At 43.1% G+C, this 57671-nt stretch carries 47 protein-coding genes and 1 pseudogene (1 of these 48 running past the window's edge); 28 read left to right on the forward strand and 20 right to left on the reverse strand.

Features of this window, described 5'->3' with window-relative positions:
* Positions 1-153: pseudogene (tuf, locus tag ACI2IW_RS11175) on the forward strand (elongation factor Tu); the annotation flags it as partial.
* Positions 154-306: 153 nt separating this feature from the next.
* Positions 307-801 (forward strand): ribosomal protein S18-alanine N-acetyltransferase, encoded by a 495-nt coding sequence (gene rimI, locus ACI2IW_RS11180; RefSeq protein ID WP_404693684.1) that lies wholly within the window; start codon positions 307-309, stop codon positions 799-801.
* 93 nt (positions 802-894) lie between these two features.
* On the opposite strand, the gene ACI2IW_RS11185 is transcribed toward rimI, so the two are convergent.
* The 3 genes from ACI2IW_RS11185 to trxB are packed head-to-tail and all read right to left on the reverse strand — an operon-like array spanning position 895 to position 3188.
* Positions 895-1329 carry a MerR family transcriptional regulator gene (locus ACI2IW_RS11185; RefSeq protein WP_101204974.1) on the reverse strand — a complete coding sequence of 145 codons (435 nt, stop codon included), beginning with the start codon at positions 1327-1329 and terminating at the stop codon, positions 895-897.
* A gap of 29 nt (positions 1330-1358) precedes the next feature.
* A complete protein-coding gene (gene aat, locus ACI2IW_RS11190; RefSeq protein ID WP_404693685.1) occupies positions 1359-2165 on the reverse strand; it encodes a leucyl/phenylalanyl-tRNA--protein transferase in 807 nt (268 codons plus the stop codon).
* A complete protein-coding gene (gene trxB / locus ACI2IW_RS11195; RefSeq protein WP_296211177.1) occupies positions 2166-3188 on the reverse strand; it encodes a thioredoxin-disulfide reductase in 1023 nt (340 codons plus the stop codon).
* 547 nt (positions 3189-3735) lie between these two features.
* On the opposite strand from trxB, the gene ACI2IW_RS11200 reads away from it, so the two are divergent.
* Both ACI2IW_RS11200 and ACI2IW_RS11205 read left to right on the forward strand, forming a co-directional pair.
* Positions 3736-7104: a DNA translocase FtsK 4TM domain-containing protein gene (locus tag ACI2IW_RS11200; protein WP_404693686.1), complete on the forward strand. Its 3369-nt coding sequence runs from the start codon at positions 3736-3738 to the stop codon at positions 7102-7104.
* A gap of 787 nt (positions 7105-7891) precedes the next feature.
* The gene (locus ACI2IW_RS11205) at positions 7892-9385 is read left to right on the forward strand and encodes an amidase (protein WP_404693687.1); all 1494 of its coding nucleotides are present in this window, start codon (positions 7892-7894) and stop codon (positions 9383-9385) included.
* 31 nt (positions 9386-9416) lie between these two features.
* Here the strand turns inward: ACI2IW_RS11205 and ACI2IW_RS11210 are convergent, their stop codons facing one another.
* The 8 genes from ACI2IW_RS11210 to dapC form a co-directional block, all read right to left on the reverse strand.
* Entirely contained in the window at positions 9417-10307 is an 891-nt protein-coding gene (locus ACI2IW_RS11210; protein ID WP_102094293.1) for a class III extradiol ring-cleavage dioxygenase, read from the reverse strand.
* Positions 10308-10391: 84 nt separating this feature from the next.
* Positions 10392-10880: a 23S rRNA (pseudouridine(1915)-N(3))-methyltransferase RlmH gene (gene rlmH, locus ACI2IW_RS11215; protein WP_057758501.1), complete on the reverse strand. Its 489-nt coding sequence runs from the start codon at positions 10878-10880 to the stop codon at positions 10392-10394.
* An 85-nt stretch (positions 10881-10965) separates the two neighbouring features.
* Positions 10966-11514: a DUF421 domain-containing protein gene (locus ACI2IW_RS11220; RefSeq protein ID WP_404693688.1), complete on the reverse strand. Its 549-nt coding sequence runs from the start codon at positions 11512-11514 to the stop codon at positions 10966-10968.
* A gap of 185 nt (positions 11515-11699) precedes the next feature.
* Positions 11700-12185 (reverse strand): ABZJ_00895 family protein, encoded by a 486-nt coding sequence (locus ACI2IW_RS11225; RefSeq protein ID WP_404693689.1) that lies wholly within the window; start codon positions 12183-12185, stop codon positions 11700-11702.
* 69 nt (positions 12186-12254) lie between these two features.
* Positions 12255-14297, reverse strand: coding sequence for a D-alanyl-D-alanine carboxypeptidase/D-alanyl-D-alanine-endopeptidase (locus ACI2IW_RS11230; RefSeq protein WP_404693690.1), 2043 nt, complete (start codon positions 14295-14297; stop codon positions 12255-12257).
* 323 nt (positions 14298-14620) lie between these two features.
* On the reverse strand, positions 14621-15226 hold the full coding sequence (locus ACI2IW_RS11235; RefSeq protein WP_185156644.1) for a 3'-5' exonuclease: 606 nt from the start codon (positions 15224-15226) through the stop codon (positions 14621-14623).
* A gap of 82 nt (positions 15227-15308) precedes the next feature.
* Positions 15309-17300: a DUF294 nucleotidyltransferase-like domain-containing protein gene (locus ACI2IW_RS11240; RefSeq protein ID WP_404693691.1), complete on the reverse strand. Its 1992-nt coding sequence runs from the start codon at positions 17298-17300 to the stop codon at positions 15309-15311.
* A 153-nt stretch (positions 17301-17453) separates the two neighbouring features.
* Positions 17454-18683 carry a succinyldiaminopimelate transaminase gene (gene dapC, locus ACI2IW_RS11245; RefSeq protein ID WP_404693692.1) on the reverse strand — a complete coding sequence of 410 codons (1230 nt, stop codon included), beginning with the start codon at positions 18681-18683 and terminating at the stop codon, positions 17454-17456.
* 259 nt (positions 18684-18942) lie between these two features.
* On the opposite strand from dapC, the gene ACI2IW_RS11250 reads away from it, so the two are divergent.
* Positions 18943-19614 (forward strand): hypothetical protein, encoded by a 672-nt coding sequence (locus ACI2IW_RS11250; RefSeq protein ID WP_404693693.1) that lies wholly within the window; start codon positions 18943-18945, stop codon positions 19612-19614.
* Positions 19615-19695: 81 nt separating this feature from the next.
* Here the strand turns inward: ACI2IW_RS11250 and glnD are convergent, their stop codons facing one another.
* On the reverse strand, positions 19696-22452 hold the full coding sequence (glnD, locus tag ACI2IW_RS11255; RefSeq protein ID WP_404693694.1) for a [protein-PII] uridylyltransferase: 2757 nt from the start codon (positions 22450-22452) through the stop codon (positions 19696-19698).
* Between the two features lie 238 nt (positions 22453-22690).
* The gene (gene map / locus ACI2IW_RS11260) at positions 22691-23482 is read right to left on the reverse strand and encodes a type I methionyl aminopeptidase (RefSeq protein ID WP_390178040.1); all 792 of its coding nucleotides are present in this window, start codon (positions 23480-23482) and stop codon (positions 22691-22693) included.
* A 298-nt stretch (positions 23483-23780) separates the two neighbouring features.
* On the opposite strand from map, the gene ACI2IW_RS11265 reads away from it, so the two are divergent.
* The 6 genes from ACI2IW_RS11265 (at position 23781) to ACI2IW_RS11290 (ending at position 28662) form a co-directional block, all read left to right on the forward strand.
* Entirely contained in the window at positions 23781-24857 is a 1077-nt protein-coding gene (locus ACI2IW_RS11265; RefSeq protein WP_404693695.1) for an esterase/lipase family protein, read from the forward strand.
* A 46-nt stretch (positions 24858-24903) separates the two neighbouring features.
* A complete protein-coding gene (locus ACI2IW_RS11270) occupies positions 24904-26010 on the forward strand; it encodes a lipase secretion chaperone (protein ID WP_101204959.1) in 1107 nt (368 codons plus the stop codon).
* A 404-nt stretch (positions 26011-26414) separates the two neighbouring features.
* Complete coding sequence (locus ACI2IW_RS11275) at positions 26415-26900, forward strand: META domain-containing protein (protein WP_404693696.1); 486 nt, start codon at positions 26415-26417, stop codon at positions 26898-26900.
* Between the two features lie 377 nt (positions 26901-27277).
* Positions 27278-28240, forward strand: a complete 963-nt coding sequence (locus ACI2IW_RS11280) for a Xaa-Pro aminopeptidase (protein ID WP_404693697.1) — start codon at positions 27278-27280, stop codon at positions 28238-28240.
* Between the two features lie 68 nt (positions 28241-28308).
* Positions 28309-28470, forward strand: coding sequence for a DUF2256 domain-containing protein (locus ACI2IW_RS11285; protein WP_404693698.1), 162 nt, complete (start codon positions 28309-28311; stop codon positions 28468-28470).
* Positions 28471-28515: 45 nt separating this feature from the next.
* Entirely contained in the window at positions 28516-28662 is a 147-nt protein-coding gene (locus ACI2IW_RS11290; protein WP_404693699.1) for a DUF2256 domain-containing protein, read from the forward strand.
* A 240-nt stretch (positions 28663-28902) separates the two neighbouring features.
* Here ACI2IW_RS11290 and ACI2IW_RS11295 read toward each other — a convergent pair whose 3' ends face one another.
* From ACI2IW_RS11295 to metH, 3 genes are all read right to left on the reverse strand, one after another.
* Positions 28903-29730 (reverse strand): lipoprotein, encoded by an 828-nt coding sequence (locus ACI2IW_RS11295; protein ID WP_404693700.1) that lies wholly within the window; start codon positions 29728-29730, stop codon positions 28903-28905.
* Between the two features lie 561 nt (positions 29731-30291).
* Entirely contained in the window at positions 30292-31221 is a 930-nt protein-coding gene (locus ACI2IW_RS11300) for a bile acid:sodium symporter family protein (protein WP_404693701.1), read from the reverse strand.
* A gap of 199 nt (positions 31222-31420) precedes the next feature.
* Positions 31421-35224, reverse strand: a complete 3804-nt coding sequence (gene metH / locus ACI2IW_RS11305) for a methionine synthase (protein ID WP_404693702.1) — start codon at positions 35222-35224, stop codon at positions 31421-31423.
* A 572-nt stretch (positions 35225-35796) separates the two neighbouring features.
* Between metH and ACI2IW_RS11310 the strand changes: the two genes are divergently transcribed.
* Positions 35797-36351, forward strand: a complete 555-nt coding sequence (locus ACI2IW_RS11310) for a fasciclin domain-containing protein (protein WP_057758533.1) — start codon at positions 35797-35799, stop codon at positions 36349-36351.
* A gap of 422 nt (positions 36352-36773) precedes the next feature.
* Positions 36774-37379: a fasciclin domain-containing protein gene (locus ACI2IW_RS11315; RefSeq protein ID WP_057758535.1), complete on the forward strand. Its 606-nt coding sequence runs from the start codon at positions 36774-36776 to the stop codon at positions 37377-37379.
* A gap of 455 nt (positions 37380-37834) precedes the next feature.
* Here the strand turns inward: ACI2IW_RS11315 and ACI2IW_RS11320 are convergent, their stop codons facing one another.
* Complete coding sequence (locus tag ACI2IW_RS11320; protein ID WP_404693703.1) at positions 37835-39382, reverse strand: alanine/glycine:cation symporter family protein; 1548 nt, start codon at positions 39380-39382, stop codon at positions 37835-37837.
* Positions 39383-40338: 956 nt separating this feature from the next.
* Here ACI2IW_RS11320 and ACI2IW_RS11325 point away from each other — a divergent pair.
* The 4 genes from ACI2IW_RS11325 to ACI2IW_RS11340 all read left to right on the forward strand — a co-directional run bounded on the left by ACI2IW_RS11325 (position 40339) and on the right by ACI2IW_RS11340 (position 44074).
* Positions 40339-40971: a LemA family protein gene (locus ACI2IW_RS11325; protein ID WP_404693704.1), complete on the forward strand. Its 633-nt coding sequence runs from the start codon at positions 40339-40341 to the stop codon at positions 40969-40971.
* Between the two features lie 123 nt (positions 40972-41094).
* Positions 41095-42276 (forward strand): YgcG family protein, encoded by a 1182-nt coding sequence (locus tag ACI2IW_RS11330; RefSeq protein ID WP_102078695.1) that lies wholly within the window; start codon positions 41095-41097, stop codon positions 42274-42276.
* 70 nt (positions 42277-42346) lie between these two features.
* On the forward strand, positions 42347-42871 hold the full coding sequence (locus ACI2IW_RS11335; RefSeq protein WP_102078696.1) for a TPM domain-containing protein: 525 nt from the start codon (positions 42347-42349) through the stop codon (positions 42869-42871).
* Positions 42872-43075: 204 nt separating this feature from the next.
* Positions 43076-44074 carry an adenosine deaminase gene (locus tag ACI2IW_RS11340; RefSeq protein ID WP_102078697.1) on the forward strand — a complete coding sequence of 333 codons (999 nt, stop codon included), beginning with the start codon at positions 43076-43078 and terminating at the stop codon, positions 44072-44074.
* Between the two features lie 101 nt (positions 44075-44175).
* On the opposite strand, the gene ACI2IW_RS11345 is transcribed toward ACI2IW_RS11340, so the two are convergent.
* Positions 44176-44976: an SIR2 family NAD-dependent protein deacylase gene (locus ACI2IW_RS11345; RefSeq protein ID WP_404693705.1), complete on the reverse strand. Its 801-nt coding sequence runs from the start codon at positions 44974-44976 to the stop codon at positions 44176-44178.
* A gap of 35 nt (positions 44977-45011) precedes the next feature.
* Between ACI2IW_RS11345 and ACI2IW_RS11350 the strand changes: the two genes are divergently transcribed.
* Entirely contained in the window at positions 45012-45374 is a 363-nt protein-coding gene (locus ACI2IW_RS11350) for a hypothetical protein (RefSeq protein WP_404693706.1), read from the forward strand.
* Between the two features lie 731 nt (positions 45375-46105).
* On the opposite strand, the gene ACI2IW_RS11355 is transcribed toward ACI2IW_RS11350, so the two are convergent.
* Together ACI2IW_RS11355 and ACI2IW_RS11360 are read right to left on the reverse strand one after the other, a co-directional pair.
* Positions 46106-47602, reverse strand: coding sequence for an ATP-binding protein (locus tag ACI2IW_RS11355; RefSeq protein ID WP_404693707.1), 1497 nt, complete (start codon positions 47600-47602; stop codon positions 46106-46108).
* Positions 47577-48296, reverse strand: coding sequence for a heavy metal response regulator transcription factor (locus ACI2IW_RS11360; protein WP_404693708.1), 720 nt, complete (start codon positions 48294-48296; stop codon positions 47577-47579). The genes ACI2IW_RS11355 and ACI2IW_RS11360 overlap by 26 nt, the downstream gene beginning before the upstream one ends.
* 236 nt (positions 48297-48532) lie before the next feature.
* Between ACI2IW_RS11360 and ACI2IW_RS11365 the strand changes: the two genes are divergently transcribed.
* The 10 genes from ACI2IW_RS11365 to ACI2IW_RS11410 form a co-directional block, all read left to right on the forward strand.
* Positions 48533-48859, forward strand: coding sequence for a hypothetical protein (locus tag ACI2IW_RS11365; protein WP_404693709.1), 327 nt, complete (start codon positions 48533-48535; stop codon positions 48857-48859).
* 139 nt (positions 48860-48998) lie between these two features.
* Positions 48999-49259: a hypothetical protein gene (locus ACI2IW_RS11370; RefSeq protein ID WP_102078701.1), complete on the forward strand. Its 261-nt coding sequence runs from the start codon at positions 48999-49001 to the stop codon at positions 49257-49259.
* Between the two features lie 61 nt (positions 49260-49320).
* Positions 49321-49911: a cytochrome c gene (locus ACI2IW_RS11375; RefSeq protein ID WP_101205938.1), complete on the forward strand. Its 591-nt coding sequence runs from the start codon at positions 49321-49323 to the stop codon at positions 49909-49911.
* 169 nt (positions 49912-50080) lie between these two features.
* A complete protein-coding gene (locus ACI2IW_RS11380; protein WP_102078920.1) occupies positions 50081-50719 on the forward strand; it encodes a DUF411 domain-containing protein in 639 nt (212 codons plus the stop codon).
* A 67-nt stretch (positions 50720-50786) separates the two neighbouring features.
* Positions 50787-52484 (forward strand): copper resistance system multicopper oxidase, encoded by a 1698-nt coding sequence (locus ACI2IW_RS11385; RefSeq protein ID WP_102078919.1) that lies wholly within the window; start codon positions 50787-50789, stop codon positions 52482-52484.
* A 25-nt stretch (positions 52485-52509) separates the two neighbouring features.
* Positions 52510-53637, forward strand: coding sequence for a copper resistance protein B (locus tag ACI2IW_RS11390; protein ID WP_404693710.1), 1128 nt, complete (start codon positions 52510-52512; stop codon positions 53635-53637).
* 95 nt (positions 53638-53732) lie between these two features.
* Entirely contained in the window at positions 53733-54209 is a 477-nt protein-coding gene (locus tag ACI2IW_RS11395) for a DUF305 domain-containing protein (protein WP_289047147.1), read from the forward strand.
* Positions 54210-54354: 145 nt separating this feature from the next.
* Positions 54355-55698: an APC family permease gene (locus ACI2IW_RS11400; RefSeq protein WP_220455939.1), complete on the forward strand. Its 1344-nt coding sequence runs from the start codon at positions 54355-54357 to the stop codon at positions 55696-55698.
* Between the two features lie 129 nt (positions 55699-55827).
* Positions 55828-56481 carry a methyltransferase family protein gene (locus ACI2IW_RS11405; RefSeq protein WP_404693711.1) on the forward strand — a complete coding sequence of 218 codons (654 nt, stop codon included), beginning with the start codon at positions 55828-55830 and terminating at the stop codon, positions 56479-56481.
* Between the two features lie 365 nt (positions 56482-56846).
* Positions 56847-57671: the start of a copper-transporting P-type ATPase gene (locus tag ACI2IW_RS11410; protein ID WP_404693712.1), read on the forward strand. It continues 1794 nt past the right edge of the window; 825 of the gene's 2619 nt are visible here — the first part of the coding sequence; its start codon is at positions 56847-56849; its stop codon lies off the right edge, out of view.

The raw sequence follows: 57671 nt of genomic DNA on the forward strand, positions 1-57671 counted from the left end.
CAAGACGGTACTGAAATGGTAATGCCTGGTGATAACGTTGAGATGGGCGTAGAGCTTATCCACCCAATCGCTATGGACAAAGGTCTTCGCTTCGCAATTCGTGAAGGCGGCCGTACTGTAGGTGCTGGTGTTGTTGCTAACGTATTGAACTAATCATTAAGTCTCAGCAATGAGCTTATGAATTAGTCATAAAAAAGGCCGTCCTATCTAGGGTGGCCTTTTTTTTGCGATAAAAAATAAATAATTTGGTCACTTACTTATATAATCTAAGTACAACCAAATGATGAGACTAATTAAATGAAAGTCATGTTTGTGATAGAAGCATTACCAACGAATGCAGTAGAATTCGAACACGTCATTCAAACTGTCGCTAGTGTAGAAGCGATGGTGCAACCAGATGATGCTTGGAATCAGAAAACGTTGACAGAGTTGCTTGAGCAGGACAGCATTCGTCTGCTGATTGCTTACGATCAAGCCAAAGAAGAGAGTGTCTCTCACTGTGAAATAGTTGGCTATTGCTTATATCAAACGACTTTTGAGCAAGCAGAGGTGTTGCGTATCGGAACTGATCCAAAGTACCAACGTCAGGGCATTGCTTCACAGGTATTAAATAAACTGCATGAGCTGTTACAGCTTAATCAGGTCGAAAGTCTTTTGTTAGAAGTACGTGCCGATAATGCAGCGGCGATAGCGTTATACGAGCAACAAGCATTTAGCATCATTCATAGACGCAAAGGATATTATAAAGTGCCACATGAACCAGCAATCGATGCATTAATCATGCAGCACACTTATATTTAATGAAGAGAGTAAAGCTTAATAAAAATAAACGACGATAATAAAAGTAGCTACAACAGCTACGATATAAAAGCAGAGTTAACTAAGATTTAAGCTTTATTGCAAAGGAATTTTCTTTTTACAGACTTCCACATCAAGCTGATAATCACTATCGGCTTTCATTCGACCTAAAATATCTAAGCGTTCGCTGAGCAGCTCCACCATTATACTAATATTGGCTTGCTGTTTTTTAACTTGTTCTAGCTTTTGCTGTGTTAGTACAAGCTGCGAATCAATATCCAAGTGACCATCATAATAATCATTTAAGCTGTTTTTAATTTCGGTAAGGGTGAAGCCAATAGCTTGTGCGCTTTTGATTAGCTCTATGCGTTCGATACATTCTGGATGAAATTCGGTATATAGGCGTGAGCCTGCCTGACGCTTGCGAGATTTTAGTAGGCCTAATTGCTCGTAATGGCGAACCGTATCTTTGGTCGTATTGGCTTTTGCTGCTAGCTCTCCAATCAATAGAAACGATGTATCAAGTGCCATAATAACCTCTTATTTTTTCGTTATGATAATCATAACTCTAGTTGCCACGGCAATTCGCTATCTAGTCTCGATACGGCTAACGGTTTATGAGAGTGCTTTTGCCATGGTACAGACTGGCTACCAATCAGGTTGTCTAACTGAGCTAGGAAATCAGCACGCGGTAAAGTAGTGGCACCTAAGCTCATCAAATGATCGTTCGGTAGCTGACAGTCGACGAGTGCGACATTACTTTGTTCACATAAGCGCATCAGACCCCAAAACGCTAGCTTTGACGCATTAGATGCTCGATGAAACATTGATTCACCAAAATAGATGCCGTTTATTTTTAACCCGTATAATCCGCCAATCAGTTGACCTGCTTCGTCCCAAACTTCAATGCTATGAGCAAAGCCTTGCGCATGCAATTTGGTATAAGCTTCGATCATCTCATCATGAATCCAAGTATGCTCACCTTCGGGATGATTGTCATTAAGGCCATCATTGCGCGGTAAGCTACAGGCATGTATGACATCATTAAAAGCTTGATTAAGCGTCACTTGCCAACGTTCGCGATTTGCTTGCTTACGTAGAGACTTACTCGGTTGATAGGCCGAAGGAACGATCACACAACGCGGCTCGGGACACCACCAAGCAATAGGCTCATCTTCGTTAAACCAAGGAAATAGTCCTTGAGCATAGGCTGATATCAGCGTTTCAGGTGCTAGGTCACCGCCCATAGCGACGATGCCAATACCATCAGGATCTATGGAAATGGGATCGGGAAAGTCATAACGCCCAAGACTTTTTAAAGTCTCAGGCGTGATGTGTTTATCGTTCTGTTGAGTAAAGTTGCCCATTTAGGCTTCTTTATCTGCAGTTAGGGTTGAATCGTAAGTGTGATCACGAGCGACGGTTTCGCCCAGTGCATCCAAGTACTTTTCAGCATCTAGCGCAGCCATACAGCCAGTGCCGGCAGAAGTGATGGCTTGACGGTAAACGTGATCGGCTACGTCACCTGCGGCAAACACACCTTCGATACTGGTCTGAGTGGCATTACCATTCAGGCCGCTATTAACGATCAGGTAGCCATCTTTCATATCCAATTGATCTTTGAACAAGTCAGTGTTTGGCTTATGACCAATAGCGACAAACATACCCATTGTGTCTAGTTGTTTGGTACTACCATCAATCATAGATTCGATGACGACACCATTGACGCCCATGTCATCACCGACCACTTCTTTCACTTGGTGGTTCCATTCGATTTTGACATTACCATTCTTAGCTTTTTCAAATAACTTGTCTTGCAAGATTTTTTCAGAGCGTAAGCTGTCACGGCGATGCACTAAGGTCACTTCAGACGCAATATTAGATAAGTACAAAGCTTCTTCAACCGCTGTATTACCACCACCAATCACCGCAACTTTTTGGTTTTTATAAAAGAAACCATCACAAGTGGCGCAGGCTGATACACCAAGCCCTCTGAACTTGGTCTCTGATTCTAGTCCCAAGTACTGTGCAGAGGCACCAGTTGAGATAATGAGCGCGTCACAAGTATAGCTACCGTTGTTACCTGTCAACTGAAAAGGACGCTCGTTTAGGTTTACTTCGTTGATATGATCATAGACCAGTTCAGTACCGAAACGCTCAGCATGTGCTTTCATACGTTCCATCAATGCAGGACCTGTCAAATCATGCGCATCGCCTGGCCAGTTGTCGACTTCGGTAGTGGTGGTTAATTGTCCACCGACTTCCATACCAGTAACCATAACTGGCTTAAGGTTAGCGCGTGCTGCATAAACTGCGGCAGAGTAGCCAGCAGGGCCTGAGCCTAAAATAATGAGCTTTTCGTGACGTGGAGCAGTAGTGTCAGTTGCCATGAGTTGTTCCTTGCTAAATATACGAATTAAAAATGTAAGTTATAAATATAATAAAAGAGGAATATCAAAAATGACTACGAATATGCTTCTTCTAATTGCTGTGTGATAATAACATAAGGGCACAGCGCACAAAGTGCAAGTTTGCTAAAACAAACACAGGTATCATTAGAATCAAAGAATAAATAACTTTAGAACATAAGTGCGAAAACGGAGACTATTTTATAGAATCTAGGCAATACAGTTAGCCATATTTTTCCACTATTGTTTCGCTAACCAGCTGTTTTCTTACACAAAGTGTCTACTGATCTACTTTCTTACACGCTTTCTTGATAAGACTGTCGCCACTGCACCTATGTATTTGTTATTATAAGAAGTTATGCCAAGTGTAGTAGGAGCCAAGCGATAACGGTTGTTGCAAGGCTCTATGATCGGCACATGCCAAACAAACACTTCGCTCGGTACATTTATGTCAACACTTTATGTCAGCATGATTAGGCTTAGTCATGCATTGGCGACCATTTAGTATTAATAACAAGGCAGATCTTACGTGATATCAGCACCGCTTATTGAGTATTTAAAAAAGGGAATGTTTACCCTCCTTGGGTTAATACTGGCCGTTTATCTGTTTGTCATCTTGATGACTTATACAGGCAACGATCCTAGCTGGTCGCACATCAGTAGTGATATGACCACGATTAATAATATGGGCGGCGAGGCAGGCGCATGGTTATCCGATTTGCTTTATAGCTTTTTTGGGTTTGGTGCTTGGTGGTTTTTGGCATTCGTGGTTTATGAATCTATCTTGATTTGGTGGGAAAATAAGCCAACGTTTTGGCTGATGCGATTGATCGCCTATGTATTTTTAATATTGAGTGCGAGCGCATTTTTTGCACAATTGGTCGCTTTGATTCAGCAAGTAACGAACCCTACATCAATGGCGCTTGAAGGCATCGCTGGTGGTATTATCGGGCTAGAGCTACAGACACGTTTGGCGCAGTTGTTATCGCAGTGGGGGAGTGTGGTCTTCTTGGCAGTGTTCGTTGTGATTACTGCTACTTTTGCCTTTAACGTTCATTGGATAGCGCTATATCGTAAGATCCGGACATTGTCATGGCATGACTCAAGTGTGGAGAATGAAGGTGGAGTAGAATTTGTCAAACCAAGTGAACCTGAACATGCTGAGCGTATAGAGGGCGAACCGAGTAATCCGCAAGCAGAATCTGAGCAGCTTCCCCTTGAGTTGCAACCAGCTGACCACACTAATAGTGCTCAAGATGTCAGCAGTAGCGGACGTTTTGGTAACGTACTGTCAGATTTTTTGGCAACATCAGGTCTGACAGAGAGTGTAAAAGCTTCTGTTATAGCAGCAAAAGCAGCCACGACATCTAATAGTGTAAAAAGTGAGCAGGCAGATGCCGATACAAGAACGTTTGATAGCGCTACTGATAGTACGGTCAACAGTACAGTCCAGCCATTAGTTTCAAACTTGACTGCACCTATTGCTCGCAAAGTTGAGCCAAGCTTTGCGTGGAATGATGCCAATACGGTCGATGATTTACTTGCAAGTGAGCAGATGGCTTACAGTGCTAATGGCATGGACAGCTCGGCTATGCCTGTACCCAACTATTCCCAAACGGGTATTAGTACCACAGCATCGTTAGAGAAAGCAGTGCCTGCTACTGTTACCACTACAACGATGGAAGCGGTTGCTCAACCAGATATACATGATAAAGAATTACTAGCTCAGCCATCAATTAATGAGTCAGTGCACAACGATTTGACCAGTCAGCCAGTCATTGAATCTGCTGAGCCTAAAATCTCTACGACACATGAGACTGCGGAAGTAGATAAGTTGGCAGAAGCATGGTTGGCAGAGCATGCTGATATATCAGAACCTGCGGAATCTATTGTAGAAACGCCTGAATACTCTAAGCCTGTTCAGGAAACCGTAGCAGCTGAGCCAGTAGTACCAGAGAAGACGCCAGAACCTATCGTAGAAGAGCCTATTAGCTTTGCACAGGATTCAGCCAATCAGCCGTTTGATACGCCTGTAGATTTGCCACATACCGAAAAGACAGCAGTAGTCTCTGAGCCTGAAGTCGCTCCGGTAACAGTAGAGACTGAGCCTGCATTGTCAGATGTGCCAGACGTTTCAGACATGACACCAACCAATACGCCTCCTGCCAATCCAAAAGCAACGCCAACGGTGGAAGTGACTAGCCCAGTCTCAAATGTACAGCCTGAGCCTAAAACGTCCGCGCAATCATCTGTTAGTTTTGCTGTCCCAGAGGGCGATAGCAGCAACCATATCACTGATATGATGCCAGAAAATGACAGTGATGACGACACCAATGTACCGGTCATGCCGCATATTAGTGATGACGCAGCCTTTAGTCAGAAATCACGCTCGATGCAAACGGCAGCTTATCGCAGCAGTCTGACGCCTATTCCAGAAGTGTCTATATTGGATAAGCCTGATCCCGACCGCAAGCCTAGCTACACTGTGGCTGAGCTTGAAAAACTGTCTGAGTTATTAGAAATTAAGCTTCAAGAATTTAACGTAAAAGCCTCTGTGGTTAATGCTATCCCAGGGCCTGTCGTCACTCGTTTTGAAGTAGAGCTGGCTGCTGGTGTGAAAGCTAGTAAAGTCACAGGTATCTCGCGTGATTTAGCGCGTTCACTATCAATGGCTTCTTTGCGTGTGGTAGAAGTAATTCCGGGTAAACCGTATATCGGTATCGAAGTGCCTAACAAGAAACGTGAAATGGTACGTTTGATTGAACTGCTCAATACCGAAACGTTCAAAGACCCTAAAGCGCAGATTAGCATGGCGATGGGTAAAGACATCGGTGGTAACCCAATCATTACCGACCTTGCGCGTGCGCCGCATATGCTGGTCGCTGGTACCACGGGCTCTGGTAAATCAGTATTGGTTAACTCGATGCTACTATCGATGCTACTCAAATATACACCCAATGAGCTTCGTCTTATTTTGATTGATCCAAAGCAGCTTGAGCTTGCTAACTATAATGATATTCCGCATTTGCTAACGCCAGTAGTCACAGATATGACGGAAGCGGCTAGTAGCTTGTCATGGTGTGTGGCCGAGATGGAACGTCGCTATCAGTTGATGAGTTTGCTAAAGGTTCGTAAGCTCAATGAGTTTAATAAGAAAGTCATCGCGGCGGAGAAATCAGGCAATCCAATGCTCGATCCTCTATGGCGTCCAAATGACAGCGTAAGTATTAGCCAAGCACCTAAGCTAAAAACACTACCTATGATTGTCATTGTCGCGGATGAGTTTGCCGATATGATTATGCAAGTTGGTAAACAAGCCGAAGAGCTCATCACACGTTTGGCGCAAAAATCGCGCGCTGCAGGTATTCATTTAATGCTAGCGACTCAGCGTCCATCAGTCGATGTCATTACAGGTCTGATTAAAGCCAACATCCCAGTGCGTGCGGCACTACGAGTCAACTCAAAAGTCGATTCACGTACGATTTTGGATAGTGGCGGTGCAGAGGATATGCTGGGTAACGGCGATATGTTGTTCTTAGGGCCAGGGCAAATCGAGCCAGATCGTGTGCATGGGGCTTACGTTAGTGACGAAGAAGTTAACCGTGTCTGTGACGCTTGGCGTGAGCGCGGCGCCCCTGACTATATTGATAATATGGCAGGCAACTTTGAATTGTCTAGCCCAGGCGGTGGTAGTACAGCCAATGCCTCTGGTGAAGATGATGATTTATATAATGATGCCGTGGCCTTTATCATGGAAACACGTAAAGTTTCTGCTTCAAGCATTCAGCGTAAATTCAGCATCGGCTACAACCGTGCTGCGCGTATTGTCGACTCTATGGAAGAAGCTGGATTGGTCAGCTCGATGGGCAAAAGTGGCAAACGTGAACTATTGATGTAGGATTAATTCTTAAGTTGATAACGAAAAAGCGAGTCATGAAAATGGCTCGTTTTTTTGCTTTAAATTAAGATGACGATATGTATGTACTCTTCTAGCTGTTTATTAAACTGATATACTTTATATTAAAACAAGTATTGAGCTTCACTTATTAGAAGTGCTGTACGGTGCAGTATGTAAATATTAAGAGATCTATATTTTATCGATACATTAGAGAGTAAAAGAAGCTTATGTTTCATTTCGATTTAATAGCATGTTATTTAGGTGTTTTTTTAGGTGGCCTTCTACTATTTTTAATGGTTTTAGGATTTATTCTTGATACTGTCTTTCTATTTTTTCCTAGAGTGAGATGTACAGTTGACAGCTATAGCATATACCCTATATTTCCTCAAGAATCAGAAAAAGATATACAGCTATATAATCTGAAAATCAACTATAAATATAGTTATAAAGGTATTGTACAAAAGTCTAGCAGACTGAATCATTACAATTCTTTCGAGAGAAGCACTCCTATAGAAGTTGAAAATGCTTTGGAATGTTACTTTGTTAATTATAAAGAAATCTATGCTTATGTTTGTCCATTTATAAATAACTATGCTGTGTTATTCCCATTAAAGTTCCATTTAGTAAAAAATGGAGCTATTTTTATCTCATGTTTGCTAGCCTTTTTGACATTTGGTTATTTTATAAGTTTTTGATAGAAACTTAATATCTAGTGGTAAATATATATCAATTTTAAAAAGCAATCACTCCAAAATTTACGACAGTTACTCTCCAAGGAAGGTTAGTTATGTTTAAAGAATATACTCAGTATGATGGGCTCGCCTTAGCGGCCTTGGTCAATTCAGGTGAGGTTAGCGCAAAGGAATTGCTAGACGCTGCTGTCCATCAAGCCAATCAAATCAACCCTAAGCTAAATGCTATCGTGCATCGTTTTGATGAGCGTGCTTACAATGCTGCGCAGGCAGGTTTACCTTCAGGTGTATTTACTGGCGTGCCGTATTTACTAAAAGATTTATCATTTAGCTTCGCCGACGAGCCAATTACGATGGGTAGCCGCAGCGTCAATATCATTTCAGAGAAAGACAGTGAAATCGTCAAACGGATGAAAGCGACAGGCGTTAATACTTTTGGCAAGACTAACACGCCTGAGTTTGGTTTGATTATCACCACTGAGCCAAAAGCGCATGGTGCTACTCACAATCCTTTTAAAAAAGGCTATAGCTCTGGCGGCTCGTCAGGTGGTAGTGCAGCAGCAGTTGCGAGCGGTATTGTCCCGATGGCAGGCGGCGGTGATGGTGGCGGCTCGATACGTTTCCCCTCTGCTTGGTGTGGTACGTTTGGGTTAAAGCCAAGCCGTGGACGTAATCCAATGGGTCCTAATCTTGGTGAAGGCTGGGAAGGCGCCGTGGCTGACCATGTGATTACGCGTTCAGTACGCGATAGTGCAGCGATGCTAGATGCCACTAGCGGAGCAGAGATTGGCGCGCCTTACGTTATTGCTCCACCAGAGGGCACGTTTTTGCAAGCAGCAATGCGTGCACCGCGAAAGCTAAAAATCGCTTTGCATCAGCAGCCATTGATAGCCAATACGACAGTGGACAAAGAGGTGCTAGCGGTACTTGAGCAAACGGCTAAGCAACTAGAGTCTATGGGTCATGAAGTAGTACCAGCCGAGCCAAACATCAATATCGAGCAGTTTTGGCATGACTTTATCGTTGTGGTCTGCGCGCATACGGCGTTTACGATTGATAATATCGAGCGTGAGTTTGGGGTTGACCACGTCAAAAACCTAGAGCCACAAACCTATAATATGGCACTGCTTGGGCGCTCATTGTCAGCGGTTGATTTGGCACATGCCAAACATGGCTGGCATCATAGCCAGTATCAGACGGGTCTATTACTAGAAGAATATGATATGATTTTGTGCCCGACTGTACCCACGCCTGCGGTAAAGCATGGTGTGTTACCGCCGAGTCGTATGGATGAGATGATGATGCGTAGCGCCGAGGTGCTTAATAAAGGTTTTAATATGGGTAGATATGCCTTTAGCTCAGGCATGATAGAAAAGCTCAGCGCACCTGTATTAGGTAAGATGGGTTTTACGTTATTGGGTAATGTTACAGGGTTACCCGCAATGTCAGTACCCGTTGGTATGAGCAAAAAAGGCCTACCGATTGGCATGCAATTAATCGGGCGCATGAATGATGAAGAGACATTATTCAGCGTGGCGGGCGAGATGGAGCGCGCAGGTTTATTTACCAAACACGCTTTTGAGAAGTAGGGTTAAGCTATAGTGTTCGCCTTGCTCACATTCAATCAAAGCGATAGATATCCATACCCAAACTATGGTGGGCCATACTTTGATGAACAACAGAAACGCGCTGACCAGTACCTAGTGCAAAAAACAGTGGTAGCAAGTGCTCATCACTTGGATGAATGTCCTTGTAGTCTGGGTACTGCTGCCAATCGAGCGCCGTGGGAATGTCTATTTTGAGCTGCTGCAACAACCATTGCTTAAACGTTTTGGCTGCTTGATCGATGCTGTCGGCTTCCCAGCGCAATGCTTGTAAATTGTGCGTAATGTTACCTGAGCCAATGACGAGGATTTGCTCATCACGCAGATGTGCCAACTGCGCGCCTAACTGATAGCAGGCGATACTGTCATAATGCTGCGGCAGTGATATCTGTACGATAGGCACATCGGCTTCTGGGTACAGATGTCTGAGCGGCGCCCACACACCATGGTCACAGGCACGTACTGGATTGACACTACAAGTAATGCCACGTGCGGTCAGCTGCTGTGTAAGTGTCTCAGCCAGTGCTGGCTGACCTATAGCAGGATACTGAATGTCGTAAAGTTCAGGCGAAAATCCTGAAAAATCATGCCACGTCTTTGGCTGTGGATTACTACTAATCTCTAGCTTTGCTGACTGCCAATGCGCTGACATAATGACGATGGCACGTGGCTTAGGTAAGTTTTGACCGATACGTGCCAGTGCACTGGTCGTCGCAGACTGCTCAATTGCAAGCGTAGGCGCGCCATGCGAGATAAAGAGCGCTGGTAGCTTAGATGTATTCGTCGCTACATCAGACGTATTTTCCCATGCGGCAGCCGCTGTGATAGGCGTCTGCACACTATGATGGTCATCACGTTGATGAGAGGGCTTAGAGGCGTTGGGTGTCGCACATTTTGGATATTTCATGTTGCATTTATTAGGGCGTGCGCCAGTATTTCAATCTATTTTAGGGTTAATGTTTTGAATCAAAAAAGTAGCTTAGTCTTTTATTTAATTACCACGGTGATAAGGATGATTATTATTAATACTCATCGCGCGATACAGTTGTTCCATGAGTACGACGCGTACTAGCGGATGCGGCAATGTCAGTGCTGACAATGATAATTTTGCATCGGCCTTTGCCAATACTTCTGGTGAGACGCCATCTGCGCCGCCGATGACCAAGGCAATATCATCGCCTTGTAGCATGCCATCTGCGAGCTTATCAGCCAGTCCTTCTGTCGAAATCATCTTGCCTTTGACATCTAATACCCACAATTGCTCGCGGCTTGATGCATTATGAGCGGCCAGTATGGCCTGACCTTCTTGCTCACGGTATTGTGCCAGATTGGCATCTGAAGGGTTCTTTGCCCGCTTGGCTGCCGCAATCTCGACAATTTCTGTGCTTAGCATCGGTTGAATGCGTTTGTAATATTCGTCAAAACCCGTCTGTACCCAGCTAGGCATTTTATTGCCAACGGTCAAAATCCTTACTTTCATAATGCTTACCATCTCGATAATTGAATTCAAGCTTACTAGGGCGTGTTCTTAATAGTTGTATCGCTCGTTCTTCATTGTCTGCAATTTACATCAGAGGGTTAATCGTCTCTGATACGTTGCTATTCGTGTTTTGATCATCGTCGCTCTTATTACTTTGGCTTGGCTTTGGAATGACAGTCAATTTTGCATCAGACTCAAAAACAATAGCTTCGACATCATCAAAACTATTAATCCCTTCAGAACGCATGGCACATTCGATTTCTTGACGCGTCAAACGCTCATCACGCATGGCATCTGGCAAAAATTGCCCTTGATAAAAAACGATACGCGGCTCTGATAAAATAAAGTTACTAAATTGCGGTGAAACAGACGCATATTTGGTAACCACAAATTGCAATAGGTACAATACTAAAATAGAAGACACCCCTTCAACAAAGGGAATGTCTTTGAGCAAAATCGTACTGGCACCCAACGAGCCGATCATGACCGTAACGATCCAATCGAAGTTGTTGAGCTGTGACGTTGAGCGTTTGCCAGAGACTTTGGTGACTGTCACGATCAACACGTAAACCATAACAGTCGTCAAAACAATACGACCAAGCTTGTCTATGTTATCAAAAAAGATCATGTCCATAATGTTCGCTCCTATTATAAAGGTAAAACAAGTCATCGCTAAAATACTACTTACTAGGGCGCATCTTACTTTGTCTCATTTTTAATACTATTCTTAAAATAATGACACGCCCTAAACTTAGCCTAACGGATTTTACGCATTAGCAGGGGAAAACTTTGTAGCACCTTGTAGATGATGGTTTGTACTTACGTTGATTTGCGTATAGGGTCTAATAATCGATTGATAGACCATAGACTGATTCGCGCACTGACTAGAGTGAGAACCAGCATTAGCATTAGTGATGAAAGCAGGGGCAGTGGACGCTGCATCGCCATCTCAAACAATACCTCACGGCTTATCGTATCAAACAGCCAAAACCAGATGGCTGAAAAATAAATGACAGTCAGCATCCAGACAGTCACAACCCCACCTAACATCAATTTATTAATCTCATCTCTCGCTAATGCTCGTTTCTGATGTTTGATAAATTTACTAACAGCGATATAGGCACCTACGATAATAGAAACCACCATGACCAATTGTGGATTGAGCGCAAGCTTGGTCTGTATCATCATAAATATGGTACTGGCGAGCGTGTATCCAATCGCAAAAAAACCGACATATCGAGCCAGTTTGGGCTGCACTTGTGTAAGCGTCTGAGGTTTGTTAAGACTGGTTGTCTGGCGTGACATAAGCTAACCTTTATAAAGGTAAAAAATAAAATATTGATAACGCAACGTCTTAAAGTGTTAATTAAAATATCAACGCTGCGCTGTCCAGTCGAGCATGGCATCTAGCACAGGCCTTGCTGCATAAGGATTTAATGCTTGATCAGTATTAATTATACCGACGACAACATAATCCTGTCCTGACAGCCCTTTGACATAACCTGCCATTGAGGTGACGTTATTTAACGTGCCAGTTTTTATCCATGCGCGGCCAGTAGCTACAGATTCAGGCAAGCGATCGCTATGAGCGGCAATGGTGCCACTAACCCCAGCGACACCTAACGAGTCGACATAGGCTTCAAAATTTGGTCGACTATAAGCATAAGTCAGTAGCTCGCTTAGGTTGGCTGCGGTGATTGTACACTCGCGGCAAAGTCCTGAGCCATTGGTCAAATGGGGCGGTGGCGTACTGAGGTTGGTTTGCCACCATTGATTGATGGTTTGTAAGGCTGCTGGATAGTCTGTTGTAGCAGGTTTGCCAAACTGATATAAGCTATCCGCCTTTTTGCTACTAGATTTATCAGCTGCTACCTTATTATCCATCTCATTACTAGCACTGGCTTCATGACTGCTTGGACTAGTCGCAGTTGTGCTAGCAGATGTTGAATGAGTCAGCCTTTCTTTATCATAAGCGCCTATAGATAGCGCCACTTGCTCAGCCATGACATTGTTTGAGAAATGGTTAATGTCATGAATCTGCTCGGTTAAATTCAACGACGGATAGCTGACCATAGGTAGAGGAGACATCGCGATAGCCGTAAGCCCATGCGCTCGTTTTGTCGTCTTGGTCATATCGTAAGGGGTTTCTTGCGAGACGACCTGCCCACTCAAAGTATTCCCCAACGCTTGCCATTTGGCAGCGATGACGTGTGCGGCAAACTCTTTGGCATTGGGATATGCTACATAAAAGATATGCTCGCCGCAGCTCTCTGGCAGACTGGCATTTAACACAAGCTGCGTGTTTTGCCACTGCGGCGCTAGGCTATAGCTTGCTTGCCCACAACTGGCTGCACGGGTATTGATTGTAGCAGGCAGCTGATAGTTGGCTAACCGCGGCTTATAGGTCACACTTGCTTGGCCGTTATCTTGAGGGTAAGTTTTGATACCAATGGTGCTAAAGTTAACCAAAAACCCATCAGGGCTGGCGTTATAAGGGCGTAGCGGTGAGTTATCAAAGGCGGCTGGATCTTTACTAACATTATTAAAAACTGCGCTGTCGATGATGATGTCACCATCGATGTGACGAATACCGGATGCTTGCACTTTATACAGCAACTGCTTCAGACGTTCGTGGGTCATTTTGGGGTCGCCACTTCCTTGAATAATCAAGTCACCATGTAGACGGTTGCCGATGACAATACCTGTGTGATAAACCCGTGTATGCCACACAAAATCTGCCCCTAAAGTGTCCAAAGCGATAAAGCTAGGCACGAGTTTCATGGTGCTTGCAGGCGTACGAGGGATGTCAGACTGGTGATCTAGCAAAGGCGAAAATGAAATCTTTATAGAGGCTTTATTATTGCTCTCAGTATCTTGGGCCTTGGCATTCTGATCAAGCGTATGCTGAGGTTCGTCAGGAATAACCGTTGGAATGCTCTCTACGCTCTGATAAGTATAAGGGTCATCGGTATAGGTATGTATCTTTCGCTCGTGCTTCTCAATAGTGCGCTGCTCTATGGTAATTAAGACGTTCTGGTGGCTCGGGTCGCTGGTACTTGTATCCGTAGAGGCGTTCGTAACTGGATGCTCAGATACTATAGTAGTTGCAGATTGGCTGTCAGGTTCATCACTATCAATGACTTGAATAGGAGCAGGCAGACGGCTGGCAGTCTTGTCACCTACAGGTGTAATAACGATACTGATATCCGCTTCTGTCAAATCGGCACGTGCCAAGGCTTTTTGAATGGCTGCTGGTAACACGGCTTGAGCATGTATTGGCGCTACTATAACTGCTGCCAATAACGCTAACCTAGATAGACGTTTACTAGGTTGGTTCAGCGGTCGCAAATGACGACAAAGCGTATCAATTTTGGTTGCAGCAGTAGAGTAATGACGGCGTTTAGAAGGGTATCGCATGAGCATCTTTCATCAGGTGGCAAAAACAGCCTATGGTAACATGAGTTGCTGTTTTCGCGCACGATGCCAGCAGCACAATTTTAGGGCGTGTCATCAATCTGAACAATAAAATTTAAATGGGCTAAAAATGGCTAAATCTTTGCCAAACTGCGTCAAGTAGCTGGCTAATATCTCGATATTATCTGTACTCCTTTCCTTGTTTGACTACCATTTACTTCATTTTTATCACCATTTTCAAAATGAGGACACGCCCTAGCGATAATGACGCCCTTATTTAGATAACTAACGCTAACTATAGATTGAACTGAGAGCATGACTTGCTGCTAACGCACATGTAAAAAAGCCATCGCCGTCATAACAGCATCGTTATAAGCATCATGCGCGCCCAGTTCAGGAATATTGTAATGGGCTAATATGCGAGTCAGATGTTGGGCTTGGCCAGAAAGCCCTTGTGTGTGACCACTGATACGCCGACTGTACAGATGACGCAAATCTATGACTTCGTTTGGTAGCGGGGTTCCCATATAGCGTTTAACCAAAGGATTCAAAAAAGCCATGTCTAGCTGTGTACAGAATCCAACGATTGGTCGATTACCTATGAATGGTAGTAGTAGTGCCAACATGTCATCGTAACTCATGCCATGTTCAACGTCGGCGGTACGTAGGCCATGGATGACAATAGTGTCGCGGTCTGGCATTACAGGAGGACTGCAAACCAAATGCATACCATTACCTGTGTCGATGGTATTGCCATTAATATGTATCACTGCTACAGACAGCAGGTGATGCTTCTTGGGGTTCAGCCCTGTCATCTCGCAATCAATCGCCACCCACTGCTCAGCCGAAGGTGTCGTAAACATTGAGGCCAGCTCTGGACGCTGCAATTGCGTCTTTTGCCAAGCACAAGATAACTGCTGTAACCAGCTCATATTGGTTGCTCATCCATCTATGTTGTTTTTGTATTTGGGATCTTTATCTATTCATGAATCCTCTGTATTAAGACGGCCACGTTTATGCGATTTCTAACTGATAGTGTTGACGTAATTGATTCTTAAAGCTTTTGACCACGGCCAGACACTCTTTGAGTAGGTCACGTTCAAGTGCAGTCAAAGTCGTAGGGTCTACTTGCCGTGCATACTTATCGTCGGTCGAGAGCGCCACAGATAAGCGCTGCGCCATAAAAAACTCTAGCGCTTCTAGCAGCGTATCAGCGCGTTCTTGAGTCATAGCATCAACCTGCACCAAAGCCTTTAAACGCGCCTTGGTACTAGGCACGTCGAGCACATTGTTTTCTAAAGCTAAGGTACGGATGCCATGCACCAAGGGAAATATACCGGCTTTTTTTAGGTCGATATCAGATGATGCTGATTTACCACCCAATAAAGGGACAAACTTTTGCCACCATTGATTAACATCGCCAAACTGTAGCGCTGCCCGTGCAAACTGCCTGACAAACATAGGGTCTGCTTGTTGATGAGTAAGCTTTAAATGCTGACGTACTTGAGTAAGCAGTGACTCATCGCCGCAGACGTATTCACCATCTAGTATCGCAGACAAGTAAATACCATGCATCGGGTCGGAGTTTCTAAACCATAGGTCAATTTGCGCAGTGAATTGCTTAAGTGATTGTCGCCACATAGGATTGGTCATCATAATATTGCCATCACACAGTGGGTAGCCAAGCGTTGCTAAATGGCTATTAAAAGTATCAGCAAACTGTGCTAGGTCAGGATGCGTATAGCCATCGCGAATGATGAGCGCGTTGTCCTGATCGGTACGCATGATTTGCTCACCGCGCCCTTCTGAACCCATAACAATAAGGCAAGTATTGGCCATCACTTCATCAGGTACGATTAGCTGCCATAGTTTGGTAAATACCTGCGCATTTAGCGTCTGTACCATACGACTGATATTGCCGATTTTGACACCATTATGATGCTGTGCACGAATATAGCGACCGATCAGCTCAACAGCGGTATCTAGGCTAGATAAGTCCTGTGCTTGCTCGATTTGAATACTAATGAGCTGTGAATGATGGCCAATGTGAGCGAGCATATCGCTTTGCCCAAGCACACCGACGACATCGCCACTCTTATCAATAACTGGCAGTCTATGAATACGATAGCGAGTCATGGTCAGCAGCGCATCGCCAATCTCATCACTGGCTTTGATCGTGCGCAGATTAAAATTTGCATAGCGCTGGCAAAGAGTAGTAGCAGGATCTTGTTTATCACTTACTGCGCGACAAATATCAGTATCGGTCAGAATCCCTAAGAGTAATCTTGTCTCATGTTGCGCTGTTTGTGAGCCATCTAAATCATCTAGTTGTAAGTCACCTAAGTTATTTAAACCCTCTAAGCTATGTAGCGGTCGGACTAGTACATGTTTTAATCCAGCTTTGGTCATGATGCGGGCCGCTTCGTACAAGCTATCATCGGCATCGACGATATGTACTGGTAACAGATGAACATCTATCACTGGCTGCAGCATGATTTGCTGTACTTCTTGTTGGTTGGTATAGCTGGCAGGATCTAGCGTTTTATTATGACGTCGTTGGCGCAATGCTTTTAATCGCTCAGGCAGCTTGTCTGATAGCATTTGGCGTACCAAATGATTTTGCGCGCTGATTTTATCGATAGCAGTGCCAGCGACTTGGAGCAGTAACGTCTCTTCATTGGCTCGGAATTGATAGGGCTGTATAGGTGTACTTTCAGGCTCTAGCTGATTATCCTTGGTAAGTGATTCAGGTAAGCGGCGGCTATCAAACCAATCATTATTGTTCAGACCGTCAGCGTGATTGCTACCTACATAGGACGCGACAAATTCACCATCTAATGATTGCTCGATTTGCCCTTTGATGACCACATACAGACATTGCAATTCTCCTGCAGGCAAGCTTTCATTTTTGGCAAGGTAGCGTATTTGGGTGTTTTTTCTAATGCTTTGACGCTCGGCTAAGCTCAATACGTCGAAGGGCGGTTGGCTAAAATCAAGATGGGGCATGGCATCATCCTTGATGGCATATTTTCGGCAGAGACTTTACTATAGCATTAATAAAACAAAAAGCCTCCAATAACCCTATCTATATTGTGGTTATTGGAGGCTTTTTGCTACTGCGACATTTATTCCAGCTACATTAGATTTTTCTAATTAGCTTTAAGCACCTAATAATTTGCGAATACGACTGATTGCTTCTCGGCTCTCATCGACACTCGCGACCAGAGCGATACGCACATAACCTTGTCCAGGATTATGACCATCAACTTCACGTGACAAATAGCGTCCTGCCAATGCATGGATATTGGCTTGCTCATACAACGCTTTGACAAAGATTTCATCATCACCGCCGAACTGCTCAGGTACTTTGACCCAGAAGTAGAACCCAGCATCAGGCATGCGTAACTCTAGCAATTCCCCAAGCTCAGACATCCATAGAGCAAACTTCTCTTGGTATAACGCGCGATTATGAGCGACGTGTTTTTCATCTTGCCACGCAGCGATAGAGGCCAACTGATGAGGTATCGGCATCGCACAACCTTGGTAAGTACGATATTGCAAATAAGCCTGCAAAACTTTGGCATCACCAGCCACAAATCCAGAGCGTAAACCCGGTAAGTTTGAACGTTTGGATAGAGAGTGGAACACGATACAGTTTTTGAAATCACGGCGACCAAGAGCCGCACAAGCTTGGAGCAATCCAATCGGTGCTGTATCAAAATACAGTTCGCTATAACACTCGTCACTGGCAATAATAAAACCGTACTGATCTGATAGGCGAATGAGGTATTCCCAATCATCCATTGTCATGACGGCGCCTGTTGGATTGTTTGGGCTACAGACAAACAATAGCTGCGTACGAGTCCAAACGTCTTTTGGTACCGCGCGATAGTCGCCTTTGTAGTCATTAGCTGATGTACAAGGGACAAAGTAAGGCGTTGCCTGTGCCAGTATCGCTGCGCCTTCATATATCTGATAAAACGGGTTGGGCATGACGACTGTAGGCGATGTATCAGACGCTAGAGAATTACTATCTTTGTCAGCTACATCATGATCAACGACCGCTTGTACAAAGCTAAAAATCGCTTCACGTGTGCCCATTACTGGTAATACTTGAGTATTGGCATCGACATGATTTAGAAAAAACCGCTTCTCTAGCCAGTGGGCGATAGTTTGACGGAGCTCAAACATACCGTTTGTAGTCGGATAACGACTTATTTTGTCCAAGTTTTCGCGTAGGACGTCCAGCACAAATGCAGGGGGCTCATGTTTTGGCTCACCAATACCGAGCTTTATTTCACTGTAACCGTTGGCAGGCTTACTGTCGGCAAGTAGTGTTGCCATCTTTGCGAAAGGATAAGGATGCAAATACGTTAAGTTGTGATTCATAAGTGTGGTAACTATAATAGACAATTAATAATAAAGTTATAAAGAAAATTTACATTAGAGCAGTGTAGCACTTCTCTAATTTTTTGTCCTTTGCTTCTTATATCGTGAATTTGCCTTTACTGAACATAAGCTATTCAATTTATGGCTAATAAATAGGTAGTCGTCGAGAAGCCTTTCAAAACTTTCTTTATTTATAACCTATAACAACATAAAAATGATTACTCACAAGAGTATTAGGTCGTTTTAAGGATAGTCTGATATGTCTAGTGTGCTAAATAATGATGATCTCATCGCTAAAGATATCAATAACAAAAACCTTGATAATAATTTGCAGCGTTCCAAACTGTATAAACTGCTCAAAGAACGTGAGCAGTGCTGGTGGCAAGCGCGTCAGCAACTGATTGAGCGTCAGGAAAAGAAAATGTTTTGGTTTGGCGAAAACAGCCTAATTATGTGGCTGTTGTGGCAATTGGTCGGTTATGTGGTAGTAGCCATGGCATTGATGCTACTCAATAATATATTTGGTATCTCATTACCGCTATGGCAGTACGTTTCTTTGTTTGTAATACAGACCCTACTTTTTGTCAGCGCCCTTGCTGCTAAAGGCCAGTTGGAAAACAAACTCCAGCGCAAAATAGATAACGACGAGCTGATGGGCGAAGAGGCGCTCAATGAAATGATTATTTTGGCAGAGGATAGCCTGTATCCTGATGTACATGCCAAATCGCCTATCTCTTTGGAAGCGTTAGATGATTATCTAGACGGACAGTTTCACCTAGCAAGCTTGCAATGTCTGCTACAAAAAGAAGTTGATGCTGGACGATTAATTATGGAGCAGCAGCCACCCGAAGTAGGTGTTTTGCCGCCAGAGCTTGCTGACGATGAACTGAACGAACATGCTAGCGAGATAACTTATAGAAGTACGCTATAAAACGTACTTCTATGATGACTATCAGACTACTTTTGCTAGTTAATATTCAAAATAATGGCTAACCAAAACTATCTAGCCGTATCAAAAATATATTACGCTATTATGCTCTTTCTGAACGGTAAGACTGGCTAACAGAGCTGCCTTTAATGCTTCCAGTCTATCAGGTGAGAGTGGCTTATCGTTTTGATCACTGATATAAAACATATCCTCAGCACGCTCACCTAGAGTAGTAATACGCGCAGCATGTACTTCGATTTGCTCTTGCAAAAACACTTGCCCAACTCGCGCCAATAGCCCTGGCTGATCAAGCGTTTCTAAGCTCATGATGTGCTGGTCTGATGCTTCATTGAATTCAAAGTTAATCACCGTTTTCACTTCAAAGTGTCTTAACTGACGCGGCATACGCTTGTTCGTCAGTTTGAGCACGGTAGGATCTTTGAACGAGTCAATTAAGCGTTGTTTTAGCTCTTGTTGGCTCTCTTCATTGACCAGCAATGTGCCACTAGGATCTAGCAATACATAAGAATCCAAAGCAAAGTCACGGGTCGCTGTGATAATGCGTGCATCTAAAACATCTAGATTCATCTGATCAAATACTGCCATGGTAACGGCAAACAAATTCATCTGATCTTGGGTATAGACAAAGACCTGTACCGCATCAAGTGCCAATTCGCGATGTTCACGCAAAACGACCAATGGTGGACTGTCAGCGTTAGAGGCCAATCCAATCGGTGGGTGATTCAAAATAGCTTCGGTATGCCATAAGATATCTTCTGCAATCTCTCGCAAGAAATACTCATCGCCCAAGTCATCCCACAGACGCAATACTTCATCGCGGTTCATATGCTGGTTGTTGACATTATCTAGCATCGTCAACGCTTGCTTGCGTGTAGCACTAATCATATCTTGACGATTGGTAGGCGCATCGATATCAGCGCGCAAAATGCGCCGAGTTTGTGAGTATAGCTGTTTCATCAGGGTCGCCCGCCAGCTGTTCCATAGCTGTGGGTTGGTCGCATTCATATCAGCCACCGTCAGTACATACAGATGGTTTAGATGAGTTACATTGCCAATAAGATCAGAGAAAATAGTCACCACCTCAGGGTCTGAGATATCTTTTTTCTGTGCAGTAATCGACATAAGAAGGTGATAGCGTGTGAGCCAGCCTACTAAGTTCGCATCTGCCAAGCTCATACCATGCGATAAGCAAAACTCAATCGATTCAGTTTGACCAAGCTCACTATGGTCACCGCCACGGCCCTTAGCAATATCATGGAACATCGCTGCCAATACCAAAATCTCTTTACGCTCGATACGCTGAAAGATAGAGCTGACCAGTGGAAACTCTTCTTGAAAGGTCGGATCTGTAAATCGGTGCAAAATTCTAATCAAAAACAAGGTATGCGCATCTACTGTATAACGATGGAACAAGTCATACTGCATAAGGCCAGTGACTTGCGCAAACGCAGGAATATAGTTACCCAGTACTCCATAGCGATTCATGGTACGCAGACGATGAAACAGGTAATTCTGTTCTTTTAGATTTGATAAAAACAACGCTTTGTGAGTAGGGTTGTCTCTATATATCTGATCGATGCCGCGTGCGGCAATTTTGAGTGCGCGCAAAGTATGGGTGCGAACTTTATCGATGCCATGCTGACCCATCAATAAAAACATCTCTAAGATAGAATCTGGGTGCTGTGCAAAAACTCGATGATGGGCGATGGCAATTTGGTTACCAATACGGTTGAACCGTGCATTTATAGGCTGTTTTTTTGGACGTTCATCGTCAGGCAGCTGTGGCTCTATTATCGTTTCATAATAATGATTGGTCAGCATCTCAGACAGCGTTGATATCTGCATCGCACAGCGATAGTAGTCGCGCATAAACCGTTCGACCGCAGCATTAGGCTGGTCATCAGGCTGGGTCTCGTAGCCCATTAGCTGAGCAATCTCACGCTGATAATCAAACAACAGCTTGTTTTCGTTACGGCCAGTCAGTACATGTAAGTAATGACGAATTTGCCATAAATACCCTTCGGCAAAATTCAGCTCATCAAATTCTTTTTCGGTCAAAAAGTTCTGTTGCACTAAATCATATAGCTTGCTCACGCGAAAATAACGCTTGGTGACCCAGCCGATGATATGGATATCACGTAGCCCGCCTGGTGCTGTTTTGATATTGGGTTCAAGGTTGTATTCGGTGGCATTGTGCTGCAAGTAACGCGCTTTGGATTCTTCCATTTTTACATCAAAAAATGCGCGCGGAGACCACTGTTTATTAACGATTTGAGCGGGCATGTCTTGCAATGCTTCGTTACCGATTAGGAGTCGAGCCTCTAGCTGAGCACTAGCAATCGTATGGTCAAGCGCGGCCTCTAGCGCATCATTAACACTACGTACGGAGAGTGCAGGCTCTAGTCCTATGTCCCATAGTAGAGCGACCAGTTTGTCGATTTTGCTACTGGCATCAGTACCTATCTCACCAGGAGACAGAAGCAAAATATCAATGTCTGAGTAGAGCGATAGCTCGCCGCGCCCGTAGCCACCAGTCGCAAAAAACGCCAAATCAGTCTTATCCAATTCAAACCATTTAAACAACGCAATCAATAGGCTATCGATAGCGCAAGCACGTGCTGCAACCAGTTGGCGAATGTTAGTACCACGTTCTAATGAGCGGCTGATATCGTCATTGATTTGGGCCAACCATTCAGGAATGCCAAGCAGATTCTTGTCTGTCACATTTTTGGCTGACAGTGGGGATGAGTCTGTCGCCACCTCACTTGGTAGTATCGGTAAAGGCGTCAAATCAACAGAGGCGATATCACAATTAAACATGAGTGTTATCCAGTTAAGAGTTTAGAAATAGAACGTTTGAGCTGAGCGCTATTGGGCGTCTAATGTACTGATGGCTAATAAAAGTCACGAATAGCAATTATCAATAAAAGTGCTGATAAGTATATCAATAGAAGTTATTAGGTCATCTGAGTATAAAGACAAAGCGCCTATAAGCACAATACTCAATATGCCCTAATTAAAGACCAAAAAAAGACCGCCTAAGCGATCTTTGATTGTACTACTGCGTCAAAAAACTTAAATCTTCTTCGGGGCGAGTAGTAAATACCTCACAGCCATTGTCTGTTACGACCATGGTGTGCTCCCATTGAGCAGACAATTTGCGGTCTTTAGTAATCGCCGTCCACTCATCAGGCAAAATCTTAGTCTGCCACGTGCCTTGGTTAATCATAGGCTCGATGGTAAACGTCATACCTGTTTTTAGCTCAAAACCAGTGCCTTTTTTGCCATAGTGCATGACTTGTGGCTCATGGTGGAATTCATCACTGATACCATGACCACAGAACTCGCGAACGATACTAAAGCGCTCAGGCTCGACAACGGCCTGAATAGCAGCACCGACATCACCTAAGCGAGCACCGTTCTTGACCACGCTCATACCTGCATAAAGAGCATCTTGTGCCACTTTGCAAATACGCTGTGCCATGATAGAGCCGTTGCCGACGATCCACATCTTTGAGGTATCGCCATAGTAGCCATCTTTGATAACAGTCACGTCGATGTTGATAATATCACCATCTTTCAGCAGCTTGTTTTCAGTTGGGATACCGTGACAGACAACATGGTTGACTGAGGTACAGATAGATTTTGGAAAACCATTATAATTAAGTGGGGCAGGGATAGCCTGCTGCACATTAACAATATAGTCATGGGCAATCTGATTAAGTGCTTCGGTACTGACGCCCACTTTGACATGCTCGTCGAGCATGACAAGGACATCACTAGCGAGTTTACCGGCCACACGCATTTTTTCTATGGCTTCTGGAGACTGGATAAGGGATTTTTTAGTCATCATCGTATATCTTATAATTATGGGTTCATTGTAGATAGATTATACCATAAACGTACTAGTGACACTTTTACGTTAAGTGATAGTGTACCTATCATTATCATTGAAAATAATTGCTTCACAGCTTGGTAAGGGCTTATATGACTCATTAGTCAGACTAATATATTCATATTTTGACAAATTAGTTGAATGTTGCAGGATATATAAGTAATGTAATTTTGCCTGCTAACGGAATTAGCAGCAATTTTTACTGTAGTTGTGCAGTAAAAATAACCAAATCAATGATAACAAGGATGTTGTTATGACGCTTTCTTTGTACATTCGTGCAGCTCTCACACCAAAGACATTGTTACCGATACTGGGTTCAATCAGTGCTGGTGTACTTCTAATGACCATACAAACCACTTCTGCTCAAGCTGCAGGACAATACTATAATTGTGCCAATGCTAACGGTTGCAAGTTGGTAGACAGTAAATATTTCACTTCTAGTTACACTAAAACTCAATATCCAGTCGTCTTAGCACATGGACTTGGCGGCTTCACGACGTTATTTGGAGTCATTGATTATTTCAACGGGATTCCAGAAGACTTGATGAAAGGTGGCTCAGAGGTATATACCACCAAAACATCAGCGGTCAATAATAGCGAAGTTCGAGGTGAGCAACTGCTACAACAGGTCAAGACCATTGCTGCCATTTCAGGTGAGTCTAAAGTCAATTTGTTTGGACACAGTCAGGGCGGTATAGATATTCGTTATGTCGCTGGCGTCGCGCCAAAGTACGTGGCCTCAGTAACTGCGGTATCAAGCCCAGAGCAAGGATCAAAAACCGCTGATTTTGTTAAAGATGTCCTTGAGCCAAATAATACTTCTGGACAGCCATCTAATGTCACCACCCAGCTAGTATCAGGCGTGTTTAATCTGATTGGTGGCTTTACAGATATTGGTTCTGGTATCAGTTTCAATCAAATTCAACAACAAGATGGCTGGCAAGCGCTCGTGGCTCTATCGACCGATGGTGCTGCTAAGTTCAATGCCAAATTTCCTGCAGCAATGCCAAAAAACTATTGTGGTCAACCGACTAGTACGGCGGTCAATGGCATCAAGTACTATTCGTTTAGCGGCGTCGGGCAAATAACGAGCGCACTTGATCCTAGCGATTACCTATTAGCCGCAACGGGCGTACCGTTTGCAGGTGAGTCTAACGATGGATTGGTATCTGCTTGCTCAAGTCGTCTTGGCTATGTGATTCGTGATAATTATAGAATGAACCATTTGGATTCCGCTGATCAAGTCTTGGGTCTGACGGCATGGGGAGAGTCTGAGCCAAAATCTATCTACCGTACTCAGGTAAACCGTCTGAAAAATGCCAACCTATAAGCTGAACTACAAAACAAAAATGCTCATTGATTGAGAAATATCGTTTATGTCAAATAGCCACCGTCCAGCCTATGTCACAGTTGCTATCATCGCCGTGGTTATCATTACCACAGCGGCGGTTATTTTGTGGTTCAAGCCTAGTAACGATATAAATTCAGCTTCAATCAAACCGTCCGTCTCTAATAATGAGACTAACGAATCAGTGACAACTGAGCTGGCTGCGGGACAAGTCGTGAAAGCTACAACGCCACCCAGCCAGTCTCACTTTGTCACAGGATTAGAAAATTTACCACGCTCATTAAAGGGCACCCAAATTGATGGTGAAATCATCATCGATGAAAATAAACAGTTGGTCGTTACTGAGGGTCTGCGGCGTTTGTTTGATTATTTTTTATCCGCCCTAGGTGAGGAAGAGGAAGCGGTTATATTTGCCCGTGTGGAGAGTTATATTCGCCATCACACACCAGAGCCTGCCGCTAGCCAAGCGGTCACTATTTTTAATCAATATGTTGCTTACCTTAAAGCACTTCCTGAGATAGAGAAGCGCTACGGCAATCTGCAATTACAGGCGACCAAAAGTGGCGAGCTGGATTTGAACGCAGTTGCCCAGCAAAAACAAGACATCGCTAATCTACGTCAGCAGTACTTTGATAAGCCAACCATCACAGCATTTTTTGGTGCAGAGGATGATTACGATAACTATAGTATAGAAATGGTCAGAATTGACCAAAATAAGCAGATGTCTGACGCACAGAAACAAGCTGCCCGTCAGGACTATATTAGTCGATTGCCAGAGAATGCTACTAAAGCCAATATCATGCAACAAGCCAATATTAGCGAGTTGATGACTCGCACTGAACAGATGAAAGATCGCGGTGCTACGCCCGAGGAATTATATAATATGCGCCGAGAGCTAGTGGGCGCACCGGCAGCAGAAAGACTGGCACAAGTAGATCAAGAAGACGCTAATTTTGACCAACGCTTCACCCAGTATGAAACTCAAAAGAATCGCTTATTAAGCCAAGATGTCGATGCCGCCCAAGCGCAGATTCAGATAAATCAGCTTGAACAGCAACTATTTAATGACACTGAGCGTAAGCGTTTAGATGGTTATGCGGCATTGCAACGACAGCAAGCTGTGAATAATCCATAATTACCGTCACTAGCTATCGTCAATAGTTACCGTCACTAGCTATCATCAATAACCATCAATAGTCATCGTTGATAGGGATGGGCAAAGTGAGCAAGATTATAGTTAGCAGCTCATTTAGGTATTGGCAAGAGCAAGTAGCTAGATATTTGCAAAGTAGTACAAAATGCATTCCGAATAACTACCCAGTTTATGATGACACCTCCCTGTGAGTCATGCACAATATTGTCATTGTTTAGAGCATTAAATAAAACAATAAATGAATCATAATAAATCTGAGCTTTTACTATGTCTATTAGCGCTTACCGCTTGTCTATTAGCGCTTACCGCTTGTCTATTAGCGCTGATGACTCATGCAGATAGGATGTCTAGTAAAAGTATCGGATGCAATAAAGCGAGGAGTTGATATGAAGAACATGACTAAAGTAATGATGGCCGCGACATTGGCAGTTGGTACACTTGCTGCGGGTTGTCAGACGACGAGTTTGCCTGCGCCAGTCAGTCAGCCAGTCACTGCAGATGTCTTGCAAGCACACAACTGGCAGCTCGTTGATGCCAAACGTAGCAATGGTGAAAAAGTAACGCAGCTATTTTTTGACCCAGCCAAGCCGTTAACGTTAAATTTTATGAATGATAACGGTAGAGATTACGTGGCATTTATGAATACCTGTAATAGCATGGGCGCTGGATATAGTGTCGCAAACGGTGAAGTAGAGATTAAAAACGGCATCAGTACTATGATGGCATGTCCTGAACCGCAAGCCAGCTTTGATACTGCCACACTAGCCACTGTACAAGGTAAATATAGCCTTAGTAAGAATGCCAACAATGTGCCTATTTTGACTATTAAAAATAATGATCAAGTCGCTTATTTTAAGGCCATTACGAAGTAGCTTAATGATTGAGTAAACAGTTTGACTGGTTAGTGAGTTTAAACAATTAAAATTATTTGTCTAAAACTACTCATTTAAAATTGCTCATTTAAAGCTACTCTTCTTGAAACGCAAAATGCCTCGCTATCAAGTGGGGCATTTTTTTATCCAAAATTTAGTCCAGTTTAGGTTACACTAGAGTAATGTTTCTGTAATATCTTTGATTTTTTAAATTGATGGTGATGGCTCTGAATTTATGTCGATAACGATCGCTTTTTTAGATATTTATAAGACTTTTATCATCAAGCTCTGTTGGATATGACGCTATGCTGAAAACTGCCATAAATAAAACAACCATATGTAAAGGGAGTCTATCTAAATCAAACATAGATAGACTAATGATAAAAGCACCTATTGCCATCGGCGTATTTGCCGTCCTCACTGGCTGTCAGACATTACCCAATACATCAGTAAAAAAGCCAACCAGTACAGTCGAGACCAATCCGCTGACTGTACGTATGCCAGCGATTGATCGCCGAGGATATATTGCCTATGTAGAAGAGCAGGGCGCAGGTACGGCCAAAGTATCGACACTCTATAGCATTCGTCCTGACGGTAGCGATCGTCAGCTCATCGATCAGCTTAATGGCTATATCTATGCGCCAGCGTGGTCGGCAGATGGACAACTGCTTGCCTATAGCAAACAAACCCCGCGTGAGCATCCCAAAATTTATATTTATGATCGTAGTAGCAATACGCGCAATCTAGTGGTAAATGCTGAAGGCAGCAATATGTCAGCGTCATTCTCACCCGATGGTCAAGATTTGCTTTATAGCTCTACTGTCGGTGGTAATGCTGATATCTATAAGATGCGTCTGAGTGATGGCAGTACCCAGCAGTTAACGACTCTGCCGAGTACAGAGGTACAGCCAAGTTATGCTGCGGATGGTAAGAGTTTTGTCTATACCAGTGATAAAGTCCGTGCTGGACGACCGCGAATTTATCGTTATGACTTCGCTACAGGCAATGCGACACCTGTATCAACAAATGGGTATGTGGCTAGTCCTCAGCTTAGCTTAGATGGTCAGCGTATGGCTTATCTAAATGGTCGCAAGGCGGCTGTCATGACCTTAACGACTGGACAGGTGGTCAACTTGGCAGAAACAGGGCTTGATGAGCCCGCACGTCTATCTCCCTCTGGTAATTATGCTGTCTATCCAACTCGCCGCTTGAATGTGGGCGGGCAAGCAGCAGGCCAAAATGGTGGTAGTCTAGTTATCCATTCGCTGTCAGGTAATACCAGCTATGCCATTAGCGGCCAAAATGGTGGAGTCGTGCGCTCACCGATATGGGGACGTTAATGTATTAAACGCATATCGAAATTCTAATATTTAATTCAAAAATAAGATAAATCTGAGGATAAAAACGTATGGCGCACAAAAAAAAGAACGTCCGCAAAAAACTTTGCCCTGTCTGCGAGCGCGAATTTAGTTGGACTAAAAAGTTAGATAAAAACTGGGAGAGCATGGTCTATTGCTCAGACCAATGCCGCCGAATTAAGAAATATGAGGGCGTAGCACATCAAAAGTAAGATTTCACCGCAACACAAATAGTCAAAAGTAGATGGGGGCAAACAATGGCACATAAAAAAGTAAACTTACCGCAAAAAACCTGCCCCGTCTGCCAGCGCCCGTTTACGTGGCGTAAGAAGTGGGAGAAAGACTGGGAGCAGGTGATTTATTGTTCTGAGCGGTGTCGGCGGGGGAAAGATAAAGATGAATAGACCAAAATATAAAGCTTCAGCCGATCATAGATTGGCTGAAGCTTTATTAAGTTGATGGCTCATTATTAGTAATGTTCTTTCATAAGTACTTCTTCCATTCGACGCTGTCGTCTAATTTACAGAAGATGAGATATAGGTCGTTTACGTATAAATACTTTTGCCTAAAAAGACTAAAGTCATTCTCACTAGAGAATAACTCTAACGTTTTTATTGGCTATCAGTAGCTATTACACTGTTGGACTAGGGTCTCGAGAATTTAAACATTTCTTCATCGTCTATGACATCGTCTTGGTTATCGTCCACTTCAATAGTAAGGGCAGTATTACCTGTTACTCGAGCGTAACGCGTGCGTGGTTCTGATAATCCAGTACCCGCATTATCATCATAGATTATTGTAGTAGTTAATTGACCAGTAACAGCATCAACAGTGTAGTTACCCCATTCCATACCATTTTCGGAGTTATCGACTGACCCATCCTCGTCAACTTGCACGTAGATATAAGTGCCATTTTCTAAGAATGCTAAGCCCAGTAGCTCGTTGTCATCAGCATCGTCAAAATCCCAAGGTCCTAAAATACCTTCAGACTTAGTTTCTGAAAAACGATAGCTTTCGTTACTATCAATGATGCCATTTCCGTTTTCATCTACTTTCAGGATAAATTTACCGTTAGATATCTGAGCATAACGCATGACAGAATCTGATAATCCAGAGGTACCGTTTTTATCAAAGATAGGCGTAGCGGTTAGTTTGCCTTCTGTACTACTGACGCTATAACTGCCTAATTCCATACCATTTCCAGCTTCACTAGTTGATTGGCTACTATCGACTTGGGTCTGTATATAAGTCCCATCATCCATGAATATAATGGTTGATAACTCTCCACTAGCGGTATCGTCGCTACTCCACATGCCGACGATTTCAGTATCGATATTGGGCTGATCAGGTTGTGTAACATCTGGTTGATCAGGTTGCGACGTCGGTGATTCATCAGAATCAGAGTCACTTCCACATCCTTGTAAAATCAGTGCTGTTGTCATGGCTAATAATGCTAGTTTAAATGATTTCATTTTTATCTCTCCTTGATTTAAAAATATAAAATCTCACTCAGCTGAAAGTCAGTGCCTTGCATCTCCTCATGATGTTAATTAAAGAATATATAAATCAGTATTTACGAATATAACAAACATTTTTCAGTTAATCCAATCCAAAAAGTATTTTCTAAATGAGTAAAGTGGAGAGGTTGGTTATGAAATGAAAAGAGTGTAAAAGCGAGAAGAAGCTGTATAAAGTAAATTTATTAGCGAAAAGGTCAAAGTATTAAAGGTTCGAAGAGCTTTTTCGAGATACTGTCGCTGGAAGATAGTGAGCAATAAAAGTATTTATTTAAAAAATTGGCAGATATATAATTAAACGCCGTCTCCTTTATTGACTGCATTTCTACTGAATGAAAGAGATAAAGGAGACGGTATATTTAAACGTCATAGCTACATATATTTTTTGAAATCGATTTAAACGTAAGAAAGTTAGTTACTACAAATTGGGTTTCAACCATTTTCTAGCAGTTTTTATATTCTAATTTTCACACTCAGTATAAATTTCTAATTGATCACGACTGAATTTACTGCTGGTTAATCACCATCTCTCTTAGCAAAAATATTCGCCACCAACGCACCACTAAAGTTATGCCACACACTAAATATCGCACTCGGTAAGGCAGCGACAGGATTAAAATAAGTCGCCGCAAGGGCAGCGCCCAGACCGGAGTTTTGCATACCCACTTCCACCATAATGGCGCGGCGCTGTCTCTCCGTAAAGCCAGACAAGCGAGCGATTACATAGCCCAAGGTATAACCCGTCATATTATGTAAGGCAACCACGATAAATACGATAGCACCGCTATCTAAGATGGTCGCTTTAGACACGGCAACCACTGCCGCTATAATGATGGAAATACCCAATACCGACACCATCGGTAATACCTCGGTGACGAACTCAATCTTTTTACCCAAAAATTTATGAAAGATAACACCTAGCAATATGGGCAAAATTACGATTTTCGTAATGGTTATCATCATACTGGCCAAATCAATATCAATCAGTTGACCTGCAAAAACACTGAGCAGAATAGGGGTCAGAAAAGGTGCAAGCAGGGTAGATATAGAGGTAATCGCCACACTCAACGCCACATCACCTTTTGCTAAAAATGTAATTACGTTACTAGAGGTACCGCCCGGGCAACAGCCTACCAAGATGACGCCAACCGCGATTAAAGGATCAAGGTTGAAAATGACCGTTAATAGGTAAGCAATCAAAGGCATGAGCGTGAACTGTGCTAACAGTCCAACCAGTACAGGCTTGGGGCGTTTGACAATCTCTAGGAAATCTTCCGTTTTGAGTGTCATGCCCATCCCAAACATAATGATGCCAAGTATGGGAACGATCAAGAAAGATAACGAAGCAAAAAATTCAGGAAAAATAAATCCCAAAACAGCACTGACCAATGCCCAAATTGCAAAAGTTTTGCCAATCCAACTAGAAAGTAATGCAATCTGATTCATAGCCTGTCTCAAAATAATAAAGTAGACAATAATCTAGCATGGTTCTTGTCAGTAAATGATAAAAGTATTTTGCTATGAACGTAGCGATAAGTTTGCTGAGGGTAGGCAAAATAGAATGCCATAAAAAATGGCTTACCCATATTAAATAAGTAAGCCAAAAAATAACTATCAGGTTTCTATAACTTTATTAGCCAATCGACTATAAATTCGGATTTAACCACTTCTCAGCTGTCTTCATATCCCAGCCTTTACGCTCAGCATAACTCTCTAACTGATCACGGCTGATTTTTCCGACGTTGAAGTATTCACTGTCAGGATGCGAGTAATAGAATCCGCTGACCGATGACGCAGGCCACATCGCATAGCTTTCGGTCAAGGTCGTACCGATCGCATCTACCGTACCGAGCCAGTCAAACAACTTGCCTTTTTCGGTATGCTCAGGACAGGCAGGGTAGCCAGGTGCAGGGCGGATGCCGACGTATTTTTCTTTAATCATCTCATCATTGGTGAGTGACTCGGTCGGTTGGTAGCCCCAATATTCTTTACGAATTAGCTCATGTAGATGCTCGGCAAACGCTTCGGCTAAACGGTCAGATAGCGCCTGTACCATAATGGCATTGTAGTCATCGCCTGCCGCTTTGTATTGCTCAGCCAGTGCTTCTGTACCGACGATGGAGACAGTAAAGCCGCCCAAGTGATCGGTATGCGTCTCTGATGGCGAAATAAAGTCTGCCAAGCTAAAGTTTGGCTTGCCACTAGCTTTGTCGCTTTGCTGACGTAAGTGCTCAAACTGGTAGGTCGGTTTACCGCCATCAGCAGGCGCATTGTCATATACAGTGACGGTATCTGCGCCAGTACGGCGAGCGGGCATCAGTTTAAAGACACCTTTTGCTACGATTGATTTCTCATCAATCATCTTTTGTAGCAGCTCTTCTGCATTTTCAAACAAATCACGAGCCGCTTCACCAACCACATCATCCTGCAATATTTTCGGGTATTTACCAGTCAGACCCCAAGAGATGAAGAATGGTGTCCAGTCAATATAAGGTAGCAAATTGCTGATTGGATAGTCATCCAATATGACTTGTCCTAGCTTATTTGGCACTGGTGGCACATAGGTTTCCCAGTCGTACTGAAAGCCAATCTTGACCGATTCGGCATAGGTGACTTTGGCAGCTTTTGGTTGACGCTTAGCCAGACGCTCACGCACTTTAACATATTCTTCACGTGTCTCATCGATGAGTGCTTGACGATGCTCTTTTGATAGCAATTTGGTCACCACGCCGACTGAGCGCGAAGCGTCCGATACATAGATGACGCCATCGTTTTGATATTGCGGCTCGACCTTGACAGCAGTATGCGCTTTCGACGTCGTTGCACCGCCGATCATTAATGGTAGTGTCATGCCGCGCTCTTGCATCTGCTTGGCGACATAGACCATCTCATCGAGACTTGGAGTAATTAGACCAGACAGACCGATGATATCAACTTTCTCTGCGATGGCAGTATCGAGGATTTTTTCACATGGCACCATGACGCCCAGATCGACGATATCATAGCCATTACAGCCAAGCACCACACCGACGATGTTTTTGCCGATATCATGCACGTCGCCTTTGACGGTTGCCATTAGGATTTTACCTTTGACTTCGCCTTCGACTTTTTCCGCTTCGATATATGGGTTTAGCCACGCAACAGACTGCTTCATCACGCGGGCAGATTTTACGACTTGCGGTAGGAACATTTTACCAGCACCGAATAGGTCACCGACGATATTCATACCGTCCATGAGCGGCCCTTCGATGACTTCTAGCGGTTTAGGGTACTTCTCCCATGCTTCTTTGGTATCCGCTTCGATAAAGGTCGTCACGCCTTTGACCAGTGCGTGGGCGATACGTTCTTCTACCGTGCCTTCGCGCCAGCTCATATCGACAGTACTGTCTTTTTTCTTGCCGCCATCTTGGTAGTTTTCAGCGACCGTCATCAGACGCTCAGTCGCATCTTGACCAGTTTCACCTTGATTGCGATTGAGCATGACGTCTTCGATAGCGTCACGGGCTTCCTTTGGAATATCATCGTACAGCTCAAGCATGGCTGGGTTGACGATACCCATGGTCAGGCCGTTTTTGATCGCGTGGTATAAGAATACGGAGTTGATCGCTTCACGGATTGGGTTACCACGGAAACTAAACGAGACGTTGGATACGCCGCCCGAGACCATGGCGTTCGGCAGGTTTTCCGTAATCCAGCGTGTGGCATTGATAAAGTCAGCGCCATAGTTATTATGCTCGGTGATACCCGTTGCAACGGCAAAGATATTGGGGTCAAAGATAATGTCTTCTGATGGGAAGCCCACTTCGTTGACCAGTACGTCATAGCTGCGTTTAGATATTTCAATCTTGCGCTCGTAAGTGTCAGCCTGTCCGTCTTCATCGAATGCCATAACGATAATCGCAGCACCATAACGCATGCATAATTTGGCACGCTCAACGAACTCAGCATGACCTTCTTTTAATGAGATAGAGTTAACGACAGATTTGCCCTGCGTACGTTTAAGGCCTTCTTCTATAATGTCCCATTTAGACGAGTCAATCATCAGTGGGACACGGCTAATATCTGGCTCGCCTGAGACTAAGTTGACGAAATGAATCATCGCTTGCTTGGAGTCAAGCATGCCTTCGTCCATATTGATGTCGACGATCTGCGCGCCACCCTCGACCTGATCACGCGCGACATCGAGTGCTTCGGTATAGGCTTCGGTTTTAATCAAACGTAGGAATTTTTTAGAGCCTGTAACGTTGGTACGCTCACCGACATTGACAAACAAGCTATCAGAATTGATGGTAAATGGCTCTAGACCTGATAGTCGGCAGGCAGGCGCTATCTCAGGGATGACACGCGGTGGATAGTTCGCCACGACTTTAGCAATTTGACGGATATGCTCAGGCGTCGTACCACAGCAGCCGCCAACGATGTTTAAGATACCTGCTTTGGCAAACCCTTCGAGTAGGGCAGCGGTTTCTTCAGCGGTTTCATCATACTCACCAAACTCATTGGGCAGACCTGCGTTTGGGTGCGCTGACACATAAGTATTGGCGATATTAGATAGCGTTTGAATGTGTGGACGTAGCGCATCAGCACCAAGCGCACAGTTGAAGCCAACAGATAGAGGCTTGGCATGGCGGATAGAGTTATAAAACGCCTCGGCCGTTTGTCCCGATAGTGTGCGACCTGACGCGTCGGTAATCGTACCCGAAATCATAATTGGCAACTCAAAGCCAATATCGTCAAATACACCAGTGATGGCAAATATCGCTGCTTTAGCATTTAACGTATCAAAGATCGTCTCAATCAAAATAATATCGACGCCGCCTTCTATCAGGCATAAGGTCGCTTCGCGGTAGTTGAGTACCAACTCATCAAAGGTAATATTACGAAACGCAGGATCATTGACATCAGGCGATAGCGAGCACGTACGTGACGTCGGACCCACGACGCCCGCGACGAAGCGCGGTTTATCAGGCGTTTTTGCGGTAAATTCATCCGCCGCTTCTCGAGCAATCTTGGCCGCTGTCCTATTTAGTTCTGGCACTAGATACTGCATATCATAGTCAGCCATCGACAGACGCGTACCGTTAAAGGTATTGGTCTCGATGATATCAGCGCCCGCTAGCAGATGATCGTGATGAATGTCTTTAATCATGTGCGGCTGAGTCAGTACCAGCAGGTCGTTGTTGCCGCGTACATCTTGGTCGATATCAGCAAAACGCTCACCACGATAATCCGCTTCTTCTAGTTTATAGGTCTGAATCTGCGTACCCATCGCACCGTCTAACATCAAAATGCGTGATGCCATCTGCTCAGTAATACGTGCACGTGCGGTTAGCTGCTGCTCTTTAAATGGAAATACAGCAGGCGGCGTTAATATAAAGTCATTAGCGGATGAGGAACTAGAGGCGGTATCGGTATGAAAATCGGTTGGTGAGGTCGTCGTTGGAATCATAGGTGTGCTGCTTATATCGTAATTATTAAAAAAAGAAGGAATAACAAACCAGTAGCATGCAGAGTCTCACGAAGAGGACCGCAAATTTGCATTATTTTAGCATGAAAAGTTTGCTACATAGGGATACTGCATATTCCTCTTTGGCAATAGATAAATAAGAGGAGAGCTAAGTAACAAAGTAAGGTATTAGAGTCTATTTCATAAAGCAGATACGCACAAATGAATATCATTTCGCTAAGGGCTTACATAAAGCTTTTCTTTTGCAAATGAAAGCCAACGGAAACGCTCAGAAGTCAGACAGAATTTACACCCATACCACAAAAAATTGCGCAAAGTCAGGTTGATAAAGATTGCTTACATGTTAATTTAATTTCAGAAATACAAGGTCTTAGTAAGTCCTACTTATAAATACAGGCTCATTTATTAGCAGTAACTTGTATCAGAAGTATCGGTATTAGCAGTGCAATACGGTGAGCAAATGGCATTAGCAGGCAGGACGATCTGTAAGACAGTAGTATCATAGTTGAAACAATACCAACGTCAAAGAAATTCAAATCATTAAGGAAAATGTTATGAAACTTACTAAAATTGCCACCATCGGTACATTGGCTATCTCAATCGCAGGTCTAAGTGCTTGTAATAATATGATGCCAGCAAAGACGGGCGATATGAAAGCACCAATGCACAGTCAGAGTATGGCTAAGATGAATGTCGTACAAATTGCCCAAAGCAATCCTGATTTTTCAGTATTGGTAGAAGCGGTACAAGCAGCAGGTCTAGTCGATATGTTGTCTGATCCTAACGCCCACTATACGGTATTTGCACCGACCAATGCTGCCTTTATGCAAGCATTACAAGAAACCGGTATGACTAAAGCACAGTTATTTGCCAATAAACCACTATTGACTAAAGTATTGGGTTATCACGTAGTCGCTGGTGATATGGCTATGTATGCCAAAGATGTGAAGCCTGGTAACGTAATGACCGCTAGCAAAGACACGCTAATGGTGACCAAAGAAGGCAAACTAATGGATGAGAATGGTCGCACAACGAACATCGTGAAGACTGACATCGCTGCTAACAATGGTGTCGTCCATGTAATCGATAGAGTATTGTTGCCTAAATAAGTATTAACTGAGGCATACCCACTATATTTATTGCAAGACTAAGCAGCCATTGTTTGTGATGATTTCATTATCAGACAATGGCTGTTTTAGACTTTAGAGCTTTATCTATATAAGTTTCTGTTTAGGTTTAAATTTTAAAACAGAAATCTAAAAGTAGTTAATCAACAGCATTTTGTCTTAAATATCGCAATAACTGATATACAAGCAAACAATGCTATATACGTGATTGATACAGTGTTGCTACCTAAGTAAATACCATTTAAAAATTAAACAGTTAGACTGAGAACTATCAATATAACGGACCAAATAGTATGACTAAGTAATTGATACATTTATCAATCAATGGTTGCCATTATATTTATCGAAAGTTATTAATTTAAATAAATCCCTTAAACAATTATTTATCCAAAAAGGAATTACCCATGTTAAAGAAGAACTTGTTATCTATCGCAGTTGTAACCGCAGCCATGTCACTAGCAGCGTGTAACGACACTGAAACTGTTGCAGAGCCAACTGAACCAGAAGCGACTGAAGAGATGGCAGTTGAGCCAGTTGCTGAGACAGAAGCTGTTGAAGCAGAACCAATGGCCGAAATGGACATGGAAGCGACTCAAACTATCGCTGAAATCGCAGCAGAAAACGAAAACTTAACTATCTTAACCGCTGCGCTACAGGCTGCTGGTCTTGATACTATGCTAATGGAAGAAACTAAGCATACTGTATTTGCCCCAACTGATGATGCGTTTGCGCCAGTATTAGAAAAACTAGGTGTGACTAAAGAAGAGTTATTGGCCAATACAGACTTGCTAAAAACTGTCCTTCCTTACCATGTACTAGCAATGGAAGTTAAAGCGGCTGATATCCCATACGGTACTGAGATCGAAACAGCGAACGGTAAAACTATCACTATTAGCGAAGATAACGTTATTACTGATGCTACTGGTAACACAGCAAATATCACTGGTACAGATATCATGGCAACCAATGGTGTGGTTCACACTATCGATGCAGTGTTAATGCCTGAATAAGCTATTTCTTAGTTTGTAGGTTTTGAATCTACAAGTTAATTAAAGAAAGCCTAGCCATCGTGCTAGGCTTTTTTATGTCTATGAATTAAGAACGCGAAAATTAAGAATAGGGAAGTTAAGGAACAGAAGTTGAAGCGATGAGATAAGCTATGGGTTAACTATACGGGTACGGCTACCTAATAAAAATGAGGTCACAAAACACTAAGGTAAGATTTATAAGAGAGGATGAAAAAAATAAAGTGACTGTCATATGTTATTTCAAAGACAGGTTAATTTTGAGAGGTAAAAGGGTGGTTTTAAGGTATTAAATCAGTTTGTATGAACGTGGATTTTGATGTTTTTCCGGTAAGCTATTCTGTGGCGGTGTAAAAAATATCCAAACAAAAAGCCCGAGAACATGGTCTCGGGCTCTTTGTTTATTCAATAAGATTAAGGAGAAATCCTATTAAATCAAATTACACATTGTCTTTACGTAATGGATCAGCGTTCATGCTTTTTTGCTGTGCTAAATGACGCTCTTCCCAATACGGTGCGTTTTTGATGCCGAACTTAGCAGGATCAAAGCTATAGCGAGTTACGCCAGCTTTACGCTGAGCTTCATAGTCTTTAAGCATAGTAAGTGTTGGACGAGCCACGATGAAGATGACAAGAATACCAACAATGTTAAGCCAAGCCATAAGACCAACACCGATATCACCGATTGCCCAGATATAACCAGCTGAGTTTAGACCACCATAAGCAACCATCGCCATGATAAGCACTTTCACTAGGAATAGACCAGTTCTGTTCGCGCTACGACCAAGGAAGCGTGTTAAGTAAGCCACGTTTACTTCAGCGATGTAGTAGTAAGCCAGAATTGTTGTAAAGGCAAAGAAGAATACAGCGATTGCGATAAAGGCATTACCAAACGTACCGTATACAGATTCCATTGCCATTTGCGTGAACGCAGGAGCATTGATTTCAGTAGTAGCAGCAACGTTTTGTACGATGAATTGACCATCTGGTAGCGTACCTTGAATGTTGTACATACCAGTAGATAGAATCATGAAGGCAGTAGCAGAACATACTAGTAACGTATCAACGTATACTGAGAATGCCTGAACGAGACCCTGCTGTGATGGATGCTCAACTTCAGCAGCAGCAGCAGCGTGAGGCCCTGTACCCTGACCAGCTTCGTTAGAGTAGATACCACGTTTCACACCCCAACCGATAGCAGCACCAAAACCTGCTTGTGCAGTAAATGCATCACCAACGATCATACCAAATACATCTGGAATCAAGCTGAAGTTGCTGAACATGATGATTAGCGCTAAAGCAATATAACCTAATGCCATGAAAGGTACTGCAAACTCGGTAAAGGTTGCAATACGCTTAATACCACCGAAGATGATGATACCTAGCACTACTAAGATGATAGCCAAGCCGACCAAACGCATAGAGCCAACTTCTAGGCCTGCAATGTTCATGATCGTACCTTCGCCCATTACCTGTGCAAATGCACTGATAACACCGTTCGCCTGTACACCAGGTAAGAACATACCACATGATAAAATAGAAGCGATTGCGAAGAGGATGCCGTACCACTTTTGACCAAGGGCACGTTCAAAGTAATAAGCTGGGCCACCGCGATATTCGCCAGTTACCACATCTTTTTCTTTATAAATTTGAGCAAGAGTAGATTCGACATAGGCTGTAGATGCGCCTAGAAAAGCTACGACCCACATCCAGAATACGGCACCTGGGCCACCGAAGCCGATAGCAGCAGCTACCCCAGCGATGTTACCCATACCCACACGACCGGCGAGTGAGACGGCAAGTGCCTGAAATGATGAGATACCCTGTGCACTAGATTTACCAGTGAATAGGAGTTTGATCATCTCACCGAATAGACGTACTTGTACAAAGCGCGTCATAATGGAATAGAACAGACCGGCACCCAAGCAGAGATAAATCAGCGCTGGGCTCCAGATAATTCCATTTACTAAGTTAACTAAACCTTCCATATTTATGTTCCTAGTACTGTCTCAAGGTGGCACTGTTTGCTAGGAGTAAACTAACTGGTTAACTTACTTATTTAAGTTAAGCAGTTAAAGTCTCTGCATCGACTTATTTGTTGTCTAAGTCTCATGTGCTTGGCCACCAAGAATGGACTGTAGTTGTCTGTATTTACCCGCGTATCTCGTCAGTAATACGGACTATTTGCATAGCGCTTATCACTGACAATATTAATATCAGCTGCGTTTACTATTATTCTACAACCTCAACTACTGCGGTCTTCTATCATCATGTTATACATCAGATGAGTCATAAGTTGACCGGCGGATAAAACAGGCGGTTATATAATTAAATATCCATCACCATGATGGCATTCAACTTACTATGAGCTGTCTTGAATGAATCCATGGCTGGTATGGCGAATTGACAGTATTTAGCGATAATTTGACAGTTAATTGATGTTTTTATTAAGAAATTAACAACTCGCTAATACTAATCAAACTATAAGTCCACTACCAAATGTATTCAAACCGTACGGCTACGTAACTGCAATTTGCCATATTTTTGTACTAATTACTAGAAATTTCTTTATAGACAGTAGATATATTCATATTTCATTTGGCAGATACATTAGCAAGATTTGGATAATATATAAATAATTGTTTGTACTTTCATAACATTTAGTCTGATTCCTCTAGACTGCTAGATTTTTGCTCTATATCTATCATGATAAAAACGCGTTATCGTTGACACTATGCGGTTGTGTTTTGGTAACGGTCAATTGTAAAAAGCCGTATATAACGCCATCATTAGGACAACTTCTTTTGATATCATGCTGATAGAGTGATGCGCAGATATACAATATATAGAGCGCATGACCGCTGTATGAATACCAAGAAAACTTAAAAATATTAAAAACGTGGTACTGGATATTTGTTATTTATCATTATTAGGAGAATCAACAATGACGCGTAAATCTATTATGAAGCCGATGTTGCTAGCCGCTTTATTGACAACCTCTACGATTGGTCTAAGCGGCTGTGGCTACAACAACCTGCAAGCACAAGATGAACAGGTCACTGCTTCATGGTCAGAAGTGGTTAACCAGTATCAGCGCCGTTCTGATTTGGTGCCAAACTTAGTCAAAGTCGTACAGCAATACGCCGAGCAAGAGCAAGAGGTCTTCACCCAAGTGGCAGAAGCTCGCTCACGTGCGGGCGGTATCACGGTGACGCCAGAAGTACTCAATGATCCAGAAGCGATGGAGCGTTATGCAGCAGCGCAAGAGCAGATGACAGGCGCATTGTCACGTTTGATGGCGGTATCTGAGCGTTATCCAGATCTAAAATCAGATGCACTGTTTCAAGATTTACAAGCGCAGTTAGAAGGTACTGAGAACCGTATTGCTGTGGCTCGTAACCGCTATATCCAAGAAGTGCAAGGATACAATACAACGGTACGTCAGTTCCCAACCAACATCACTGCAAAAGTATTTGGGATGGATACTAAGCCCAACTTTAGTGTGGCCAATGAAGAAGCGATTTCAACCGCACCAAGTGTTGATTTTGGCGACTCTGCAGAAAAGTCAGCTGAATAAAATTTAGAATTAATGTGACGACAGAGCAGCATAGGCAGCTCTGTTTATTTAGCTAATGGTTCAATGATGATTAGTTAGAGTCTATCAATTGGTAAAGATGTTATCTGAGGTGGTATAGATTAGATGAATAATTCAAAAGCAATCTTATCAGCATTACTGTTTACGTTAGGTGTCGTCAGCGTGCCTGTATTGCACGCTGCACCCAATGATACAGCGGTGGCGACAGATAGCACCTCGGATCTGCAAAACCGTAGTGTCGAAGAGTTGGTGGCCGTTGCTAAAGCAGGCGAGTCTAACGAAGCAATCAATGATGCTGTATTAAATAACGATGCTATCAATGAAGCGGTGCTCGGCAACGACGCTATCAATCAAAACGCAGATAACCAAAGCGCAGCAAATGGTACTGCCAATGCTCAAACCGATCAGCCACCAGTACGCTCCAGTGCCGAGGGTGTTGACGCTGATAAGTTGATACTCAATGAACCAGTCGTTGATCAGGCCAATATTTTAAATCCCCAAGAGAAGCTACGTCTAGAGGCTCAGCTTCGAAGTATCTATCAGCAGGGATTAGCACAAGCAGCGGTGGTTATCGTACCAACTACCAATGGCGTACCAATATTTGATTATGCCTTGCAAGTTGCTGAGAAGTGGGAACTGGGTGATGAAGCTATCGATGACGGTCTGCTAATTGTGGTCGCTGTCAATGACCGTGATATGTATATCCTAACGGGTTATGGACTAGAAGGCGTCTTACCAGATGCAGCGGTTAACCGCGTCATTCGAGAAGATATCACGCCGTTATTTAAGCAAAATAACTATGGTGCAGGGATAATCGCTGGCGTTGAATCGCTCAAAACGCGCTTAACTGCTGACCCTGAAGTCTTAGCCCGTGCTGATGCACAAGCTGCAGAACGTACTGCCCAGCAAAGCTCAGACGAGCTGCCATCACCTATTTTCTTATTTATCATGGCGATGATTTTTGGTAGCTTTATTACTAATATATTGGGTCGAGTATTTGGTTCTATTATTACCGCTGGCGGGTTTTTTGCAGGTTCGATGGCTTTAGGCGGCGGTTTCTTCATGACACTGATTATGGCAATCTTCATCTGGATGTTTTTGATCTCACGCGGCGGTGGCGGTGGAAAAGGCGGCGGCGGTAAAGGTGGGCGCAGAGGCGGCATGATTTTCTTACCCGGTATGGGCGGCGGTAGTGGAGGCGGCTTTGGCGGTGGTGGTTTCGGAGGAGGCGGCTTTGGCGGCGGCGGCGGTGGTTTCGGCGGCGGCGGTGCAGGTGGCTCGTGGTAAGTATTCCACACACTCAAACAAAATAAACTCTACATAACCATCGAAATGACGTACTTGAGGAAATAATATAATGGTAGAAGACAACGCTTCAAACCCCAGTTTTGCCCGCTGGTGGCGTCAAGTTTTGTTCGTCCCTTTATTACATAGTAAGTGGCTAACAACAGAATCCAAGGCACGCTTAACAGATGCTGTGACACGAGCCGAACGTGGGCATCGTGGTGAAGTGTTCTTAATCGTAGAAAACCATCTGCCTATCCAAGAGGCCTATCGCATGAACTGCCGTGAACGTGCGATTGATTTGTTTAGCGAATATCGCGTCTGGGACACGGAAGAAAATACGGGCGTCTTGATCTATGTCAATATATGCGAGCGTAAACTAGAGATTGTCGCAGACCGCGGTATTAGTGCTCATGTTAGTCCGACTGTATGGAATGCCATGTGTGAAAAAGCGGTATCTGGTATTGCTACTCAAAAAACAGAAGAGAGCTTGGCTGAACTGCTAGACGAAGTGGGGCAGGTGCTACGTCAATATTATCACCTAGAGCATGATCCAGAAGGCAATGAGCTGTCCGATACAGTGGTATTTCTAAAGTAGTGTGTGTCTGGTGTGGTTTTATTAAGACGCTTACTTTTATAAACAGGTTATCTATACGGTCAAAGGGTTTTGTTTTAGGCAATATACTTTTAGTGTTAAAATAATGGTTCTGGGACAGATAGTGCCTTGTATATGCATGGTTTGATTATCTTACTTTGCAACATTTACGATGGCTCGTCCCGATAACGCCATTATTGGAATACTATGATTGAGTTAGTAAAGAAACTACCGAAAGCTGAACTTCATCTACATATTGAAGGTTCGCTAGAGCCTGAGCTGATGTTTAGATTGGCCAAAAAGAACAACGTAGAGATACCTTACAAAGATATCGAAGATGTACGCAGTGCTTATAACTTCACCAATCTACAGACCTTTTTAGATATCTATTATGCGGGCGCAAACGTTCTGCTCACAAAAGATGATTTTTATGATTTGACGTGGGAGTATATTCTTAAATGTGTCGAAGACAATGTCATCCATACAGAGATATTCTTTGACCCACAGACGCATACCGATCGCGGCGTGCCTTTTGAAGCAGTAATCACAGGTATTAAAGAAGCACTGGCAGATGCCAAAGCAAAATACGGTATCACATCATGCATCATCATGTGTTTTTTGCGTCATTTATCGCAAGAAGAAGCTTTTGAAACGTTAGAGCAAGCACTGGACTATAAAGACGACATTATCGGTGTGGGTCTGGACTCATCAGAATTAGGCAACCCGCCATCGAAGTTTAAAGAGGTCTTCCAAAAAGCTAAAGAAGAAGGCTTTAAGTTGGTTGCTCACGCAGGCGAAGAAGCAGACTTTTCGTATATCTACGAAGCGCTAGATTTATTGAATATCAATAGAATTGATCACGGTGTGCAATCTATAAAAAGCCCAGAGTTGATGCAAAGACTCAAAGATGAGCAAATGCCACTGACCGTTTGCCCGAACTCAAACATCGAGCTAAAAGTTTTCGAGACTTATAAAGAGCACAATATTAAAGAGCTTTTAGATTATGGTCTAAATATCAGTGTTAATTCAGACGACCCTGCGTACTTCAAAGGTTACGTGAATCAAAATTTCATCAATCTGTATGAGAACCTACCAATTACGGAAGACGATGTTATTACATTAGTAAAAAACTCGTTTAAATCGGCATTTATCAATGATGAGTTAAAAGAAGCTTACTTGGCGAGAGTTGATCTTGCATTGAAATAATTTTAACGAGTTCGTTATGAGTAGTAAAGGCGTAACGGTTTATATAAACTGTTACGCCTTTTTTGTTGCCTGTCGTTAGTAGTACTTACGAGCAGTAGTAATTATAAAGCAGTAATTTCTTCTATCAGCAGTGGCAGTACTATTCCAGCCTTTTCTGCTAATGTGATATCGACAATGGTATTTGGTGTTGGGTCAGGGTTGATCTCGATAACTTGCGCGCCATTTTGTTTGGCTAGCTGTGCTAAACCAGCAGCAGGATAGACCAAGCTTGATGTACCGATACTGATAAACACCTCGCAATTAGCCGCAGCATCTTCGGCAGCCTGCCAGGCCTGTACAGGTAGAGCTTCGCCAAACCAAACAATATCTGGTCTGATGTAACCGTCGCAATGCGGACAGCTAAGCAGTGTTTCATCAAAACTCATTGTGCCTTGATTATCGTATGACGCTCTCGATTTATCTTGATAGGGTATCTCACACTGACCACAGCGGTTACGCCACAGATGACCATGCAGGTGAGTCACCGCGCTACCAGCTTGCTCGTGCAAATCATCGACATTTTGGGTAATGAGTGTCACTTGCTGATCGGAGGTTTGCGCATGATACTGCCACTGAGCCAACGCATGATGGGCAGGATTTGGCGCTTTGTCTGCGACCATTTGCCGACGCCATTGATACCATGACCACACCAGCTTTGGATCACGAGTGAACGCTTCAGGGGTTGCCAAGTCTTCGACACCGTAATTCTCCCACAGTCCTGTTTGCTTATCTCGAAATGTTGGGATGCCACTTTCTGCTGAAATGCCAGCCCCAGTCAAAATGCAAATACGCTGTTTCGATGACAACAGTTGTGCTGCAAGTTTTACTTCTGCTATTAACGCTGGTGATAATTCTGCTAACATGAGCCAACCCTTGCTAATAATGGATATTTTTACTTATGATAGACGGAATTTGGTGGCTTGTCATATTGTTCGCTGTCATCGCAGTTTTATGGTTCGTGGCAAAATCACGCGGCGCAAAAGCAGGTGAAAAGCATAGCGGCATAAAATCAAAAAATTCAACACCGAATGATGCGCTGCAAAAAACATCAGCGATATTAAAACAGCATTTTTCTGATTATCGAGTCACACGTAAGGCAAATCATTTACTCGTTAGCAAACAAGATAAAAAAATTGCGATGATTACGATTGATAAAAAGATTGCTGAGGGTCAGCGCCGTTTGGGTGATGTGCCAGTGATTAATTATCACCGTATACCTAGCCGTGCTCAATTGACTGCCAATCTACAGGATGCAGAGTAATTTTGCTATATAGTCAATCCTCTATAAATTGGCTACGGTGTCAGTCTCGCTCAATCTACTACTTGTAGTACTTTCACTCGGCTTCCTTGTATCCAAATTATACTGAATCGACTATAGGTGAGAGCACTAGAAGTATACAAGCACAGAAAAACTACAAATATTCTGATATGTAGGTTTAATAAGTATAGGAAGTTTAAGATAGTACTAAGAGAAGGGTAGAGCAAGATTGTAAACAGTATGATTGGTGCGCTCGGCGGGAATCGAACCCACGACCCTCGGCTTCGGAGGCTAGAACCACCATATTTCGTTAAATGACTTTGATGTATATAAACCTACTATACGTTATAAATAAAGGGATAGGAAGAATTTTATGCCATGACGTTTAGCGTATTTTAAAGTATTTTATAGCAACATTGATATCAATTTTGGTCACTAGTTAAGTATAGAATTCAATCATTTTTTATAGTATTAATGTACGTATTTTATACTTAACTTTTTCAGAAATTACTGATTAAGCGAATTATTAACTCATCAAAGTAATATTGGAATAAATTACTGTAGAAATGGGCTGCTATAATTTCGAAAAAATAGTCAGGTATTTCAGCCGTAGTTTAGATCTTAACGATTTTTCGAATGCATTGAAGAAACGGTTCTGGACTACACTTGCAAATACTCTGATATTGAGTTTTTGACAACAACGTTTTGAGTTTATCTTCTTTTGATTTACCTTGTTAAGCCATCAATAATCCTACAGTAACCTCAAAAAAACACTCATCTTTGATAGTAATACTGACTTTACCTTTATGGGCATTAGCGATGGCCTGCACGATAGACAATCCCAATCCTGTACCTGCGTACTTATGACTAGTCTTATCATGACGATAGAATCGCTCGAATAATTTATCAGCCTCTTTCTGATCTAATGGTTTGTCTAAACGATTGGTTATCGTTATCCTTAACCGTTGCTGCTTTGAGGGTCGAACCTCGTCTTTAGTCACATTAAGTGAGGTGGTTGAGGTGAGGATGGTAGCGGATATCATGATAGTACTATCACTAGCTGCATAATAAATGGCATTTGATATCAGGTTGGCAAACAGCCGTTGCAATAAGCCTTCATCACCCAACACCATTTCAAAATCACCTGATTTCTCAAAAGTTATCCCTCGATCTTCTGCAATCATTTCATAGTAATCAACAAGCTTGGTGATTAAACTATCCGTATCCACGTGACTGATTTGCGAGTCACTTAATCCTTTTTGGGTTTTTGCCAGTAGCAGCATATTGTTTATCATGGCCGACAGCTGCTCTAACGTGTCATGCTGATGATGTAGCTGCTCAATGTATTCGTCGCCTTCTCTTGGCTTAGTTAACATGACCTGCGTTTGTGTACTCAGCGTCGCTATTGGCGTACGTAGCTCATGAGCGATATTGTCTGAAAACCGAGACAAAGACTCAAAGTTACTTTCAAGCTTGACCATCATCGAATTATAAGACTCTGCTAGTGGTCGCAGCTCTAACGGCATATCGCCAACCGATACTCTTTCGTCTAACCTTTGCAGGTTTATGCCTTTCATTTTTTGGACGATAGTGGCCAGAGGCGCAAACCCCCAATACACACTTAATGCCGCTACTGAAACCAACAACAAGGTGATGGCTGTGAGTATCAAGCTCAGCTGGCGATTAAACTGGATAAGATATTGATGATGCACATTGGTAGGTAGGGCAATAAACGCCAAAATCTCTTGATTTGGAATAATAATGGCTCGGTAATGCCTATTGTTTATCTTGATCATAAACTGCTGATCGTGATGTTCCTGCCATAGTGATAACAAACTAAAATCGGCTGGCAAACTATGAATGAAACTACTGGGGTCACTGGATAATAACTTGCCTTTTTTATCTGCTACTAAGGTTTTTAAATCATAATCCAGCCAAGAGGAATGCAAGTGATTGTCATCAATGAGTGATTGGGACTTTGACACTGTGAATGGTTCTATGGGCTCGTTAACACTAACCATGCGTTTACGCAGATTAAAAGCTGCATGGGTGATAATCTCTGAGTCCATTTGCTCAAAGTGTCCACTCACAGAGCGCTGCACCCACGCATAGATGATGACCTGAGAGATAATAACGAAGACTGTCAATAAGGAAATCGTTCGCCATAGCAGTGACCAGCGCCGGTTTCTGAGTGTATGGTTCATGCTATTTAGAATCGTCTCCGTCCGCATCACTTTGGACCTCAGTAGCCAGCGCCTCTAAGCGATAGCCCATTCCACGCACAGTATGAATGAGCTTTGCCTCATGACCATCGTCTATTTTTATACGCAGACGCCTTATCGCCACATCAATCACATTGGTATCGTTATCAAAATTCACATCCCATACTTGGGAGGCGATCACGGTACGTGGTAGCACTTCACCTCGGCGCTCTAATAAAAACTGTAGTAAGGAAAATTCTTTTGCCGTGAGCTTAATAGGCTTGCCGCCTCTATGTACCGTGCGCTTGGCAATATCCATCTTGAGATCTGCTATTTGCAGGATCGTACTTTGATAATCGGCTTGATTGGCGCGTCGTAACAGACTCTTTATTCTGACGATCAATTCTGCAAACGCAAAAGGCTTAGTCAAATAATCATCGCCTCCAATCTCAATCCCCTTGATTTTGTCATCTAAATCATCTTTTGCGGTTAGAAATAACACTGGCGTATGCTTGCCATCCGCTCGGTAATTACGTACTAGCTCAAAACCGCTAACATCAGGCAGCATAACATCCATGAGTATCACGCTAAACTCTTCAGTCATCATAGCATGGTAGCCATCTAAACCTGTCAGCTGATGATCAACAATGAAGCCTGCTTCACTTAAGCCTTTTTTTACATATTCGCCGAGTTTTAATTCATCTTCTACTAGTAGTACTTTCATAGTAATCCTTCAATATAATTATGATTTTATAATACCCAAATCAATATAAATGACAAAACGGACTGGTATCTGACAAAGATGTCATGCGCTCGTCATCAAATGGTCAGTCTTCGTTTGTTAATCTATACCTATAGTACATAGCGGCTCATTCTTGACATTCTTGATACGAGTAGCTACTATGAATTATTACTACAGGTAATTAGTTTCAATATTTAATAATTTGTTAAGGATGTTATATGAAAAGCTATCGTTCACTCAAAAAAGCGGTACTACTATCAGCATCGATGCTTATCGGTGTAACAGCGGCTAATGCGCATACGACCAATCTAAGCACTTCAATTATCGATAGCTGCGATAACGTTACCAAGTTTGCTAAAAACCTAGATCACAATAATGCAAATGTATCGGATGCTGAAATGAAAAGCTATATCGATGCTAGAGTTGCTTGTGAAGTTCAGCATCAAGATCAGCACTTGCAGTCTGAAAAGGATTTCGTGAACAAATATGGTCGCGATCGCGATAGAAGCCCTCAAGTCATACTAAAGGATTCTATTAAGAATTAAAATCTAGAAACGTTAAGATGACAATATTGTAATCTTATTGTCATCTACCAGTCAGAAAGAATAAGGTATCATCTAAACCAATTTAACAGTCTTGACATTAAACAGACTCAGGCGTTAATAAAATAAATAGGAATTAATTATGTCATTATCTAAATCAATCGCTGCCACTGCTGTAGCTCTAATCCTTTCAACCTCAGCTATGGCGCATTCTCCAGAGATGCATGCGAAAAAAGATAGTATGAGTTGTGAAAAGATGGAGAAAAACATGCAAATGATGGAAAAAATGGATCATAGCAAGATGGATATGAAAGATCCTGCTATGAAAGCAATGATGGCTAACATGGGTAAAATGAAGCAAATGTACCAAAAAAACTGCGTTACTAACGACAGTAAATCTTAAAAATTTTAGCTCTGCTAAATAGCAGTCAACACTTAACGAAAATAAAGTTTTAGGAAAATATATGAAATTTTTATTGGGTGCGCTCTTTACCGTATTTGTGGCAATCGTTGGCGTGTTTGCGGTTGTTACTAGTGGTGTTGTCAATGTGGGAGCTGACCAAGAGCATAGCCCAATGATGTTTAGCTTTTTGGAAACCGCTCGCAATCGTTCCATAGCAAATGCCAGTAAAGATATTGTGGTACCAGACTTAGAGAAGGTCGATATCAGCTCTGGGGGCGCGGACTATAAGGATATGTGTGCAGGCTGTCACTTGTCTCCGGGAGTGGCACAAACTGACTTTAGTGAGGGCTTATATCCAAAGCCGCCCAACTTTACCAAGGCTGATATTGTCAAACGTTATCAAACAGAAGACGGTGCAAAGCAAGGCTTTTGGGCAATCAAGCACGGTATTATGGCATCTGGAATGCCTACGTGGGGTGCTTCTCATGACGACGCTAGAATGTGGGCAATGGTAGCCTTCATTAGATCGTTACCTGAATTAGATGAAGCTCAGTACACGATGCTAACCACTAGGATAGATGGCGATATGATGGACATGTCATTTGACGGTGATATGAATATGTCGGATGATGGATCTGGAATGCAGCATTAATACTTTCTAGATATGAAAGCCTCCTAACTCACGGTTGTCGCTATTATATTAATAATGCAGTACTGAACAGTGCTGCATGTAATGTTTTTAGTTAAGTACATAAGAATTAAATATAGGGTGTAAGTTTTTAGAATATCGAGCATAATAATAGACGTTTAGGAGTAATTTAATGAGACATTACACACATGTGCTTTCTAATGGACATAGCTGGTTATCCGGTCGTGTCCTTTTATTGGTGGTGACATCGTCACTCTCGTTAACGCTAGCCGCTTGCAGCCAATCTAATACCAGTGGCTCTGATTCTCAACCAGTAAAGGTTGAACAGTCTGCTACCCAGAATGCACAAGTACAAAATGAAAGTTCTGCTCCTACAAATGCTCCCGTTAACAGCTCGTCATCATTACTCAAAAACGTCTCAGCCACGGTTTATAAAGATGCCAACTGCGGCTGCTGTAAAGAATGGGTAGGCTATGCCGAAGGTCATGGTCTAAGCGCAACTGCGCAAGACGTTACAGATTTATCTTTATTTAAAGAGCGTTACGGTGTCCCGCAGCAAATGCGCTCTTGTCATACCGCCGTCACTACTAATGGTTATGTTTTTGAAGGTCACGTTCCTGCTAAACACATGGCTGAATTCTTAGCAAATCCTCCTGCACAAGCTATTGGACTTGCCGTACCGAGTATGCCGGTTGGTAGCCCCGGTATGGAGTATGAAGGTAAATTCATGCCCTATAAAGTCATGCAATTGAACAAGGATGGCAGCACTCAAGTGTATGCGGCTATTGAGTCGCCAGCGCAGCAGATGTAGTTCTATTAATAAGTTATCAGATATATAAGTTCAACTCTCATTTCATGGATTAACTTAGGTCAATATTATGAATAAAAACAGATTTAACCGCAGGCGTTTTTTGACAGGGTCATCCACCTTGCTCGGCGCGTCGATGCTATCCACACTACCGACGATGGCTAATAGTGCTTTAACTAAAAGCCAAAATGTCGTAGTCAATAGTGATAGAGCCGATCACATTGTACCTATACTAACGGGTAATGAATTTGATCTTTATGTCAGTGAGAAGATGATAACGGTCAACGGCAAGTCAAGCATGGCAACGCTGATAAATGACTCACTGCCTGCGCCAACGCTTAAGATGCAAGAAGGCGATACGGTCACCATTCGAGTCCATAATCAGCTGAATGAGTCGACCTCTATTCACTGGCATGGCCTCTTAGTGCCGTTTGAGATGGATGGCGTACCGGGTATCAGCTTTGATGGTATTCCTGCGGGTAGCACCTTCACGTACAAATTTAAACTGATACAGTCAGGCACTTATTGGTATCACTCGCATACTGGCTTCCAAGAGCAGACCGGTATGCGCGGGGCCATCGTCATTGAGCCGAAAGGGCGCGAACGCTATCCTATCGAGGAAGATCACGTTATCCTGCTTAGTGATTGGACGCATCGCGATCCGCATAATCTGCTAAAACTACTTAAGCAGCGTGCTGACTTTGATAATTATCATCTGCCAGACTTTAAAAAGCTATTGTCCGATATTGCCGAAACGGATCTGAAAACCGCGTTTGATAAGCGCAAAAGTTGGAATCAGATGCGCATGATGCCCACTGATTTTACGGACTTGTCGGGTGAAAACACATTTACCTACCTTATCAATGGCAAAACCACAGCGGCTAACTGGACGCAACTTGTCAAGGCTGGACAGCCTGTCAAACTACGTTTTATTAATGGTTCAGCGCAGACGATATTTGATGTACGCATCCCCGGCCTAAAAATGAAAGTCGTCGCGACGGATGGGATTGATGTCAGTCCCGTCGATATCGATGATTTCCGTATTGGGGTGGCCGAGACTTATGATGTCATCGTGACGCCCACTAAAGACGCGCATACCATATTTGCTCAAAACATAGATCGGTCAGGCTATGTTGCGACAACGCTTGCTACCAAAAAAGGTGCTCGTCCTGCGATACCTGCTATGGACAAAATCGAATGGCTGACGATGGCCGACATGATGGGCGCCATGGGATCGAATGGCTATAACGCTAAACATGCCAAAACAGAATATGACTTTAAGTCCGATATGCGCGTTGATAGTCCGCGTATGAACCTTGATGACCCTGGTATTAATCTACGTAACATTGATAGAAAGGTTTTGAATTATAGTCAGTTGCGCTCTGTCGGCGATGAGATAATGGCAGAGCAGCGCAAACCCACCAGAGAGATTGAAATACATCTGACGGGAAACATGGAGCGCTATATTTGGGCTCTAGACGGGGTTATGTTCAAAGATGCCGCACCGGTCAATATTAAGCCGGGTGAGCGCGTACGTATTACCTTAGTCAATGACACCATGATGAATCATCCCATGCATTTGCATGGTATGTGGAGCGATCTGCGGATGCCTTCAGGTGAGTTTCAAGTACGTAAGCATACGATAATGGTACAGCCTGCACAAAAGATAAGCTTTGATGTCACCGGAGAAGCTGGCAGATGGGCATGGCATTGCCACTTGCTCTATCACATGGAAGCAGGGATGTTTAGAGAAGTTGCCGTTGTTTAATAAACCTTCGAATATGAGCCTTATTATGAAAATATATAAAGTAGGTCTACCGTTTATTGGCATGTCATCTTTGATGCTACTAATGTCACCTTTAGCAAACGCTGCTGAGATGTCGAACATGGATCATGGCAGTATGGACATGTCTGGTATGGATATGTCAGATATGGATCACAGCAGCATGGATATGTCGGGCAATATGTCAGATATGGACCATAGTGGCATGGATATGTCAGGCGATATGTCGGATATGGATCATAGTGGTATGGATATGTCAGGCGATATGTCGGATATGGATCACAGTGGTATGGATATGTCAGGTGACATGTCAGATATGGATCACAGTGGCATGGATATGTCGGGCGATATGTCAGGTATGGATCATAGTGGCATGGATATGTCAGGCATGGACCATGGCAGTATGGATATGTCAGGTACGCAAGGTGGCGAAGCACCAGCCGATGCTCGCAGTCCTGACTATTCAAACGGCGTTCCCTATGGTCGCTTTGGTAAGCCTGTGATGATGGATAGCTTACCGTTATGGGGTGTGTCAGTAGAAACTTTGGGCTATCAGTTTGAGAATGACCAAATCGATTTTGAGTTTGATACGTGGTACGGTACTGATAGTAATCGTGTCACTCTACGCAGTGAAGGTAGTGCTCAAACTAACGATGATAAAGAAATTGATAGCTTAACCTCACTCGCTTATTGGAAGCCGCTCGGTATCTTCTGGAATGGAGAAGCCGGTGTTGCTTATAATACTGAAAACGATAAGTCCGCAATCATGGCAGGCATTGTTGGTACGGCGCCGTACTTCGTTGAGACTGACGCAAGAGCTTATCTATATACTGATGGTCAAGTCCAGCTTGATCTTGGGACAGCGTACGAGTGGCGCTTAGATCAGCGTTGGGTGGTCAGACCAGAGCTGGAGCTGACTGCCTTTAGTAAAGATGATACCGATAACGGTATTACTAAAGGATTTAATGAGTTTGGGGCTGAAGTTAGGCTGGCTTATGAGACATTCAGTCGTCAGCTCGCGCCTTATGTTGGTTTCAGCTACGAGAGCGCCTTGGGTGATGCGCGAGACTTACGTCGTCAAGAGGACGAAGACGTTGATTCTAACAGTCTGACTGCTGGTGTGATGTTTTGGTTCTAGTGTTAACCATGTAAGTAACAACAGTTTATAACACTAGCTCTAAAAAAAGGCACCTCTTTATTTAGGTGCCTTTTTACTAAATTAAGGACAAGAATATGAATAACCATATGGATAATAAACAGAAGCAAATGAACCCTTATGTAAAGTTCACAATCATGATTTTAACATCCACAGTGGTGATGTTTATCATGATGTATTTTAACACCTATCAGTGGGATCATATTTACTTTAGTGAAACCCGAGCTTATATGGCGCTGTATATGGGCGCGGTAATGGCAATTATCATGCTCGCCTTTATGACTAATATGTATAAAAAGACTAAGGTCAATCTAATGGTTTATGGGATTAGTGTCGTGCTATTTGCCTTTGGTTTATGGGGCGTTAGATCACAACAAACGGTCGATCAAGTGGATTGGATGCAGGCGATGATACCGCATCACTCGATTGCTATTTTGACCAGTTCGCGTGCTGATATCGAAGATCCACGTGTACGTCAGCTTGCTGATGACATTATCGAAGCACAAAAGCGTGAAATCGGTGAGATGCAAGCACTTATTGATGAGTTGGAATAATATATTATGATACCAATAAGTAAGCTCTTCTTTAAAAACTATTTACTATATCGCGTCTTTTAATTCTAACTATACCTACTCCTTACTTCAAAAATAACCTGTAAAACTGAAGTTCTACGAAGAAATAGATTAAGGTCGAATAAGTATGAAGCAAGATAGAACGACTCGCTATCAGAAGGATAGTTTGACATTATCAGGAACAGTTATGCTAGGTACCGGTGTCATGATCGGTGCTGGTATTTTCGCTCTGACCGGTCAGATGGCTCAGATGACGGGTTCGCTTTTCCCACTTGCTTTTCTAGCCGCCGCAATCGTTGTTTCTTTTAGTGCCTATTCTTATATCAAGATCTCTAACGCTTACCCGTCGGCTGGCGGTGTTGCAATGTACCTGCATCAGGCATACGGAGATCGTTTACCGACTGGATTTAATGCCCTGCTGATGTATTTCTCCATGGTTATAGCGCAGAGCTTTTTGGCCCGGACGTTCGGGTCATACACTATGCAGTTATTCGGTGGCGATGACAGCGGTCGCATGGTATCCATCCTTGGCGCCGCGCTTATTCTTGCTGCGTTCTTTATCAATTTACTTGGTAATCGTTGGATTCAGGGGGTTGCATCGGTTATCGGTATTATAAAAATTGTCGGTATTCTTATATTCGGGTTGGTTGGTATCTGGCTAGCTGATAGCTTTGCAGTTGATTCTTCTACATTAGGTGACACTAATACTGTTGGTGACTTTCTTGGCGCAACGGCGCTAGGCATACTGGCATTTAAAGGCTTTACCACGATTACCAACAGTGGCTCGGAAGTAAAAAATCCTCATCGCAACGTCGGCCGTGCCATTGTAATATCAATCGCAATATGCGTAGTTATTTACACTCTAGTCGGTTTCGCGGTGTCTAGTAATCTATCTCTTGCCGAAATCATCGAAACTAAAGATTACTCCTTGGCTGCCGCCGCACGCCCAGCACTTGGCGACTATGGTCTATGGTTCACAGTTGCAATCGCAATGGTAGCTACCGCTGGCGGCCTCCTTGCTAGCATCTTCGCAGTCTCTCGTATGCTTGCTATGTTGACTGAGATGAAGCTGGTGCCTCATCGTCATTTGGGAATGCCGGGAAGCGTTCAAAAACATACGTTGGTCTATACTGTGGTGTTGGGTTTAGCTTTTACGACGTTATTTGACTTATCACGAATTGCAGCGCTTGGCATTGTTTTCTATCTAATTATGGATATCGCCATTCATTGGGGTGTTTTGCGATACCTTCGTCAGGATATAAAGGCGGTGATGTGGGTGCCTATAGTGGCCATACTTCTTGACCTGTTGGTTCTCGGCGGTTTTGTCTGGATTAAACTAAACTCAGATCCATTCGTACTTGGCGTAGCAGTCGTCACTATTGTAGTGATTGCTGTGGCTGAGCAGGTTTACCTGAAATCTTCAGCGAGGAAAAAAGCTATCGAAAAAGATACGCTTGCAGACCATCATTGACAGTAACATCAAAGAGTTTACAGAAAATTGTTTGGTTAAAAATTGCATAGATTTAAGCGTCTGCTTACTATCTTCAAGAATTGATTTCATGCAATACGATATTCATAAAGACAACAGGGAAAGTAAGCTATGAATGAGTCATTTAATCACGCTGGAACTTGGGGTCTCGCACTAATTGTTATTGTTCTGATTTCTTGGTTCTTTTACCGTTATTTCGCACCAAAGAACTGGCGTGAATGGGCGGGTGCTGGTGTAGTTCAGGCTTTCATTATTGCACTTTACGCAGAAATGTATGGCTTTCCGCTCACTATATATTTATTAGTACGGTTTTTTGGTTTGGACAGCCAATATGTCAGCGCTAGCTTATGGTCGACCCTTGTTGGTTTAGGTGAGACAGGCATGATGATCTCAATGCTACTCGGCTATGCTATTGCATTTTTAGGAGTCGGTCTTTTTGCTCAAGGTTGGCGCCAAGTCCACAAAGCACGAGGGGAAAATCGTTTAGTAACTGATGGACTCTATGCCTACGTACGTCATCCTCAGTACACCGGGTTGTTTATTGCACTGTTCGGTGAGGGTGTGGTGCATTGGCCAACTCTGTTTTCAATCAGTCTGTTTCCAGTGATTGTGCTTGTATACACATGGTTAGCTCGACGTGAGGAACGGCATATGTTTGAAGAGTTTGGTAAAGACTACCTTGCTTACAAACAGCAAGTGCCAATGTTTATTCCTCAATGGGGTCAATGGCATCAACTTGCCGCCGCCGCACGAGTTAAAAAGTAATATCAATACAGGATAAAGCTTTAATTCATACAAATCCTTAGAGTTAGCATGGTTAGATACGATTGGTTATCTTGAGCTTGAACCACATCATACAATAGTGAGGATTACTAAGATGGTCAAATCAAACTTAACAACAAGTACTTTAAGGATTGCCCCTGTTGGCAACAGTGTATCGTTGTTTCTACTCATTAGTTACCTGTTATGCATAGGCTTTGGCTTACTTGCACCCGAACAGATAAGTATGTAGAAATTATTTTTTAGAGGTTTTTAGATTAATGATTAGATGAATAGCAATCGAGGATTGATGATAGTGCTTTAAGAGTTGTACTTATTATCAATATTTATTGTCTTCAAGGAGTGGTTTTATGAAACATATTGCCGATGAAAAATCTATCAAAGGTGGTCAGTACGATAAAGTACCAGAAAATTATAGTGGTACGGTTTATATCTGCCCGATGCATCCTGAGGTTAGAGATACTGAAAAGAGCGATTGTCCGATATGCGGCATGTTTCTTAAACCTGAAGACGAGGTTGCTGAATCCAACAACCATGAAGATAGTCATGCGCATTGTCATGGAGCGGATGCTAATAATAGTAATGAGGTAAATTCTGTCGAAGACGATAAGTACGACAAGATACCGGAAAATTATAGCGGTACGGTCTATATTTGTCCTATGCATCCAGAAGTAAGAGATGTTGAAAAAAGTGACTGCCCAATATGTGGCATGTTTCTTAAACCTGAAGACGAAGTTGCTAAAGATGATAGTCACGCTAGCTGTCATGGAAAGGATACTGATAGTAGCGGAGTAAAATCTGTTAAAGGCGGTAAATACGATAAAGTACCTGCTGATTACGATGGCACGGTATATACCTGTCCTATGCATCCTGAAGTGAGAGACGTTAGAAATAGCGGTTGTCCGATATGTGGTATGGCGCTTGAGCCCGAAACGCTTACTATCGGTGAAGAGGACACCTCAGAGCTTGACGACATGACTCGTCGTTTTTGGATATGTACCGTGTTGACTGTACCGCTATTAATATATGTGATGAGCGGTATGTTTGACTTAAACGTAGTTAATTTTAGTCAGTATGGTATCTCTTCAAAGATCTTACAATGGGCTGAGTTAGTGCTCGCGACCCCTGTAGTGCTTTGGGGCGCCGCCCCGTTTTTCGTCCGTGGCTGGCAGTCT

This window comes from Psychrobacter sp. NPDC078501, from assembly GCF_044900935.1.
Classification (GTDB): Bacteria; Pseudomonadota; Gammaproteobacteria; order Pseudomonadales; family Moraxellaceae; genus Psychrobacter.

Bases quoted from the DNA above. Each gene is read 5' to 3' on its own strand.
- ACI2IW_RS11385 (WP_102078919.1), top strand. From the start codon at position 50,787: ATGAATAAAAACAGATTTAACCGCAGGCGTTTTTTGACAGGGTCATCC.
- map (WP_390178040.1), bottom strand. From the start codon at position 23,482: ATGACTAAAAAATCCCTTATCCAGTCTCCAGAAGCCATAGAAAAAATG.
- glnD (WP_404693694.1), bottom strand. From the start codon at position 22,452: ATGTTTAATTGTGATATCGCCTCTGTTGATTTGACGCCTTTACCGATA.
- ACI2IW_RS11330 (WP_102078695.1), top strand. From the start codon at position 41,095: ATGAATAATTCAAAAGCAATCTTATCAGCATTACTGTTTACGTTAGGT.
- ACI2IW_RS11380 (WP_102078920.1), top strand. From the start codon at position 50,081: ATGAGACATTACACACATGTGCTTTCTAATGGACATAGCTGGTTATCC.
- ACI2IW_RS11220 (WP_404693688.1), bottom strand. From the start codon at position 11,514: ATGGACATGATCTTTTTTGATAACATAGACAAGCTTGGTCGTATTGTT.
- rlmH (WP_057758501.1), bottom strand. From the start codon at position 10,880: ATGAAAGTAAGGATTTTGACCGTTGGCAATAAAATGCCTAGCTGGGTA.
- ACI2IW_RS11285 (WP_404693698.1), top strand. From the start codon at position 28,309: ATGGCGCACAAAAAAAAGAACGTCCGCAAAAAACTTTGCCCTGTCTGC.
- ACI2IW_RS11230 (WP_404693690.1), bottom strand. From the start codon at position 14,297: ATGCGATACCCTTCTAAACGCCGTCATTACTCTACTGCTGCAACCAAA.
- dapC (WP_404693692.1), bottom strand. From the start codon at position 18,683: ATGAATCACAACTTAACGTATTTGCATCCTTATCCTTTCGCAAAGATG.
- ACI2IW_RS11270 (WP_101204959.1), top strand. From the start codon at position 24,904: ATGTCAAATAGCCACCGTCCAGCCTATGTCACAGTTGCTATCATCGCC.
- ACI2IW_RS11265 (WP_404693695.1), top strand. From the start codon at position 23,781: ATGACGCTTTCTTTGTACATTCGTGCAGCTCTCACACCAAAGACATTG.
- ACI2IW_RS11320 (WP_404693703.1), bottom strand. From the start codon at position 39,382: ATGGAAGGTTTAGTTAACTTAGTAAATGGAATTATCTGGAGCCCAGCG.
- ACI2IW_RS11365 (WP_404693709.1), top strand. From the start codon at position 48,533: ATGAAAAGCTATCGTTCACTCAAAAAAGCGGTACTACTATCAGCATCG.
- ACI2IW_RS11350 (WP_404693706.1), top strand. From the start codon at position 45,012: ATGATAGACGGAATTTGGTGGCTTGTCATATTGTTCGCTGTCATCGCA.
- ACI2IW_RS11300 (WP_404693701.1), bottom strand. From the start codon at position 31,221: ATGAATCAGATTGCATTACTTTCTAGTTGGATTGGCAAAACTTTTGCA.
- ACI2IW_RS11360 (WP_404693708.1), bottom strand. From the start codon at position 48,296: ATGAAAGTACTACTAGTAGAAGATGAATTAAAACTCGGCGAATATGTA.
- ACI2IW_RS11205 (WP_404693687.1), top strand. From the start codon at position 7,892: ATGTTTAAAGAATATACTCAGTATGATGGGCTCGCCTTAGCGGCCTTG.
- ACI2IW_RS11235 (WP_185156644.1), bottom strand. From the start codon at position 15,226: ATGAGCTGGTTACAGCAGTTATCTTGTGCTTGGCAAAAGACGCAATTG.
- ACI2IW_RS11370 (WP_102078701.1), top strand. From the start codon at position 48,999: ATGTCATTATCTAAATCAATCGCTGCCACTGCTGTAGCTCTAATCCTT.
- ACI2IW_RS11290 (WP_404693699.1), top strand. From the start codon at position 28,516: ATGGCACATAAAAAAGTAAACTTACCGCAAAAAACCTGCCCCGTCTGC.
- ACI2IW_RS11210 (WP_102094293.1), bottom strand. From the start codon at position 10,307: ATGAAATATCCAAAATGTGCGACACCCAACGCCTCTAAGCCCTCTCAT.
- ACI2IW_RS11185 (WP_101204974.1), bottom strand. From the start codon at position 1,329: ATGGCACTTGATACATCGTTTCTATTGATTGGAGAGCTAGCAGCAAAA.
- ACI2IW_RS11400 (WP_220455939.1), top strand. From the start codon at position 54,355: ATGAAGCAAGATAGAACGACTCGCTATCAGAAGGATAGTTTGACATTA.
- ACI2IW_RS11405 (WP_404693711.1), top strand. From the start codon at position 55,828: ATGAATGAGTCATTTAATCACGCTGGAACTTGGGGTCTCGCACTAATT.
- aat (WP_404693685.1), bottom strand. From the start codon at position 2,165: ATGGGCAACTTTACTCAACAGAACGATAAACACATCACGCCTGAGACT.
- ACI2IW_RS11345 (WP_404693705.1), bottom strand. From the start codon at position 44,976: ATGTTAGCAGAATTATCACCAGCGTTAATAGCAGAAGTAAAACTTGCA.
- ACI2IW_RS11250 (WP_404693693.1), top strand. From the start codon at position 18,943: ATGTCTAGTGTGCTAAATAATGATGATCTCATCGCTAAAGATATCAAT.
- ACI2IW_RS11225 (WP_404693689.1), bottom strand. From the start codon at position 12,185: ATGTCACGCCAGACAACCAGTCTTAACAAACCTCAGACGCTTACACAA.
- ACI2IW_RS11240 (WP_404693691.1), bottom strand. From the start codon at position 17,300: ATGCCCCATCTTGATTTTAGCCAACCGCCCTTCGACGTATTGAGCTTA.
- ACI2IW_RS11395 (WP_289047147.1), top strand. From the start codon at position 53,733: ATGAATAACCATATGGATAATAAACAGAAGCAAATGAACCCTTATGTA.
- metH (WP_404693702.1), bottom strand. From the start codon at position 35,224: ATGATTCCAACGACGACCTCACCAACCGATTTTCATACCGATACCGCC.
- ACI2IW_RS11275 (WP_404693696.1), top strand. From the start codon at position 26,415: ATGAAGAACATGACTAAAGTAATGATGGCCGCGACATTGGCAGTTGGT.
- trxB (WP_296211177.1), bottom strand. From the start codon at position 3,188: ATGGCAACTGACACTACTGCTCCACGTCACGAAAAGCTCATTATTTTA.
- rimI (WP_404693684.1), top strand. From the start codon at position 307: ATGTTTGTGATAGAAGCATTACCAACGAATGCAGTAGAATTCGAACAC.
- ACI2IW_RS11355 (WP_404693707.1), bottom strand. From the start codon at position 47,602: ATGCGGACGGAGACGATTCTAAATAGCATGAACCATACACTCAGAAAC.
- ACI2IW_RS11335 (WP_102078696.1), top strand. From the start codon at position 42,347: ATGGTAGAAGACAACGCTTCAAACCCCAGTTTTGCCCGCTGGTGGCGT.
- ACI2IW_RS11390 (WP_404693710.1), top strand. From the start codon at position 52,510: ATGAAAATATATAAAGTAGGTCTACCGTTTATTGGCATGTCATCTTTG.
- ACI2IW_RS11280 (WP_404693697.1), top strand. From the start codon at position 27,278: ATGATAAAAGCACCTATTGCCATCGGCGTATTTGCCGTCCTCACTGGC.
- ACI2IW_RS11295 (WP_404693700.1), bottom strand. From the start codon at position 29,730: ATGAAATCATTTAAACTAGCATTATTAGCCATGACAACAGCACTGATT.
- ACI2IW_RS11340 (WP_102078697.1), top strand. From the start codon at position 43,076: ATGATTGAGTTAGTAAAGAAACTACCGAAAGCTGAACTTCATCTACAT.
- ACI2IW_RS11325 (WP_404693704.1), top strand. From the start codon at position 40,339: ATGACGCGTAAATCTATTATGAAGCCGATGTTGCTAGCCGCTTTATTG.
- ACI2IW_RS11375 (WP_101205938.1), top strand. From the start codon at position 49,321: ATGAAATTTTTATTGGGTGCGCTCTTTACCGTATTTGTGGCAATCGTT.
- ACI2IW_RS11315 (WP_057758535.1), top strand. From the start codon at position 36,774: ATGTTAAAGAAGAACTTGTTATCTATCGCAGTTGTAACCGCAGCCATG.
- ACI2IW_RS11310 (WP_057758533.1), top strand. From the start codon at position 35,797: ATGAAACTTACTAAAATTGCCACCATCGGTACATTGGCTATCTCAATC.